Source organism: Parafrankia soli (assembly GCF_001854695.1).
Classification (GTDB): Bacteria; Actinomycetota; Actinomycetes; order Frankiales; family Frankiaceae; genus Parafrankia; species Parafrankia soli.
Window position 1 is genome coordinate 113,046 of sequence record NZ_MAXA01000014.1, and the last position, 41,869, is coordinate 154,914.

The window sequence follows — 41,869 nt, forward strand, 5'->3', positions numbered from 1 at the left end:
CCAGCACGAAGTCCGGGTAGTCGGCCGGCGGGCAGCCGCCCTTCGTGTAGGGGATCAGCCGCCAGCCGCGTTCGCGGCTGACCTTGTTCATCGCGTTGAACCACTGGTTCGCGTGCGAGTCGCCGAACAGGACGACCGTCCGACGGCCGTTCGGGTCCCCGTAGGCGCAGTCGGTGGGAGTGCTGGCGGTGATCGACGCATAGCACCTGTTCGCCTTGTAGTCGAGTGGGACCTGTTCCAGCGACGGCCGCAGCCCCGCCGGCAGCCCCGGCAGGTCCAGCGACTGCTCGATCACCCGGGACAGAGCGGTGGACGCTCCCACGCTTCCCGCCGTTCCCCCGGCTCCGGGCGCTCCCGCCGCGACATCGGCCGGGCCGGGGATCGGCGCCACACCGCCCGTGGTGGGGATGGCCGCGACCTGGCCCACGCCGAGCGCGACCGCAACCGCGGCGCCGGCCAGGCAACCACCGAGGCCAAGGCCGACCGCCGGCCGACGGACCAGCACCGACCGGGCCCGGATCGGGTTCTCGACCGCGTAGTAGGTGAGCGCGGCCAGGACCAGCGACCCCAGCACGGCGGCGACCTTCCCGCCCGTGCCGAGCGGTGCCCCGGATGCCTCAGGCCAGAGCACCAGCACCGGCCAGTGCCACAGGTACCACGAGTAGCTGAGGCGGCCCGCCACCTGTAGCGGCCACCGGCGCAGCAGCAGCTCGGCGCCCCGGCGCGGCGCGGCACACCCGCCGGCGATCACGAGCGCCGAGCCCGCGACCGGTAGCAGCGCCGCCAGCCCCGGGTACTGCGTGCCCTCGTCGAACCGCGCCGCGGCGAGCAGGATCCCCAGCAGGCCCAGCCAGCTCAGCTGGGACGACAGCGCGCGGGGCATCCGGGCGAACGCGGGCGCGCCGAGCGCGACCAGCGCCCCCACCGCCAACTCCCACGCCCGGGTGTGGATCCCGAAGTAGGCCCACGGCGCCGACCGCGGGGTGAGCAGCACGCTGAGCGCCAGCGAGCCGCCGAACACCGCGACGAGCACGGCGAACACTCGCCCGGTGCGGACCGGCCCAGTGCGGACCGGCCCAGTGCGGACCGGCCCAGTGCGGCCCCGGCGCCGGCCGCCGGCGATCACCGTGGTCACGGCCACCAGCACCAGCGGCCACAGGGCGTAGAACTGCTCCTCGACGGCGAGGGACCAGAAATGCTGGAACGGCGACGGCGGCCCGTCCGCCCGCAGGTAGTCCGTCCCGGCCTGGGCGAGCCGGATGTTGATCGCCGACACGGCGGAGAACGCCGCGTCCACGCTGATCGGGTGGAGGCGCAGCGGTGACGCCCACCGCCAGGCGGCCACCATCGTCGCGACGATGACCACCGTCGCCGCCGGGACGATCCGCCGCGCCCGCCGGGCGTAGAAGCCCCGCAGCGAGATCCGCCCGTGGCCGGCCCGCTCCGTGAGCAGCTGCCTGGTGATGAGGAAGCCCGAGATCACGAAGAAGACGTCCACGCCGACGAACCCGCCGGCGACGGCGAGCCCGGAGTGGCCGAGCACGACCAGGACCACCGCGACCGCGCGCAGCCCCTCGATATCCGGTCGGAACTTCCTGAGCCGGGCGTCCCCGCCGGCCGAGGCAGGCATGGACGCGGGGGCCGGCGGGGCCGGCGGGGCGCCGGTTGTCGGGGTGGTCCCGGCCGTGGTCAAGTCAGACTCCGCCGCCCAGTACCGGACGGCCGACCGCCCTCGACCGACGCCGGCGGGCGAGTCCGGTGAAGCCGCTGAGCAGGACCAGCACGAGCGGCACCGACGCCCAGATCCCGACGAGCACCCGCGGGCGCCACTGGTCGCCGTTGTCGCGCAGCGTGTTCCCGTCCAGGCTGATGCCCTGCGTCGCGAGCTGGTTGTCGACGATCGTGTTGCTCCGTACCCGGATGTTCTCCCCGCCGCCGCGGACGTGCAGGCCMACCCGGTTGCCGGTGATCGTGTTCTGCTCGACGACGTTGTCCGGCGAGGAGGCGAGCACGATGCCGTCACCGCGGTTGCCGCTGGCGGTGTTGCCGACGATGCGGTTCCCGGTGCTCGAGGCGTCCATCATGATGCCGTTGAGCCTGTTGTCCCGGGTGATGTTGCCCGCCACGACGCCGCCGGTCACGAAGTCGGAGAAGATGATGCCGTGCCGGCCGTTGCGCTCGCTGACGTTGTTGCGCACCGAGATCCCGGTCGAGTAGCTGTGCGGGTCGACACCGTAGAGCGTGTTGTCGTGGAACCAGTTCTGCTCTATGGCCACGTCACGGGCATGGTCCGTGTACGTCCCGATGAAGCTGTGGTCGACCTCGGAGTGGGTCATGCTTCCGGTGGAGCGGTCCGACCAGGAGACGCCGTAGGAGCTGTTCCAGTCCCGTCCGAGATAGCTCAGGTGGCTGCGGGTGATGGTGAGGGTCGCCGCGTTCGTGGCGACCACGAACGGCCGCCGCTCGTCGACGCTCAGCTGTTGCAGGTCGTCACTCGTCGTGCTCGGGCGGACGGCGACGCCGTCCAGCGCCAGCCGGCCGCCGTCGACGCCCAGCAGCACGCCGCGCCGGACCTCGAGCACCAGCTCGGAGACCGGAGCCGTGATCGTGAGCGACGCCCCGGGCGAGACGACCAGCGCCGTCGACAGGGTGACCCGGCCGCGGCCGTCGTATCCGGCCCAGGACGGGTCGTCGACCTTCTCGACGACGTCCAGCAGGCCGGTGACCGGGCGCTGCAACGGGACGACGCGCTCCGGCCGGCCGCCGGCGAGCAGCGTGATCGCGTCGGGCCCCACCGCGATGCCGCGGATCTCCGGTGACGGGCTGGTCCGCGCGTCGACGGTGTTGGGCGGCAGCCCCAGGATCACGTTGCTGAGCGGGTCGTAGGACGGCGTGTAGGCGTGCCGGTGGAAGAACTCGGTGGTCGAGGTCAGCTCCCGGTAGTCACGGCCGACGGTCACGCTCAGCGTGACCGCGCTCAGCGCCGTCATCACGGCCAGCAGGAGGTGGACACCGCGGCGGCGGGACCGTTCGCGCCGGGCGCGGGCGGCCGCCGTCACCGCCGCCCGCTCGCCCGGCACGCTCCCCGGCTGCCGAACGGGCACCGCGGTCGGCAGGGTCACCGTGTTGGCGGTGCTCGCCGTCACGCCCGCCGGGCCGGGCTGGTGCGGTGCGTGGGGCGTGTGCAACCCGAGAGGTGGCTCATGAGGTGGCTGAGGAGGATGGGAAGGGTAGGGCTGGCGGGTCGGGCGGGTCGTCATCGGTTGCCCTCCCCCACGACGGACGCGGGCACGCGGCCCCCGCCGGCCACGGCCTCGTCGTCCCGGGCGGTGCCGGTGGTGCCGTCGCCGTCCCGGTCCCGGTCGCGCTGGCGCTGGCCGCTGGTGGCCGCGGTCTTGGCGATGACCTCGAAGCTGCGCGGGTTCCCCATGTAGAGCGTCGCGACGAGCGCGACGATCGTGAACGTCGCCGTGACAGGCGCCAGGACGACGGCGGCGAGGCTCTGCAGGACGCGGTTCGTCCAGAATCTCGCGCTGCTCACCCCGGGCTGGCGCAGGCCGGCGTTGACCCAGCCGCTCAGCCCGAAGTTCACCAGCCAGACCGCCAGCGAGCACCAGAAGAGCGAATGCGCCCAGCCCGCCACCTCGATCGTGTCCGTGAGGATCAGGACGACCGCCGAACCCGACGCGAGAAACGTGAACAGGCTGAGGAAGTACCGCACCGCGATTCTGATCGCGGCGCCGAGCGGGAGCACGTCGCGGTTCACGATGGCGTGGATGTTTCCCCACATCCACCGGCGGCGCTGCTTGAAGTAGGCCTGCCACGTCCACGGGGAGGTGAGCTGGATGTACTCGTGGAAGAAGCCCCAGCGCAGACCGGCCGCCGCCGCGTTGCAGCCGAAGGTGAGATCCTCGGAGGCGAAGATCCGCCAGTCCCAGGTGACCGTCCGCTCGGTGTGGCCGGTGATGGTGAGGCCCTCCCCGTGGACGAACAGCGGCCGCCCGAGGATTCCCTGGAAGGAGGAGCAGTAGGTCATGCAGTTGTGGAACCGCAGGTCATCGATGTGGCTCAGGATGAAGTGCGCGAACGGCCCGCTGCCGTAGTCGATGCGCGGGGCCGTCACGCCCTGGCAGATGTCGTAGTCGGCCGCGTAGGCGGTCTCGAGGTACTCCCACGTCGGAGACGTGTCGTCATCGAGAAACGTGATCTTTGTATCGGCCGTGTCGTAGCCGAGATGCTGGCGGACGATCCGGCTGAACTCCAGGGCACGCGCCTTGTACTGGGCCACGCAGGTGAAGTCGGTGGGCACCGTGATGACCCGGTCCGCCCCGGGGTAGATGTCGCCGTTCCCGGGCTCGTTGGTCACCCAGATCTCGTAGTTCATCGTCATCGGGAACGAGCGGATCTCCCGGATGATCTCGTTGACCCGGTCCTGTTCCCGGCCGACGGTGGTGATCTGGATAATGTATCTCGAGAAGAGATCCCGGTTCTGCCGAAAGGTCGTGTGGAACCACCACTCACCCGCGGCAAGAATGAAGATCTCGATCATGGGCCGGAGGAAGGCCACGAGCAACAGCCAGGGCAGCAGGGTGCTCATCGGGGCGCGCCTTCCGTCGCCTCGACGCCACGGGAGTCCCGCGGCTGCCGTGGAAACCGGTCGGGCGACCAGAGCGCACGGGCGGAGGCCAGCCCCGGCMTCGGTTCGGTGGCGCCGCCACCGAACCCGTCACCGAACCCGTCACCGAACCCGTTGCCGGACCTGTCCCCGAGCGAGTCAGCGGCTCGCCCGCCAACCAGCTCGGCGACCCGCTCGCCGCTCACGGCGCCGTCGGCGGCCGCACGGTCGACGAAGCGGCTGTTCATCTCGATGACCGACCGCAGAATCGGCATGTCCACGCCGACACCGGCGGCGAACCCGAGGAAGGCCATGGTGTCCTTCGGCAGGCAGACACCCCCGTACGGCGCGCCGCCCCTGGTCCCGTAGGCGGGGTTGAAGGACGCCTCGGCCGACCGCGAGACCGTCTCGGACACCGCCCCGAGGTCGATCTGAAGACGCTCTGCGACTACGTGCATCTCGTTCCAGAACGAGATCTTCGTGGCGTTGAAGATGTTGTGCGCACACTTGACGAACTCGGCGGTCGTCGGGTCATCGAAGATCCTCATAGTCCCCCCGAAAGGCGCGAAAAGCTCCGCGAGGCGCTCCCGGACCCGCCGGTTACGAGCCCCGATGACGGTCATCCACGGCCAGCGGAAGTCCTCGGCGGCCGACGAGGCGCGCAGGAACTCCGGATTGCTGGCCAGCAGGAACCCGCTGCCCTGACGCAGCCCGGACTCCTGCTCCAGCAGCGGGCCCACCAGCCCCTCGGTCGTGCCCGGATCGACGGTGCTGCGAACAACCACGGTGTGCACGGCGGACGTCTCGCGCAGGGCGCGGCCGAGGCCGCGGGTACCGGCCACGAACGCCGTGAGGTCGTAGCGGCTGCCGGCGTTCGGTGTCGGCAGGGTGAGAAAGACGAGGGAGTCGCCCTTCGATCTCAGGTCGATCTCGGGCCGCGCGTCCAGGCCGATCTCGTTCAGGAATGCGACTCGCTCCGGTGAGACGTCGATGAACGTGACCCGGTGCCCGGCGTCGAGCAGCCCCCTCCCGGTGGCTGTTCCCACGACTCCGGATCCGACGACAAAGATTCGCATCTTCTTCAGCTCCTTGGGGCGCGCTCAGGGCATGGTCGGCCCGGGCGGCGTCGAGCGGGCGCGGACGATGACGTCCGAGAATCCGCGCGTAGGGCGACGGAGAGCCATCCCGGTCCGCGCGGCGTTGTCGGGGAGTCCGCGTCCCGGTCGGGATGCGCGGACTCGTGAGCCTCGGGCTTTGCGCCCGGTGATTCTCTAAACGATTAGGCGGCGTCGCCGTGGCCGGTCCCGACCGGCCCGCGCTCCGGTGTCCGCCGACCCGCGGCCGGGTGGAGTACGGACGAGGACGCACGTCGTGATGCCCGCGAACGGCGGCGGACCGCCGTTCCCCCCGGGCACGCTCGCGGACACGGACACAATGCCGTCCGCACGCTGCGTTGCCATAACTACTGTTTCCCCCAGTGGTTCGCGGCCGGACCCCGGAACCGACCCCCCAGACACGTTTACCGATCGATGATTACCCCAGAACAGAGCATCCCCAAATACCCCGTCCAAGTGCGGAAGAGTAGCCGATCGGCGCGTGGTTCGCCGCAGAAGGCCGACACCGGGCGTGTTACGCGGGACGACCTTGAAGCGAATTCAGCCACAGAATTACGCGACAGCAGTGCGGCCGGAACGGCCGTTCATCCCTTTCCTGGCGATCCAGGAACTATCTCCGTTCGGGAACCCGTCCGCACTGTGCTGATAGCGTGCTCTTCGCCCGGCATGCACCCCTTCTCCGGAACGGCGCCGCCCGGCGGCACGGGACGGCGCCGCCGGGGTGTCAGAGGTACAGGCCGGTGTGGCCGTCGCGCTCCGGGGTGGTCGCGGGCATCCGTCCGTCACGAAGGGCGAACAGCTCGGCCAGGGTCGCGGACATCCCGACCCCGGCGTCCGCCGCCGTCCCGAGCCAGGCGAGCGCCTCCTCGCGTGGGAGCGGCCCGACCTCGACCTGGGCGAGGCAGCGGCCCGGCCGCACGATCGCGGGGTGCAGCCGCGCCAGCGGCTCGTTGGTGGTGACCGCGACCAGGACGTCCCGGCCCTGCCCGACCAGACCGTCGGTGAGGTTGAGCAGCCTGGACAGCGCCTGGCCGGAGACGCTGCGGGCGTCGCCGCGCAGCAGCTCGTCGCAGTCCTCGATCACCAGCAGACGCCAGCGGCGCCGGGACGAGTCCTCCGTGCCGCCGCCCGTCGCCCCGCCGCCCGCCGACACTCCGCCGGCGCCGGGGCTGCCGGGGCCGGGGCCGGGGCTGCCGGGGCCGGCAGCCGCGTCCGCGGTGCCCGCCGGAACCGCCGCGGCCGCGTCCGTGGTGTCCCCGTCGGCCGCCTGGTCGGCTTCCGCGGTGGAGTCCGACGCCGCGTCACCGAGCGCCAGGCTGGTCCCCTCGGCCGGGCCGTCGTCGTCCGTGTCGTCCGACCCGATCGCCACCTCCATGAGGTAGCCGGGGTCACCGAAGAGCGCCTCCGGGTCGAGCACGCAGTCGACCTGGCACCAGCTCCGCCACTCGTGCGCGAGCGCGCGCAGGATCGTCGTCTTGCCGGTTMCCGCCGGCCCGTGCAGGAGGATCAGCCGGCCGACCAGGCTCTCCGGGCGCATGACCATCAGATGGTCCAGCGGCGCCAGCGTGGTCTCCGCGTAGTTGCGCCGGATCGACCGCCAGGCGGTCGTCGCGGCCCGCCGGATGATCCTCGTCGGCCCGCGCTGGGTGGAGAGGTACCAGAAGCCCATGGTCACGGTGCCCTCGCCGACGGACTCCGCCGTCGCCTGGCGCACCACGCCGTCGAGCACCGTCCGGGCGAGCTCCTCGCTGACCGCCGTCACCAGGACCTCGGCGCTGCCGCCGCGCCAGCGCACCGCGCGGACCGTCCAGCCGTCACCGGTCGCCAGCCGCGAGTCACGGGCGTCCTCGACCACGGTCCGCACGACCTCGGCGTCGACCGGCAGCAGGCTCGCGCCGGGCTTGAGCCGGTCGATGCGCGCGCTGCGGGCCCAGGGCTGGTCTCCCTTGGTGAAGGGGCCGAGCGCGAGCGCGTCGACGACGTCGTAGGGGGTGTCCGAATCGTCGAGGGCGACGACGAAGGGCAACCCCGCCGGGAGCCGGCCGGAGCGCTCACCCCTCACACGATCGCCGTTGGACGAGGAACCCTGCCGCGGAATGGACACGAGACAGATACTCGGTGACGAGTGCTCCTGACACCACCTGGTTCCTCCATTCCGTCGCGGAAGGTGGTGGGAGGCGCCCGGCACACCGCGTCATGGCGGGTCTCGGAATCGAGCCCGCATGGCCTCCCGCCGCGTACCCGATGGTCCGCTCCGCGGCGGGAGGTCCCCGGCCTGACCGTCAGTACCCGTGTGGGTACCACGCAGGAGCCACCGGGTGGCTACGGCCGGGCACCGGGCCCGGGGACGTCCGGCGCCTCGGCACCAGGCTCGGGTGGCTCCGGAGGCCCGAACCTGGCCACCTCGAGCACGGCCCGCAGGAGGTCGAGGAGACGGTCCCATCCGACGAGGAGGGCGGCGGTGTTCTCGCCGGTGACGGGGTCCGACGCGAGCAGGTGCAGGGTCTTCACCACGGCGTAGAGGTACTGCGGGCGCGGGCGCCAGACGGTGAGCTGCGGATAGGTCTCGTCCAACGCCTGGTGCAGGACGCGGCGCAGCGGCGTGTCGGGGCGCCGCCGAGCCGGGTCGGTGTGATGGAGGATGGTCACCACGGCGTCGATCTCGTCCACGTCCGGCAGCCACATCCCGGCACGCAGCGCGGTCTCGGCCTCGGCGAGGGCCTCGTCCACGGCTGCCACCGGGTCGCCACCGCCGTCGGGCACGGGCGGCGGCGCCCAGTCGTCGTCGTCATCGGTCACCTCACTACCGTCTCTCAACGAAGCCACGATGGGACACGGGGTGATCGGATACACAGTGCCGCCGCGTGGTGGGAGACGCGGCGGAAGACATCGGGAGGCACGATGCGGGGGACCCCGTCCGGCCGGAAGGCCTCTACCTTCCGGTGACAACCCACGGTCGACGGAATCGCGAGGCGCCCCAGTGCCCAACCTGCAGCCAGAGAACTCCAGGCCGTTGATCAGCCTGCCACCGTCACTGCGGCCGCCCCCGGAGCCTCCGCCGTCAGCGGAGTCCCTGCCGTCAGCGGAGTCCCTGCCGGAGGCGGCGCCTCATGCTGGTCTCCCCCGTCCCTTCCTGCTCGGCGTGGACGGCGGCGGTACCAAGACCACGGCCGCCGTCCTCGACCTGCGGCGGTCGACGCTGACCACGGCCACCGCGGGCCCGAGCAATCTCGACGTCGTCGGCCTCGACGGCGCCGCCGCCGCGATCATGGAGGCCGTCCGTGGCGCGCTCGGCCAGGCGGGTGCCGCGGCCGACGAGGTGGCCGCCGCGGTGCTCGCGGTGGCCAGCGCCGACACCGACGACAACCAGGAGGCCCTCCGGAGCCGGCTGACCGACCTTCGGCCGGTCGGGAGCACGCTGGTGCTCAACGACGTCGTCGCGGCCTGGGCCTCCGGCACGCTGGGCCGCCCCGGTGTCGCCGTCATCAGTGGTACGGGCAGCAACACCCTGGGGGTCGCCGCCGACGGGCGCACCTGGCGATGCGGCGGCTGGGGGCACCTGCTGGGCGACGAGGGCTCGGGGTACTGGATCGGCCTGCACGGGATGCGCGCGGCCGTCGAGTTCCGGGACGGGCGCGCCCCCTGGTCGGCGCTCGTGCCCCGCCTGCTCGCCTTCTACCATCTCGACCTGGTCGAGAGCGTCGACGATCTCGTCTACGGCAGCCTCGACAAGGCGGGGATCGCCGCGTTCGCCGTCGAGGTCGCCGCCGCCGCGGCCGCCGGTGACGCCGTCGCCCACCGGATCCTGACGGACGCCGGCCGGCTGCTGGCCGACCAGGTCCGCACAGTGATCGACCGGCTCGGGCTGACGGGCGAGTTCCCCGTCTCGCTCGTGGGCGGGACGTTCAACTCCGGGCCGCCCTTCCTGGACGCGTTCACCGCCCGCGTCACCACCGCCAGCCCGGGCGCGCGTCTCGTCCGGCCGCGGATGTCCCCGGCCGCCGGGGCCGTCCTGCTGGCGGCGCGGCTGGCGGGCACCGAGCAGCTGGTGGGCTGGGCCGGTATCGGCGATGCCCCGGGCACCCCCACGGAGGAACTGGTCCGCCCGCGCTGACGGAACCGGAACCTTGGGCTGCCTTGGGCGTGCTCAAGGCGTGCTCAGAGCGTTCCCAGAGCTTGGGTCAGTGCACACGGCCAGGACCGCGGTCAGGCGCGGTCGGGGTCCGGTCAGGGGGCGGGCGTCATGGTCGGCCCCGGCGCCGGGGCCGACGGGGCACCGGACAACGACGGGACCCGCGCGAACGGAGGCGCGGAGGCCGGCGAGGTGCCCGCTGCCGACGGGGCGGTGGAGCCGAACGGGTCCACGGTGCTGGTCGGGTCCACCGTCGCGGTCGGACTGGCGGTGACGTCCGGCGAAGGCGAGGGTGACACCGTCGGCGAGGGCGGGGCCACCGGCGCCGGGGCGGTGGTCGCCGGCGCCCGCGGTGTCGGCGTGGCGCTCGCCTGCTCACTGCTCAGTTCGGTCTTCGCCTGCTCGACCGCCGCGGTGTAGGAACGCGACGCCGGCAGCGACTCGGGCCGTACCAGGATGTACAGCGCGAAGACGGCGACGAGCGCGAACATGAGCAGCAGCGTCGAGCGCTGCACCGGTATCCGGTCGAGGAACCTCATGAGGACGTCGGCGGGGCCGTGTCGAGGTCGGCCGGCACGTGGATCCCGGCGCGCAGCAGCGCAACCGTGATCTTGGCGCGCAGCGCCCGACCGACTTCGAACTGCTTACCCGGCAGGGTCCGGGCAACGACCCGGATCTTGAACTGGTCGAGGTCGATGCTCTCCACCCCCATCACGGTCGGCGCGTCCAGCAGCAGGTCGTGCAGCGCGTCGTCGGCGTACGCCTCGGTACCCACCCGAGCCAGCACGTCACTGACCGTAGTAACATCAACGCTCGTAGGTATCGGAACGTCCACGACAGCCCGCGCCCAGTCCCGGGACAGGTTCACCACCTGGACGATCTGCCCGTTCGGCGTGATCACCACCTCGCCGTTGGACGTCCGCACGCTGGTGATGCGCAGCGTGACCTCCTCCACCGTGCCAGTGATCGCGCTCGRCGCCCCCTGGACTACCAGGCGGACGAGGTCCCCGAAGCCGTACTGCCGCTCGGTGACCAGGAAGAACCCGGCGAGCACATCCTGGACGACGCGCTGCGCACCGAAGCCGAGCGCCACACCGACCACGGTCGCCGGGGCGACGATGCCGGTGACCGGCACCCCGAGGCGCTGGAACACCAACACGACCGCCACGCAGTAGACCAGGGCCAGTGACACCCAGGTCAGCACCTGGACGACCGCGTGGCGATGCTTCGTCGCCTCGGAGCGCACCACCCCGTCGCTCTGGCTCGACTGCTGGTCGATGCGCCGCTCGACGCGGGCACCCACCCAGGTCGCGAACCGGGTCAGCAGGACGGCCGCAATCACGATCATGACGATCTCGAGCCCGCGGCCACGGGCCCACTCGGAGATGTCCGTCAGCGGAGCGGCCGCCGTGATCATGCCGCCGCCATAGTCATGACGCCGACGCGATCATGACGTTGGCGTGGCTCGGCCCACATCGGCTTCCCGCAGGCCACACACGCGGCCGGCGGCACCGCGCCAGCAGGTCGGGTATGCCCTCACCCATCCGAACCTACCCGCGGCCCTCCACCCCGACCGCCCCACCCCACGCCCAGCCCACAAGCCGCAAAGAAATCACCACCTAAGCCCACACTCCAACCAAACACCCTCAGGGGTTAACCGAACACCTGAAGCAACCAAACCCCGACCCAGAACCCGTCTCACCCCAGCCAGCACCCGTCACGGTTGGTCGGCAGGGCCGGCCCCGGACAGAGCCTGGGACAGGCCGACTCCAGATGTGCGGTCGGCCCCGGGCTGCTGCAGCCAACCAGCTCAATCCGGCCTCCCGGTCAGATTCGGAACCCGAGGTCAGGTTCAGCACTCAGCCGACCGCGGCGCCCAGGTCACTCGGACGCGTCGTCACCTGGAGGTTGGTGGTTCGAACGCGGCGAGCATTCGTTCCATTGCCAGGTCGACGCCCTCCCGGTCGCCGGTGGCGAGCAGGTCCAGGAGCAGGCCGCGAGTAGTTGCGAGCGCGAGGCGGGCCTGCGTGCGTGCCGCGGCCGGCGGCAGGCCGTCACGCACCAGGAACTCGGTCATCGGGCCGAGCCAGTCCTCGACGACTCCGTCCAGCAGCGGTTGGGCGTAGGCGCGACCCTGCAGCGCCTGGCCGTAGATCTCGAAGAAGAGGCGCTCGAACGGAGCCAGTTCGGGCTGGCTCAGCCGTCGCCACATCTGGCGGCCGAGCTCGACCGCGGAGGCTGCCGGTTCGCGCTGCATCTCGGCGAACGCGGCTCGTTGCTGTTCCTCCATCGCGCGCACCACCTCGACGAGGAGGCCGTCCCGTGAACCGAAATGGTAAATGATCATGCGATGGCTGGTGCCGAGAGCGGTCGCCAGTTGGCGCAGACTCAGGTCGCCGATCCCGTGCTCCGCCAGGTGCGCGATGACGTCTTCCAGCAGGGCTTCCCGCGCACGCCGCCCCGCGCTGGTGCGCGGACTGTCCGGCAGCTGACCTTGCGACGCCATGTACCAGATGGTACATGTACCACTTGGTACAAGTCGCGGCGCCACCCGGCGCCGGTCGAGAAACCGATCACCCCACAGGAGGCACCCGATGTACTACGAGACCTCGGTGACCATCGACGCCACGTCCGACGAGGTCTGGGCGGTGATGCGGGACATCGAACGCTGGCCCACCTGGACTCCGACGATGACCACCGTGGACATGGCGGCACGGCCCACGGCGGTCGGGAGCTCGGGGGCTGACGGCGAACTGCGCGACGGCAGCGTCGTGCGAATTCGGCAGCCCCGGCTGCCCGCGGCCGAGTGGACCGTGACCGACCTGACCCCGGGCTCGGGCTTCTCCTGGATCTCCAGGGCCACCGGCATGACCACGGTCGCCGACCACCGCATCACGCCCGCCGCGGAGGACGGCAAGGTCACGGTGCGGCTGAGCCTGCGGCAGTCCGGGCCGCTGGCGCCGGTGGTGGCGCTTTTCATGGCGCGCCTGGTCCGCCGCTACGTCGACACCGAGGCCCAGGGCCTGCGACAGCACTGCGAGCAGCGGTCCCGCGCCGGCCGGAGCGGCAGCTGAAACGCCGAACCTCACCTGCACGGCCACCGGAATTCAGCCGCCATCCGCGCGAGRCCGCCGGCCATGGGTGCCTCGCAGCGCGATTCGTGGACTGGCGGGGCGGACCGAGTTACGGACCCAGCCTGCCTCGATCTGATCAGATCAGATCAGATCGAGGCCCCGTAAGCAAAATTCAACCCAGAATTTCGGCATGAGCCCGCGAAACACGGGCACGAATCGATCACATTCCGGATCATCGCCGCCGGAAAACGATCCCGCCGATTCCGCGGACGGCTCTCCTCAGGACCACCCACCGCGAGGGTGGGCCCGGGAGCCCAGGCCGGGCCGCCGGTCCGAGGCCAGAACGCGACGAAGTAGTCAGCCGAGCATTTCTTCTCAGCTATCTCGGGCTCCACGGTCGAGATCTCGGGTCAACCCCCGCTTCCACCGCATCCCGATGACACGCGAAATCGATCCGAAGGCGAGCGGTCGTCAGCGGACCTCAACCCCGCAGGGCGCACGCAGAGTCGCCGCGTCAACCCATTGACGCAGGTCAGGTCCTTGATCGCGGCATCGGCCCGCCCATTGGACCGCACCGGGACGCGGCCGGGTACCCGTTCGGCCATGTTCGGCACCGGGCCGTCGGCGTGAGCCGCGGAGACGCCAGGGCGGCCGCCTTTCACCCCGACCGGCCGCCTTGGGCACCTACCCGAATTTGCCTACCCGAATGGGCCAATGAAGCCGAATACCGAGCCMGGTGGCCCACCGACCGACCGCCTCCACACACCTGGACCACACCAGGATCTGACCACGCCAGGCATCCCACCGACTACGCTCCGCCATCTGCCGCCAAGACGAACAAACAGAGTATTTCGGACATTTAGCTGCGGAGCTGAATCGAAAATGCCTGCGGCGCAGCCAACGTCGAAGATCGGCCATGCTGGCCGAGTCGAGGATCCCGATCACCGGCCAGCCGTCGCCGACCACAGATCCGGACTCGCGTAACAAGGTCATCCGCACAGTACGCGATTAACACGGAGGAGCACTCGAACTCTTCCTCGCCCCAGACCCTCCCGGGTTGTGGTGAACCTGGCGTTGGTAGTTTTCTGCGCAAGTCGAGACTGACCGGCAAACGCTGATCCACACCCTGCGCCGGACCGCCGTACTCCCGATAAGGGCGGTTCGACGGGCGCCGTCGGTGAGTGTCATGGCGACTCGTCACAGTCAAGGGAGAAGGATTAATGCGTATCACCAGAATGCGGGCCGTCACGGCCGGCGTTCTCGGCGCGGCCATGACGGCGGCGGCCGTACCGGCCTGGGCCGTTCCCACGCCGACTGCGACCGCGAGCCCGTCCGCCGACATCGCCGAGGGCATCCTCGGCTCGCCGGATCCCACCGCTCCCGCGGGAAGCGGGATAACCGTCAACCTCGATCCGAGCGCCTCGCCGAGTGCCGCACCCGGGGCCACCCCGAGCGTTGGTCCGAGCCCGTCCCCGGGCACCGGCCCGGGCGTCATCATCAGCAGCCCTTCGGCGACACCGACCGGTACCGGCGACGCGACGCTGGACCAGTTCCTGTCCCTGCTCCCGTTCCGGCTCCCCTTCGACCGGGAAATCAACGGCATCGATGACTTCGAGACCAATCCGCTGCGGCTCAGCTACACCTGCACCGGCGCAGGTCCCGCCTGGCGGGTGAGCAACCAGTCGGACGTCGCGTTCGGCTTCGGCTGGTTTGACACCAGCCAGGGCTCCGGCATCTCCACTCTCGGCCCGCGGCAGTCTCTGGAGCTGCCGTCCCACGCCATGGCCGTGATCGCTTCGCCGTGGAACGAGACAACCGGGAACCTCCTGGTGACCGTTCCGGCCGTCGGCGTCTCCACATGCGCCGGGACTCCCGCGCCCGCGGTGATTCCGGGCGGCGGCGGAGTGGGCGCGACGCCGACAGTCGGTGCCGGTGTTGGCGCTGGTGCTGGCGGCGGGACCGGCGGCGGCGGCGTACCCGGTGGTGGGACCGGCGGCAGTGGGACCGGCACGGGCGGCGGTACCACTGCCGGTGGTGGCGTTCCCGGCGGCGGCACCGGCGGCGGAGGGACCGGCACCGGCACCGGCGGCGGAGGGACCGGCACCGGCGGCGGTGGCGGTGGCGCAGGCACCGGCGGTGGCGGTGGCGGTGGCGGTGGCGGTGCCGGCGCACCCGCCGGTGGTGGCGGTAGCGGCGCACCCGCAGGCGGCGGAGGTAGCGGTGGTGGTGGCACACCCGCCGGCGGCGGAAGCGGCGGCGGAAGCGGCGGCGGAGGCGGAGGCGGAGGCGGAGGCGGAGGCGGCACACCCGCCGGCGGTGGCGGCGGTGGCGGCGGTGGCGGCACACCCGCCGGCGGCGGCGGTGGCGGCGGCGGTGGCGGCGGTGGCACACCCGCCGGCGGCGGAAGCGGCGGAAGCGGCGGTGGAGGTGGAGGCGGTGGCGGTGGCGGCACACCCGCCGGCGGCGGTGGCGGGCTGCCTATTGCCGCGCCCGCCGCACCGACCGCGGTATCCGCCGTGCCGTACTACGCCGGTTGATCACCGGCGTAAGCCGGGACGCAGTCAGCGGCCGACTGTCGGGATAGCGGCACCGACGCCGCCACCCGGCATGCCTCCCACAGATCATCGAGGGAATGTCGCGGGCGATCCGAAGCAGAGCCCGCAAAGAGCACGGAGCGGCCGAGGTGGGAGGCTCCCAGGATCGGGAAGCCTTCCACCTCGGCTGGCCCGCGGCCGCTGGCGCTCCCTCGTCGCGAGGTCCGGTCGGGCCTATGTCCGTCGGTAGAGTTGCTGGTAGCGGGCGGCAGCGTTCGGGTTCCGGTAGACGCAGCCGGGCCCGAGAGGTCGGTACAGGTTGGAACCGACGTTCCCTGGACCACAGTCGCCGAAGTAGAACTCGTACACCAGCCCCTTCCCCGCATGTTCCAGGAACCAGTCGTACATCCACTGGACGAAGTTGGCGCTGTCGCCTCCTCCGTTCGATCCAGCGCCACTCACGACCCCACTCGCCGATACCGAACGCCTTGTTGTACGCCGTGGCGAAGTTGTACCAACAGGTCAGTCCGCCAACCGCTGTGGCCTGGGCGTCGAATTCCGCCTTCGTGCGTGACACCGACCAGGCATCGTAGGAGTCCAGACCGACGGTGTCGACCCAGGCGTCGCCCGGATACATGTCGATCGCGTTGTGGCTCGGCGGGTTCTGCGAGTAGTTGGCGTTGAGGCTCCACGACTTTTCGGGATCGGGTTCGGCCGTGGGCCTGATGGCGTCCACCACGTGGCGCCAGCAGTTGATGAAGTCTGTCGGGTTTGTGGCGGACCACGGGAACCAGTTGCCGTTCGCCTCCCAGGAAAGCCGGATGATCGAGTTCTGGCGGCCGAACGCGTTCAGCGTGTTACGAAGTTCCGCCAGTACGAAACATATGCGCCGGTGACTCAGGTCGCATTACTCGCACCGATGTTCTCCGGGAACGGTGAAGCCCCGATTATCAGCCGGCCCGGCCAGGTGGCGAACCTCTGCAGGAGATCGGAACTGACGGCCGCACCGCGAGCGCGGCTCGGCGCGGGTGGCCCGGTCCAGCGGCCCGCGCGAGTGACCAGTCCGGCGGCCCCGCGGTCGTGGGTCGGGTCGGCATCCGCGCCGGTTTCGCACCAGCCGCCGCAGAGCCGCCCCAAGATCATGATTGCCGGTCCGGGGTTGTGACCGACCCGGGGCGGCGCCACGCGCACGAAGCGGGCATTGCGCACACGAAGCGGGCATTGCGCAAATGAAGGGACCACGCCTCGGGGAACGGCCGTTCGGCCCGCTCGGGCTCGCTCGGGCTCGCTCGAGGCATCGACGTGGCCGGCGGCGGGGAACAGCCGACCCGGGCGCCCGCGGGCAGGATGGTCCCTGACCTGTCAGCCATCCCGGCTGGTTCGGCAGCCGTCGACGCCGAGGACAACCGCGACCTTACCAGCAATTACCGAGCCACTGACCAAGCCATCACCAGGGACTTTCGAGACATTACTCGGTGAATTCCTGGAACCTCTCCGCCACTACAGCCAGGTTTTCTCCTGGAAAAGATCCGACAGGAGATCAGATCGCGAGACGGAGTGCGCAATATTTTGTGGCACGCACGTGGTCTGATGATGTGTCGCAGACGGTCGGCCGATGCCGCAGAATGAAATTCTCGGACGCCGATGCCGGTCTCGACACACCCGATTACCGCACCAGGGGTTCACGCTCGGGCAACGTCGTGGACCACCGAACTCCCGGTGCCAGACAAATGGAGTGAAACCTGTGATGGTAAGTGACCGTCAACCAGTCGCGCGCCTCGCGGTGGTGGCCGCCGCTTCCTCGGGGCCGGTCAACCTGAGCAACCCGACGTCAGCGGACGCCTCGGCCACCGCGGCGCGACCACCGTGGCAGGCCCGCCCGGCCGCGACCGCCGTCACCGGGCCACCGGGCGCCCCGGGCCTCCTGGTGTGTGGGAACGCCAGTGGCCTGCTGGCCGGCCTCTGGCAGAGCGGCCGGGACCGGGTCGACGGCTTCCTGTGGCAGGCCGACACGGTTCGCCGCCTCCCCGGGAGCAGCCGTCCGATCGCCATGAGCTCTCTGGGCGTCGTGGTCGGCGAGATGATTGGCAGGCAGGGCCCGCAGGCATTCCGCTGGAGCTACGGCATCCACTCCGCGCTTCCCTACCTGGGCGGCACGGACATCCCGGGAGGGCATTTCAGTATCGCCGTGAGCGTCAACGGCCTGGGCCTGGTCGCGGGCAGCAGCAGCACCGACAGCGGCGATCGGCATGCCTGTCTGTGGCGGGAACACATCAGCGAGGACCTCGGCACCCTTGGCGGCCCGGAGAGCTCCGCCGCCGCCGTCAACGACCTCGGCCTGGTGGTCGGTACGAGTCAGACGCGCAGCGGGGCCGACCACGCGTTCGTGTGGTCCGACCGCCGTATGCATGACCTCGGCACCCTCGGTGGCACCTGGAGCAGTGCGTCCGGCGTGAACAACGCCGGGCTGGTCATCGGGAGCAGCGGCACGGCGGACGACCGGACCCACGCGTTCTGCTGGCAGAACGGAATAATGACAGATCTCGGGACACTCGTTGGAGATGAGCACAGCGAAGCCGTCGCGGTGAACAATGCCGGCCAGGTGCTCGTGCGCAGCTACGGCGGGGGAGTTCGGGCATTCCTCTGGTCCGGCGGCGACCTCACCGAGATCCACGGTTTCGGCGAGGGTTGGGTCGACCCGGCCGGGCTCAACGACTCCGGCGTGGTCTGCGGAACGGTCGAGCTCCCGGCCGGGGACGGGCATGCGTTCCGCTGGCGGCACGGAGTGGTCACCGATCTCGGGACCCTCGGCGGGAGGCAGAGCTCGGCCAGTCACGTGACGGCCGGTGGAGTCGTTCTCGGTGAGGCGGTGAGCGTCTCGAGCCCCGTCCCCCACGCCGCCTTCTGGACACCGTAGTGGTGCCTGAGAGCGGCGGTGCGCCGCATGCCACGGCGAGCGGCCAGCGTGGCGACGCCGGCACCGACTACAGACCAGCAGAACGGCCCCGGCGCTCCGACGCCGTCCGCAACCAGGAGCGCCTGCTGACCGCGGCGCGGGCGGTCTTCGCCGAACTCGGCACGAACGCACCGTTGAACACGATCGCGCGACGCGCCGGGGTCGGCCCGGCGACGCTCTACCGGAACTTCGCCAACCGCGAGGACCTGATCGAGGCCGTGTACCGCGAGGATGTCGCCGGGCTCCGCCGCCAGGCGGACGAGCTGGGCGACCGGCTCCCGCCCGGCGCAGCGCTCGCCGCCTGGCTCAGGCAGCTCGCGAGGCACCTCCTGGCCCGGCAGGGGGTCTTCGTCCTCGAGATCGAGGGCCCGCCAATCGCTCCGCTACCGCGGGCGGCGCCGCCCGCCTCCCCCGCCACCCCGCTCGGTGACGCCGGAGCCGGAGTGCTCGCCCGTGCTCAGCGCGCCGGCAGCGCGCGCGCCGATATCACCGTGGACGACCTGGTGGCGGTCACGGCCGCGCTCGTGTCGGCGCTGGGCCCTGGCGGCGGCGAGCGAAATTCCGGCACGCCCGAGGCCCAGCCGGCCGCCGGCGAAAAGGGAGAAATCAGCGTCCAGCATTCACAAGATCATGATACAGGCGCATATCTTGACCGGCTGCTGTCACTCGTCGCGAACGGCTGGCAGATTAGCGACCGCGGCGGTCATCCCTAGCCGTGCTTCGAAGGCGGTGCGTGGCGCGGAGAGCATCCCCGCGGTAGGCGGGCCTCCACGGCGCGGGCACGCATCGACCGTCTCGTAACTGGAGTGTTCCCTCAAATGATGATCAAGTGCAGGCCACTGTGATCCGCTCCGGGGCCGGAGAAGTCCGGCCCGTTCCAGGTCGACTGCGCGAGCGGCGCGATATCGCCAGGTACGGCGACGATGACGGTCCCGTACTTGCCGAGGAAGTCCATAATAGTTGACCTGATCCGAATAAATTCGACACCCGTGTGCCCGACGTGCACCGGGCAGAGGTCGCCGCTGTCCAGACGCGCTATTCCGTCGGGTATCTGCTCGCCGGCGGCGACCTGGGACCGGTTCTCCATCCGCCATTGCCGTTCGCTGAGCCAGCCCACGACGACCAGGTCGGGGAGACCGTCGCGCTCCAGCCGCAGCCGCGCTCGCGCCACCATCGCATGGTGGACAGCCGCCGCGGCCGCGCCCGGTGCCGCCACGGGTGAGGCTCTGTCACCGGTGCTGACGAGCCTCTCCCCGTCCGGCGTCAGACGGACGAGGCGGCCCTGGTTGGCGAGCACCGGCTCGGCGTATGCGACCCCGGCGTTCGCCCAACGGGTCACGATCGACCGTGCCGCGTTCTTCGAGATGAGCCGAGCGGGGTTGAGCACGTCAGGCAGGTCGGTCTCGAAGACCGCATGCATATCGAAGATCCACTCGAGCGCGTGCAGATCGCGCGTGTTAAGTCGAACCGTCCCCTGGTCGGCTCTCCTCCTAGGTATCCGAGTAGCCACCGTTCCTGCTGCCTCCACGCACTCGCAGTACCCCGGACGGAAGTAGATTCCCAGAGGACTTTTGACCCTGAGAGCCATCACGATCCCGATGAGACAAGAGTACATGGCAAGGAGACAGCGGTGAGGAGACGAGCGACTGGCGGTCGTGCGACTTCGCCGGCTGGCCAGCAGATAACCGGCGACTGACCGGCTCCCGCCAATCAGGCCGGCATTCAAAGCGCTAAGATGCAACGTCGCGATGACAGCCGAAGCACGCCCACGCGGAACTGATTATTTAAATCAGGCACAGATTTTCAGGAACCGGATGGGAACTCGTCCACATTGTCCGGAATTTTCGAGGTGCCAGCATACGCCTGGACCACTTTCCGCGCGGCGAGCTGCCGAACTTCAGGGAGGATCGCGCCTGACATAGTTAGCCCATTGCCCATGTTTACCCGTAAGCAAACGCACCTCATTGGCGTTAACCCGGCACCCCTCGAGGCCGTTCGCGACTGGTCTACGTCGCGCTTGCCCACAGCGTCTGGCCGGTACCGCGCGATCCAGGCCGCCACCTCATCGCGGTCCCGGATCCTCATCGGACGCGACGCTGTAAACGGGGCGGGGAACGATGGCCGGCGCGAGAGCTGATCAGCGCGTGCCCGAGAGACGCCGAGTCACTCGGCAATGTCCCGCAGGTTCACGATCCCGGCCACACTCAACACCGTAGAACCAGCATCGCTGCTACCGGTAACACCGCTAGCCTCTCGGAGCGTCACACGCAATCCGGGAGGTCCGTGCCAATGTGGCTTTGCGCGCATAGAACGCACGACCGCACCGCCGGCACGGCTGCGACAGGCGGACAAGGCGGCCGGGCGCTGCGCCGCCCGATCCCGTTTCGCCACGGACCGCTCCGCGGCCACGACGCCGTCCTCGGCGGCCACCGCTCCCGCTCAGCTCAGGTACCGGCCGGGGACGCCGCCAATCGCACCACAGTGATCGATAGAAAGATATCCGGCCGGACGTGCTTCGATCTGTTCCACACCTGCCTCGGCCGGCCCGACGCCGGAAGAGCGGCCCGGCGCGCTTCCACGCGACGAAGATGGCGATCAGCAGGGGTCCGGCCGGTCTGGCTGATCCCGGCCGATCCACGCGAGCAGGGCGCCCAGCGACGGCAGGCAGACAACAGCGAGGACTGTGGCCAACAGCCATCCGGCGAAAACATCAGTGGGCCAGTGCACCCCGAGGTAGATCCGGCTGAGCCCCACAGTGAACGCCCAGATGCCCGGGACCGCGACAGCCGCGACCCTGGTGGAGCGCCTGCGGGCCCGGCGGTACAGCACCGCGGCGAGACCCGCGGCGACCAGCGCCGAGGTGGTCGTGTGGCCGGACGGAAACGCGAAGCCGGACGGATAGGTTATCCAGTGCACCACCGGCGGTCGCGCCCGACCGACGATGACCGCCAGCGAGGTCCTCAACAGCTGTCCCAGCAGCAGCGCCACCACCCCTGCGACGGCACCCAGCCACCACCGCCGCCACCGCGACACCGCCAGGGCGCCGGCGACCGCGGCAAGACAGTAGGCGCAGGCACCGACGCCGGTGTCGGTGACGGCGACCGCGACATCGGACAGCCCGGGGTCACGGTGAGCCAACACCCATCGGTGCCACCCGGCATCGAACCCGAACGGCGTTCCACTCCGGAGGACGACGGCGCCCAGCAGCACCGTGAGCAGGACCCCCGCCGCTCCGGCGACGGTGTACCGGATGGTCTCGGTGCGGGCCCGCTCCGAACCGGGCAGGCCCACCACCCGGTCAGAGGTCGAGCGCACCGGTTGCCCGCCGGGTCGACGCATGTCCGCCAACAGGAGTCTCCGTCGGCACATCGGTGATCATCACATGGGTCGCCGGCAGGGCCCGTCGGGACACGATGGCCCCCGCCTTGATGTCAGGCGCCGCGACACAGCCGATGATGATCGTTTTCAACGGTCCTGTTCCCCGGTCGAGCCTTATCCGTCGGTCGTTCGCGACTGGTTTTTCGCGGCCGTTGCCTGCGCGCTTCCTCCTTCCGCGGCCGAGCTTTCGCGTTCGGTTCCGCGGTCGTTTCGGGCCCCGCGACACGCCTCGACCGAAGAGCGCGTCCCGCCCGCCGGGTGTGCCCCGTCCGAAGACCGCGCCTCGCCCGAAGACTAGGACGGCCAACATGTGAGGACGATGTGGGACGGCCCTCCCCTATCACCATCAGCTCCCCGCTGTATGACTGCTCCGCCAGGTCGTGAAACTGGCCGGGACCCCGCCGTGCTGACCGGAAGCAATAGCCAGTAGGTGTCTTTCCCGGCTGGCCGCCGTTGACAGGCAGGAAGCGGCATCCGGATGGCATCCGCGTACCGCGGTACCTGGGCTGTCGGCCCTGGTACCGCGGTGCCAGGGCCGGGCCCGAAGATCGGACCGCGGTATGACGAATCGTCTCGGGCCCACGCCTAGCGTCTCCCAGCAGGACGCCGGGAACCCGGCGGACAGGTCTGAGAGGGAAGCGATGATCGAGGCGCGACAGCTGACCAAGCGATACGGGCCGAAGACAGCCGTCGACGGTCTGGACTTCACGGTCCGGCCGGGCTCGGTGACGGGATTTCTGGGGCCGAACGGCGCCGGTAAGTCCACCACGATGCGAATGATCATTGGATTGGACGCGCCGACCGCCGGCTCGGTGACGGTGAACGGCCGGGAGTACGCGAAGCACGCGGCTCCGCTGCGGGAGGTCGGCGCGCTCCTGGAGGCGCGGTCCATCCACCCCGGACGAACGGCCTTCGACCACCTGATGGCCCTCGCGTACACCCACGGCATCCCCCGCGCCCGGGTGGACGAGATGATCGAGCTGACGGGCCTGGGTTCGGTGGCCCGCAGGCGCGCCGGTGCCTTCTCGCTCGGCATGGGCCAGCGGCTGGGCATCGCCGCGGCGCTGCTCGGGGACCCGCAGACCGTCATGCTGGACGAGCCGGTCAACGGGCTCGACCCGGAGGGTGTGCTGTGGATCCGGAATCTGCTCACCGACCTCGCGGCCGCCGGGCGGACCATCTTCGTCTCGTCGCACCTGATGAGCGAGGTGGCGCTGGTCGCCGACCATCTCATCATCGTCGGGCGCGGGCGGGTCCTGGCTGGCACCACCGTGCAGGAGCTGGTCCGGCAGGCCGGCGGCGACACCGTGGCGGTCGCCAGCGCCGACCCGGCGCGGCTGCGCGGCCTTCTGGCCGGTCCCGGGGTCGAGATCACGGCGAGCACGGGGTCGGAGCAGTTGAGCGTGACCGGCATGTCGGCCCGCGAGATCGGGACCAGAGCCGCTGAACACGGCATCGCGCTGTTCGAGCTCACCGCCCGGACGGTCTCCCTGGAGGACGCCTTCATGGCCCTGACCAAGGACGCCGTCGAATACCATTCCGAGACGACCGTGGCGAGGGCGGCATGACCACCATCACTGAGACCCGGCCCGTACCCGCAACGCCGTCCCGGACGGCCGGCTCCGGTCAGAAGGTGACCGGCCGGCGGGTGCTGCGTTCCGAGTGGGCCAAACTGTGGTCGCTGCGGTCGACCTGGATCACGCTGACCCTCGGGCTGCTCTTCCTGTTCGCGGTCGGCGTCATCGCCGCGGTGCAGTACAGGTCGATGACCGGGCCGGGCAAGCACCTGGACCCCGGCCTCGCGGATGCCACCACCCAGAGCCTCGCCCTGTTCGGCGTGCCGTTCGCGCTGGTCGCGCTGGTCGCGCTGGGCGTCCTGGGGGTGTTGACGACCTCGGGCGAGTACACGTCCGGCATGATCCGGTCCACGCTGGCGGCCGTCCCGCGCCGCCTGCCGGTGTTGTGGGCCAAGGCCGCCGTCCACGGTCTGATCGCCTTCGTCCTCAGCGTGATCGGTGTGTTCGTCGCGTTCCTCGTCGCCAGCGGGATCCTTTCCCGCACCCCCATCGCCATGAGCGTCACCGACGGTGGTGTCGTGCGCAGCCTGCTCGGCGCGGGCCTCTACCTCGGCCTGGTCGCCGTGATCGGGGTGGCGCTGGGGGCACTGCTGCGCTCGACCGCGGGCGGGATCTCGGCCCTGGTCGGCACGTTCCTGCTGGTGCCCAGCCTGATGTCGCTGCTGCCGAGGTCCTGGCGGACCGACGTCACCCCGTACCTGCCCAGCAGTGCCGGCGAGTCGGTCTTCGCCCTGCACCACACCGCCGGCACGTTGTCGGCCGGTGCGGGGCTGCTCGTCCTGCTCGGCTGGACGGCTCTCGTCCTCGGCGGGGCCGCGCACCGGCTCGTCCGGTCGGACGTCTGATCCTCCGGTGCTCGCGGTGAGCGGCGGCGACGCGGCCGGCGGGCTCGTGGGACATCCCGCGACCGCCCGGTTGTTCCACGTTGGACAGCGGATCCGGCATTGGGACGCCGCCCACCCCTGGGCGCTGGACACCGCCGTCGTGGTCACGATCTTCCTCGTGTTCTGCCTGCCCGACCTCCCGTACGACGGGGACCCTCCGGACACTCCGATCCCCTTCGTCCGGCCGCCGCTGGCCGAGATGCTGCTGTTCCAGGCCGCGCTGCTCGTCCCGCTGTGGTGGCGGCGCCGCGCCCCGCTGGCGGCGTTCCACGCGGTCATGGCGGCGTTCGTCGTCGAGCTGGCCGTCGGTGTCCTGCTGCGCGCCGATGTCGCGCTGCTGGTGGCCGTGTACAGCGTGGTGCTCCACGCGCCGCTGCGGCGCCTGCCGTGGGCGGCGCCCGTGTCGATCGGCTCGTTCGTGCTGCTCGTGATCCGCCTGTCCACGGTGCTGCCGGTGGGGGATCTGATTTTCCTGCTCCTCAGCATCGGCGTCGCGGCCGCCGCGCTGGGGTTCGCGGTGCGCATCCGCCGCGCGCAGCTGGCCGCGCTGCGCGACCGGGCCCGTCAGCTCGAGATCGAGCGGGACCAGCGCAGCAGACTCGTGGCGGCCAGCGAGCGCGCCCGGATGGCCCGCGAGATGCACGACATCGTCGGCCACAGCCTCGCAGTGATCATCGCGCTGGCTGACGGCGGCGCGTACGCCGTGGACGTCGCGCCCGAACGCGGCAAAGAAGCGCTCAACCTGATCGGCGACACCAGCCGCCGGTCGCTCGGCGAGCTGCGCCGCATCCTCGGCGTACTGCGGGAGCGTGCCGAGGCGCCCGATCTCAGCCCGCAGCCGCGCATCGCCGATCTCGACTCGCTGTGCCGGCGCGTTCGCGCGGCCGGGCCGCAGGTTGAGTACCAGAGCGCCGGTGAGCTCGATCATCCTCAAGCACGCCGGCCCGCGCACCCGGGTGCGCATGGCGCTGCGCATCGACAGCACCCGGCTTCGGATCATGATCCGGGACACCGGCCCACCCGACGCCGCCGGCCGGCCCGCTCCCCCCGGCGAGCCGGGTCACGGYCTGATCGGAATGCGGGAACGCGCTGGGCTCTACGGCGGCACCGTCGCGGCGGGCCCCGCCTCGGGCGGAGGATGGAACGTGGCAGCCGACCTCGACCTCACCCCGCACGAAACCCCACCGCACGAGCCCGAAGGCGACCCCACATGATCAGCGTGCTCATCGTGGACGACCAGCCCCTGCAACGCCTCGGMTTCCGCATGCTGCTCGAGAGCAACCCCGACACGGAGGTGGCCGGCGGCGGCCGCTCGCGCATCCTCATGCTCACGACCTTCGATCTCGACGAGTACGTGCACGCCGCGCTTCGCGCCGGCGCCAGCGGCTTCCTGTTGAAGGACGCCTATCCCGAGGAGCTCCTCGCCGGCATCCGGGCGGTCGCCGTCGGCGACGCGGTCATCGCGCCCGCCCTCACCAGGCGCCTGCTCGACGCGTTCGCGCAGCATCTCGGCGATGCCCTTCCCGACGGGGAGCGGGCCGCCGACCCGCGCCTGGACACGCTGACCGAACGGGAACGCGAGATCCTCGTCGCCATCGGCCACGGCTGGACCAACGGCGAGATCGCCGAGCGGCTGGTCCTGTCCGAATCGACCGTCAAGACCCACGTGGGCCGCGTGCTCGCGAAGATCGGCGCCCGGGACCGGGTGCAGGCCGTCATCTGTGCCTATGACCTTGGCCTGACCCGCCCGCAGGCCCGCGCCGAAACCGCCCGGGACCGCAGAACCGACAATCGGCAATAAACGGGCGAGACAGGCCACACGCCGCACAATTAAATTAACATCAGGTGGACGGGTATCGCCCACTCGGACCGCAAACGGACTCGGACTGTCAACAGCCGGGGATGAAAGACGGCGATCTGGCGATCGTACGATAGGAACCGGCTCGGCGCTCTCCGACCTGGTTTCGGCGGGGGCGAGAATCAGGATCGTCGAACTGCACGACCGCACGTGTCCGGAGGCCGTCCATGCTCCCATCAATCCTTGACATAACCCCGGGAGAAATCGCGCCCATCGACGCCGACGAATACATCGGCGCCCTGATGCGATGGCATTTCTCGGAGGAGACCGGTAGCCCGTACTGGTTGCGCCGGTCCCGGAGCCTGGATTTCGACCCGATCGCCGACATCCGGACTTTCGCCGATCTCGTGCTCTTCCCGAACGTCGTCAACGAGTTCCGCGATGTCCCGGTCGAGGACCTGGTCCCAAGGGGGCTGACCGGCGCGGACCGGGTGATCGCGGGAATCTTCGAGAGCGGCGGGACGACCGGCGCCCCGAAAAGATTCGTGATGTTCGAACGCTGGGCCGAGTTCGCACTTAGCTGGGACGAGTTTCATTACAGCGACCTGGGGACGACGAACATCCTGGCGGTCGCGCCCAGCGGGCCGCACATGTTCGGCGACTTCGCCAGCAGGAGGGCACGCCGCCACAACGGCGTGAGGTTCACCGTCGACCTCGACCCCCGGTGGATCAAGAACCTCATAGCCCGCGGCGCTCTGGAGGAGGCCGACCGCTACGCCGAGCATCTGGTCGACCAGGCGGCGCACATCCTTACCAGCCAGTCCGTCGGAATCCTGGTCACGACTCCACCGCTGCTCGAGCGGATAGCGCGGCGCGCGGAGCTCGTCGAGGTCATCAACAAGAACATCCGGTTCATCTGCTGGAGCGGCGCGCACATGGACGCCGACTCGCGCGACATCTTCCGGCGGGAGGTATTCCCCGGAATCCCCCTCAAGGGCCTTTACGGGAGCACGACGGTGCTCGGTATGTCCCGCGAGCGCCCGCAGGAGGATTCCGACGAGCTCGCGGTGTTCGATCCGCCCAGCCCGTACATCACCTTCCAGGTGGTGGATCCCGGGACCGGCGCGGAGGTCGGGTTCGGCGAGCGCGGCCAGGTCGTGATGAACCACCTCACCAAGTACGCGCTGGTGCCGAACAACCTCGAGCGGGACACGGCGGTCCGGGTCGAGCCGCTGACCGGAGCGCTCGGCTGCGCCGTCGCCGACGTCGCCCCGGTCACCACCTTCGACAGCCAGGCCGTCATCGAAGGGGTCTACTGATGGACGAGCAGATCCACATCGACGCGCTCGGCCCGACCGGGCCGTACCGCTCCCGCGAGCGCAAGCCGCTCACCGCGCTCTCCGGGGAGCACATCGGCGAGATCAGCCAGGTGCCGACGCTCTACGTGCGCCGGGCGCTGGCCGCGATGCGCGCGGCGCCGACCGTGCCGGCCGCCGAGCGGTTCGCCGCGCTCGACAAGGCCGCCGACCTGTTCACCGGCGCCGCCGTCGGCGGCCTGCACCCCGACGACTACGCCCACCTCGTCTCGCAGGCGTCGGGTGTGCCGCTCGGCGTGGTCCGCCAGTCGGTCGAGTGGGTCGCGGAGGTGCTGCGTTCCCAGCGGCGCACGGTCGAGCTGGCGATGCCCCGAGGCGCGGTCGCCGACTGGCGCGACCCGGCCACGACCACCGGTTCCGCGGTCTGGACCCGGCGCGGGGACCTCTTCGCCGTCCACGCCGCCGGCAACACCCCGGCCGTGCACGGGCTGTGGCCCGAGGCGTTGGCGCTGGGGTACAAGGTCGCGCTCCGGCCGTCGTCCCGCGAGCCGTTCACCGCCTTCCGGCTGGTGAGCGCCCTGCGCGACGCCGGTTTCCCGCCTGCGGCGCTGACCCTGCTGCCCACCGACTACGCGGCCGCGGACGTCATCGTCGCCGAGGCCGACCACGCGATCGTGTACGGCGGCCAGGACGTCGTCGACAAGTACCGGGCCAACCCGCGCGTGCTGACACAGGGGCCAGGGCGGTCGAAGATTCTCGTCACCGCCGAGGTCGACTGGCGGGAGAAGATCGACGTCATCGCCGGCTCGGTCAGCCACCTGGGGGGAACTGCCTGCACCTGCGCCACCGCCGTGCTCGTCGAAGGTGACCCCGAACCGCTGGCGCGGGCGCTCGCCGAGCGGCTGGGCCGGATTCCGAGCCTGCCGCCCGACCACCCCGACGCGATCCTGACGGTGCAGCCGACCGCCACGGCGACGCAGCTCGACCGCTACCTGCACACCGTCGCCGGTGACGCGCACGCGCTGCTCGGCGGGGACACCATCGTCGACGACCTTCCCTCGGGCGGCTCGGTGCTGCGGCCGGCGGTGCACCTGGTCGCGTCGAGCACGGCCCCCCAGCTGAACGTCGAACTGCCGTTCCCGTGCGTCTGGGTCGGCCCCTGGCACGAGCGGGACGGCGTCGCCCCGCTGCGCGACTCCCTCGTCCTCACCGCGATGACGACCCGGACGGACCTCGTCGACACCCTGCTGGACGAACCGTCGATCACCAACCTCTACCTCGGGGACAACCCCACGACCTGGCTGCGCCCCGGCATCCCGCATGACGGCTACCTCGGCGAGGTCCTGATGCGCAGCAAGGCGATGATCCGCTCCGGTCCGTGAAGCCCCCCCGCTGGCAACCACAGCCGACAGGGAGGGTCGAGGGCCTCCAGGGAACTCAGGCGACGGGGCCGGCGCCCGCCCGTCCAGGATCTCGACGGCACGCGCCGCGCGGCCGCGGAGCGGCCCCCGGGTGGCGGAGCGGCCCCCGGGTGGCGGGGCGGAAGCTCGCCCCGCGCGATAGGGCCGCCGCGATGTGAGTTCGATGTGAGCCCGCGTTGCCGGGCGAGGCCGTCCGTACCCAGTGGAATACGACGTCGCCATTGACGGCTGGAGTAGCGAAAGGGCCAGTCACAGCGAAGGGACGGGGCCGTGGCGGTTGACGTCGGCGGAATCGGAGTATGGCGGGCTTCGTTCTACTGGCCTGGCGACGCCGGGCAGCACGCGGAGATCGCCGCGGAGCTGGAGGATCTCGGGTACGACGCGATCTGGATCGGTGCCTCCGCCGGTGACCTCGCGCTGCCGGAGACACTGCTGGACGCGACGTCACGGATCGCGGTGGCCACGGGGATCGTCAACGTCTGGACCGAGCCGTTGGACCAGGTGGTCGCCAGCTACGCCCGCGTATCCGGGGCCCACCCCGACCGACTGCTTCTCGGCATCGGTGCCGGGCACGCCGCGAACGTCGAGCCGACCGGGCAACGCTACGAGCGGCCGTACCGGAAGGTGGTCGACTACCTGGACGGCCTCGACGCGGCGAAGACGCCGGTCCCCCGGGAGAACCGTGCGCTCGCGGCGCTCGGCCCGCGGGTTCTCGCGCTCGCCGCCGAGCGCACGGCGGGCGCGCATCCCTACCTCGTCCCACCGGAACACACGCGGCGGGCCCGAGAGATCCTCGGGAGCGGTCCGCTGCTCGCCGTCGAGCAGAAGGTCGTCCTGGAGACCGATCCGGAGCGGGCTCGCACGATCGCCCGCGCCACGGTGAACCGCTACATGACCCTGCCGAACTACACCAACAATCTCCTCCGGCTCGGCTTCACTCCCGACGACTTCGGAGGCGGCGGCAGCGACCGCCTCGTCGACGCGCTCGTCGCCTGGGGTGACCTCGACGCGGTCCTCAGCCGCGTGCGGGAGCACCAGGACGCGGGCGCGGACCACGTGTGCATCCACGTCCTCACCGAGGACCCGACGACTGTTCCCCGGCCGCAATGGCGCGCCCTCGCCACCGCACTCGACCTGGTTTCCTAGCGGCGCTGCCCAGCGCGGCGCTGAAGGTCCGCCCAGGTACGCGATTCATCCCGGCCAGTGGCACGATTCCCGGCCGGTCGCCGCAAAGGATTTTCCGGGGCGGTCACCCAGGCCACAACGCGGGAGGCCGTCTACCAGGCCTTTTCCGTCATCACGCCGCCAGCGGCGAGCAGGGCCGGCACGAGTCGCCTTTCCGGTGTTCCGCGGAGTGAGCGACTGCCTTGTCGGTGGTCACTGGCTGGCGAATAATCGATCAGTAACCTGAGCGATCCGCCGGTCAGGTTCCGGGCAGTTCGGGGGGTGGAGAAGGCGGCCGTGCGCGATCGGGCGGGCGGCTCCTCCCGGGGACGGCGGCCGTGGGAGAGGCACCCGGCGGCGCCGCGATCGACGGCGCCGCCGCGCCCGCGGCGGACCACCGGCGCAAGCCCGCGGCGTCCATGACCGGAAACGGGGACGACCTCCGCCGGAGATACGGGGTGCCGGCACTCGCCGTGGTGGGCGCGGTCATCGGGGCGGTGGTGCTCTGGCTTTCCGACGGCGGTCGGGACGAGGACACGACAAGCACCCTCTTCTCCGGCCTCGTCGGCGGGCTCTACCTGCTGACCGGTTCCGTCACGCACCTGCGCCGACCGGGTCGGCTGGGGTTGCGCATGGTGATGGTCGGCATCTCCTGGTTCGCCGAGGACCTGCAGGTCTCGAGCTACCCGGTGCCGCACACCGTCGGAATGTTCTTCCGGTGCGTCGCCTCGGGATGTCTCGTGCACCTCCTGCTGGCCTTCCCCGAGGGGCGGCTGCGGACGCGCACCGAGCGGGCGGTGACCGGCGGGGTGTATGTGTTCGTGCTCGTCCTCGTGCCGCTGGGCGTCCCCTTCTACCGGTCGTTGACACCGAACCTGCTGCTCGTCGCCAACCTGGCCCGGATGCAGGACCTGCTGGTCGACAGCACGCAGGTGGTGTTCGCCGTCATCGTCGGCGCGCTGCTCGTCCGGCGTTGGTTCGTCGCCACCCCGCCGGCCCGCCGGGTGCTCGCGCCGGTGTACGGCGTCGGGCTCGTCGGGAGCGTCGCGTCGCTGCTCCACCCGGCGTTGACCGGTTCGACCGCGCTGCTGATCAACGAGGTCGCCCACCTCGCCACCCTCGGGCTCCCGGTGGCGTTCCTGGCCGGTGCGCTGCGCGTCCGGCTCGGCCGCACGGCCGTCGGGGACCTCCTCCTGCAGCTGCCGCAGATGCCGCCGACCGGGCTGCGCCACCTGCTGGCCCGCGCGCTCGGCGACCCCACGCTGCGCATCGCGTACCCCCGCCCGGACCATGCCGGTTCGGACGCCGGTTCCACCGACGGATACCTGGACGCCGACGGGCAGCCCGTGACGCCCCGCCCGGATGACGCGGTGACCCCGGTCCGGCGCGGCGTGCGCGTGGTCGCCGTGCTCCTGCACGACCCGGCGCTGCGCGCCGACCGGCACGTCCTGCACGCCGTGACGGCGGCCGCGGCGCTGGAGCTGGACAATCAGCGGCTCGCCGCTGAGGTGCGGGCCCAGCTCACCGAGGTCCGGGCATCCCGGGTCCGCATCGTCGCGGCGGCCGACGAGCAGCGCCGCCGGATCGAACGCGATCTGCACGACGGCGCCCAGCAGCAGCTCGTCACGGCCGCGCTGATCCTGCGGCTGGCGCGGGACCGGCTCGGCCCGGCTCCCCCCGACCCCGAGCTCGGCGTGCTCCTGCGGCGGGCCGCCGACGGGCTGGAGGCGGCGGTCACGGAGCTGCGCGAGCTCGCCCGCGGCATCCATCCCGCGGTGCTCACCGAGGCCGGGCTGCTGCCCGCGCTGCGGACGCTCGCCGCCCGCTCGGCATACCCCGTGCAGGTCGTCGACGGACCCGCGTTGCCGCCGCTGCCGGACCAGGTGGCCGCGACGGCCTACTTCGTCGCCGCCGAGGCGGTGACGAACGCGGCGAAGCACGCCCGCGCCAGCCAGATCCACGTCCACGCCCGGGCGTCCGGGAACCGGCTGCTCGTCACCGTCGCCGATGACGGCGTCGGCGGCGCCAACATGAACGCCGGAACGGGCCTGCTCGGGCTGCGCGACCGGACCGCCGCGCTCGACGGCAGCCTGGTCGTGCGCAGCCTCCCCGGCGCCGGGACGTCCGTCCACGCAGAGTTGCCTCTGGAGGGGTCTTGACCACCGCCACCACTCCATCCGCCCCGGCCGCCGGGGTGCCGCGCATCGTCCTCGCCGACGACGCCTCACTGTTCCGGGCGGCGCTCGCCGAGCTGCTGGAACGCGACGGGTGCGCGATAGTCGCGCAGTCCGGGAACGCGGACGAGCTGCTCGACGCCGTCGAACGGCACCGCCCGGACCTCGCGGTCGTCGACATCCGGATGCCGCCCGGCTACCACCTGGAAGGGCTGCGCGCGGCCGTGCGGCTGCGGCGGAGCCATCCCGGGACGGGCGTGCTGCTCCTGTCACAGCATCTGGAGGTCGCGCACCTCGACGAGCTGGTCGGGCACACCGCGCGCGGTGTCGGCTACCTGCTGAAGGACCGGGTCACCGGGCCCGGCTTCCTGGATGCCGTGCGCCAGGTGGCGGCGGACGGCTGCGCGTTCGACCCCGAGGTCGTCCCGCTGCTCGTCGGCGGCAGGAGCGGCCGGCGCGACGAGCTGGCCGCGCTCAGCCCGCGGGAGCGGGAGGTCCTCGCGCTGATGGCGCAGGGCCGGTCCAACAACGCGATCGCCGACGAGCTGCACCTCACGACACGCACCGTCGAGACGCACGTCCGCGGTGTCTTCCAGCGGCTCGCGCTGCCTGACGAGGCCGAACACAACCGCCGTGTCCTCGCGGTGCTCGCCTACCTGCGCTCCGCTCGACGGGCCACGATCAGCGCCAGCGCGGCCGCCGACAGCGTCGACTTGGGGAGGAACCCGGCGGCGGACGACCGCTCGACCGCGTCGCCGTAGTGCTCGGCGTCGCGCACCGAGCAGAACACCACTGTCGCGTCGGGGGCCGTGCGGCGTAGCGCCCGGCAGACGCTGAACCCGTCCATGTCGGGCAGGGCGATGTCGAGCAGCACCACGTCGGGGCCCGCCTCGGGCACACCGGCCAGCGCCTCGGCCCCGGTCCCGGCGTCGCCCACCACCTGGTAGCCGCCGCTCTCCAGGAGCGCGCGGGCGACGGCGCGGAACGGCTCGCTGTCGTCGACGATGAAGACGCGGCCCACCGCCACCCGGTCCATCTCCGGACGGTAGCACCCGGCGGCCGTTTCGGATCTCGGTGCCAGCACTGGGAAAACCGCTCTCGAAAGCCAGTGCCGGCACGGATGTGCCCAGATCCGGTTCGCCCGACACTCCTTCCCATGAAGGCCGTCCTGACCGGGCTCGCGCGCGTGTTCGCCGTGATCGTCGTATTCGTGGTCGTCCGTGGCCAGATCGACTCCGACTCCGACTCGGGCAGCGTCGACTACCCGTTCACGTGCGCATGACAGCGCGCCGCGCGTCGCTGTGGCGGCATCCGGTGCTGACACCCGGCTACGCGGCGGCGATCGCGTTCGGTGCCGTCGCCCTGTCGAGCGTCGTCGTGGCGTCGGCGTCGCAGTCGCCGGTCACCGGCAAGCCGGAGCGGGTCACCGTCACCTTGGTCGAGGCGTCGGGCGCCCGGCTCCCGGACGACCTGACCGTCCAGATCCGGCACGGCTCGACCGTGCTGGCCGCAGACGGGATCGTCACGCAGGGCCGATCGTCCGCGGACGTCCCTCCCGGCGACCACGAGGTGTGCGTGGTCTCGTCGACGACGCCGATGCGGGTGGCCGGGTCGGACCCGGCGTCGGCGTGCATCCGGGAGCGGGTGTCCGCCGACACCCCGACCAAGGTGACCGTCGAGCAGATCCGCGTGGTCGCGGACAGGACGGACGGGGACGACCCGCTCCCGAACGACAGCAAAGTCACGATCCGCTACGCGCAGCGCGTGCTGCCGGGCGGCGCCCTCGACCCGAACGGGCAGTTCACGCCGTCCGAGCTGCCGCTGAACGCGGTGGTCTGYCTGGACCCGCCGACCGGTTGGCGATTCGCCGACACGAAAACCCGCGACCAGCAGTGCCAGTCGGTCACCAACCCGGCCGCCGACGTGCTGTTCCGCCTGGAGAAACCATGACGGGCAGGGCCGTGACGGGACGAGCGGAGCGTATTCCGCTTCCGCTGCTCGCGGCCTCGGCGCTCGTCGCGGCCGGATTCGGCTGGGCCCTGCTGTTCCGGGACCGCCCGTTCGAGACGACGCTCGCCGTGGTTCTCGGGTCCGCCGCCGTCGGCGCGCTGCTCGCCGCTCTGCTGGGGCAACCGCTCACAGACCGCCCCCGGCCCCCGGACCGCCCGTCGTCCGGGCCGGGCGCCGGCGGCGCGAAGCCGCAGACCGCGCCGCCGCAGACCGGGCAGCCGGAGACCGCGCAGCTCGTGCTGCCGGTCGGGCAGCCGGCCGGCGGCGCCCCGTCCACGGGGCAGTGGTGGAACAGGGAGGCCCCGCCACCGGCGGCGCCGACCACCGCGACCGCGCCGACCCGCCCGGCTCCCCGCGATCTCGGGGAGCTGCGCGACTCCGCCCGCGTCGTGCAGTGCCCGCGCTGCGGCGCGTTCCGCCTCGACGTCCGGCACGCCGGCGCGGGGTATGCGTTCCGCTGCCGCGCCGATGGCCACGAGTGGACCTGGCTACCCGGAACCACGTGGCCGGTCGTCGTCGTCGCGAGTCGCCGCCGGAATACCCGTTGACCCGGGACCGCGCCGGGCTCAGGACCGTGTCGAATCCAGAACCGCGAGTTCAGAACCACGAGTTAAGAACCGCGAGTTCAGGACCGTGTTGACCAGGACGGATGGACGAATGTACGAGCAGACCTTCTCCCGTACCAACCCCGGCTGCATCGTGTTCCTGCTGGACCGGTCCGACTCGATGAAGCAGCCGTGGCAGTCCAGCGGAGGCACGCTCGCCGAGGGCGCCGCCCGCGCCGTGAACAAGATCCTGCTCGATCTGTGTGTGAAGTCGGCGAAGGAGGTCGGCGGCCGGGCCAGGCACTACTTCGACGTCGGGGTCTTCGGCTACGGCGCCTGCCCGGTGGGGGGCGGCGAGGGCGTCGAGCCGGCACTGGCCGGGCAGCCGATCGTGCCGATCCCGCAGGTGTTCGACAACCCGCTGCGGGTCGAGGCCGAACAGTCGGTCGACGCCGTCGCCGGCTCCCGGCTCCCGGTCTGGATCGAGCCGGTGTTCGGCTACCGCACCCCCATGTGCCAGGCCATCGCGACGGCGGGCGAGCACGTGTACGGGTGGGCGGCCAGCCACCCCGACTCGTTCCCGCCGATCGTCATCAACATCACCGACGGGATGGTCACCGACAGCCCGTTCGACGGCGCCGACCTCGCCGAGTGGGCCGCCCGGCTCACCTCGATCGAAACCCGCCACGGCCGGACACTGCTGTTCAACATCTTCCTGTCACCGACCGTCGCGCCCGAGGCGCTGTTCCCGGTCACGGCGGCGGACCTGCCCGAACCGGGCCCCGAGCTGTTCGCGATCTCCAGCACGCTGCCGGCTTCGATGGTCGCGAACGCCCGCGGCGCGCGGGTGGAGATCGCCGATGGTGCCCGCGGATTCGTGTTCAACGCCGGCCTGGCGACGCTCGTGTGGTTCCTGGAGATCGGCACCCGGGTCGCCGACGTCCGCGACCGGTGAGGACCTGCTGATGATCCTCGCCCGCTCCGCCTGTTTCTGGCTGGAGAAGCTGGGCAGCGCGGCATCGGAATGGGAGGACGCCGCCGCCTGCCACGACGGCGACCCGGCCACCGGTGTCGCCCCCCGCTACGTGGTCGTGGACGGCGCCACCGAGGCCTACGACGCGATCCGCTGGGTGGCGCACCTGGTCGGCTCGTTCGTCGCCGACACCGGGCCCGACCTCACCCCCGACGGGCTCCGCGCCTGGTTCGAGCAGGTCCAGCGGCTGTGGGTGGCCGGGGCGCCCGCGCGGTTCGCGACCGTCATCGAGGAGCACAAGTTCCACACGCAGGGGTCGTTCGCGACGTTCCTGGGATGTCGCCTCACCGGCCTCGACGGGCCCCGGGCCCGCTGGGAGGCCGCCGCCCTCGGGGACACCGTGCTGTTCCACGTCCGGGCCGGCCGGCTGCTCACACACTTCCCGCCGATCGACGTGGACGACTTCGGTCTCTCCCCCGACGGGATCGGCACCCGCCCGGAGGCACTCGGCCCGATGCTGCGTGCGCTGGAGCTGGCCAGCGGCGAGGTCCGGGCGGGCGACGTGCTCTTCATCGCCACCGACGCGCTGGCCCAGTGGCTGCTGCTGGAAGCCGATCGCGACGAGGCGTCGCTGTGGGCGGCACTCGCCGGCCTGGACCACGACGCGGCGTTCGCGGCGATCGTCGCCGACCAGCGCGCGGCCGGGCGGATGCGCAACGACGACGTCACGCTGCTGCGGGTCCGGCTCGCCACGGCCGAGCCCGGCGCCCTGGTGGTCTGCTTGTGACCGACCAGCTGTCCGCCGAGGACTACATCAAAGCCGTGCAGCGGCCCGACCTCGTGTTCGACCGTCCCGAGTTGGTCGAGGCCCGGTTCGACGTGCACCCGATGCTGGGCATCCCCGTTCCGGCGTCGGGCAGCACGGCGGTCGTGTTCCGGGCGACGGTCGGCGGCACCGCGCAGGCGTTACGCTTCTTCACCCGCGAGGACGCCTCCACCCAGCAGCGCTACACCGCGCTCAACGCCTGGTTCACCGAGCGCGGGCTCAACGGCGACGTCGCGGGCTGCCGCTGGGTGGACGACGCGATTCTCGTCAACGGCCGGCGCTGGCCGATGGTCCAGATGGAATGGGTGGACGGGCACACCCTCGACCGGCACGTCGAGGACCTCGTCGAGGCCGACGACCGCGCGGCGCTGACGACGCTCGCCGCGTCCTGGCGTGACCTGTTGCGCCGGACCCAGGCCGCCCGGTTCGCGCACGGCGACCTGCAACACGGCAACGTGCTCGTCGACACGGCCGGCCAGCTGCGCCTGGTCGACTTCGACAGCTCGTGGATCGCCCCGTTCACCGGCTCCCGGCCGCCGTCGGAGGGCGGACACCGCAACTACCAGCCCCGGAACCGGCCCTGGGGCCCGTGGATGGACACCTTCCCCGGGCTCGTCATCTACCTCTCGCTGCTGGCGCTCGCCCGCGAGCCGAAACAGTGGGAGCAGCTCAACGACGGCGAGAACCTGCTCTTCCGCGACAGGGACTACCAGCCTCCGCACCGGACCGAGGTGTGGTCGTGGGTCGAGCGGCTGCACGACCCACGGATCGACCAGCTCGCGGCCCGGCTGCGGGCCTGCTGCGCCCCGGGCTGGACGGCCACCGGCGACCTGGAAAAGCTGATCTCGGGGCCCGTCCCCTGGTGGACGCACACGGCCGCCCAGCCGCCAGCCGGCGCGCCGCCCGAGGCCACCACCGCACCGCTCCCGGTCATCACCCCGCCGGTCGAGGTCACCACCACGCCGGTCCAGGGCACCACTACACAGCCCCAGGGCACCGCCGCGCCGCGTCAGAGCACCGCCGCACGTCCGTGGCCTCGTCCCCAGCCCGCTCCGCCGGCCGGGCAGACCGTGTGGTGGAAGCAGCCGCCCGGACAGCGGCCGGAACCAGGGCGACCAGTGCCGGCGCAGCCCGGACCGGCGCAGTGGGCTCCCCTGCGTGCCGCCGGGCGACGGCTGCGCGCAGTGGGCTGGTACCTGTTCGCGGTGGTCTCGACGGTGGCGGCCTGGGGGCTCGGCAGTGCCCTCGTCTCCGCCACGCTCACCGGCATGACCCCCTCCGACGAGGCCGCCGTCTCCGCGCTGCTCGCCCTTGTGCCTGCGCTGATCGTCCTCGTTCTCATGGTCCGGCGACGGCGACGGCGACAACCATCGGGGAAGGCGCGATGACGCAGCGGATGTTCGGCCCGTACCGCATCGAGGAACTGCTGGGCCGCGGCGGGATGGGCGAGGTCTACCGGGCCTACGACACCGGGCAGCAGCGGATGGTGGCCCTCAAGCTCCTGCTCCCGAGCCTGGCCRGGGACTCGCACTACACCGAGCGGTTCCGCCGGGAGTCCGAGACGGTGGCGCAGCTACGCGAGCCGCATGTGATCCCGATCCACCGCCACGGCGAGATCGACGGCCAGCTCTTCATCGACATGCGTCTGGTGGAGGGCGCCCACCTGGGCACGGTCCTGCGCGGCGGGCCGCTCGACCCGCGGACCGCCGTGGACGTCGTCGAGCAGATCGCCTCGGCGCTGGACGCCGCGCACGCCGACGGACTGGTGCACCGCGACGTCAAGCCGTCCAACGTGCTGTGCGCCGGCCGCGGACGTCCGACCGACTTCGTCTACCTCGTCGACTTCGGGATCGCCCGGACGGTCGAGGGTGCCGGGATGACCGCGACCGGGGCGGCGATCGGCTCGATCGAGTACATGGCGCCCGAGCGGTTCCTCTCCGACCGGGTCGACCACCGGGCGGACGTCTACTCGCTGGCCTGCCTGCTCTTCGAGTGCCTGACCGCGCGCAGGCCGTTCGTCACGGCCGAGCGGCTCGGGGTGATCAGGGCACATCTGGAGGAGCCACCGCCCGTCCTGTCGGCCGTGCGGCCCGGGGCACCGGCAGCCCTCGACGCCGTCATCGCGCAGGGCCTGGCCAAGTCACCGGCCGACCGGCATCCCGCCGCGTCCGTGTTCGCGGCCGCCGCCCGCGCAGCCCTCGGCTCGGCGGCCCCGGCTCAGCCGCCCGCCGCCCCGGCCACGGGCGGCAGGTGGTGGACGCGGACGAACGCCGCCCCCGCGGCGACCCCCGCGTCCTCGCCCCCATCTGCGCCTGCGCCTGGTCCGCCAACGCCAACGCCAACGCCGCTCGGCTCGCCCGCCACACCCGCGTCAGGCTGGTGGCAGGCCACAAGCACACCACCGTCGGCACCGCCCGCACCGCCGGCCACACCCGCGTCGGGCTGGTGGCAGGCTACGAGCGCCCCGCCGCCAACGCCGCCCGCATCACCGGCCACCCCCACCGCGCTCTTCGAAACCAGGCACCACCAGCCGAAACGGCCAGCCACCGCCACGCCTTCACCCACGGCGCAGGGGCCGGGCTCCCCAACCTCCGGGCTACCGCCAACGGCACAGGCGCCGGGCACGCCCACCTCCGGACCGCCACCGACGGCACTGCCACCAACAGCACCGGCGCCGGGCACCGCCAGCGCGTCCCGCCCGGGCGGGACGTGGTGGGGGCGTAAGGCCACGGCGCTGCATCCGGTCGGGGCTGCGCCGATCGTCATCGGCCGCGCGCCCGAGTGCGACATCGTGCTCACCGACCCGCTCGTCTCGCGCCGGCACGCCGAGCTGCGCCAGGCCGGGACCGAGCATCGGATCGTCGACCTCGGCAGCTGGAACGGCACGTTCGTCAACGGCCACCGGATCAGCCAGGCGGCCACGATCGGGGCCGGGGACATCGTCGGCATCGGGCATGCCCTGCTGCACCTGCAGGGCGGCACCCTCGTCGAGTACACCGACTCGGGTGACATCTCGTTCGAGGCCGACGGCCTGGCCGTCACCCGCTCCGGCCGGCGGCTCCTCGACGGGGTCGGGTTCGCCCTGCCGCAGCGCAGCCTGCTGGCCGTCGTCGGTCCGAGCGGCGCCGGGAAGTCCACCCTGCTCGGCGCGCTGACCGGGCAGCGCCCCGCCGACTCCGGTGAGGTCCGCTACGCCGGCCGCGACCTCTACGCGTCCTACGACGAGCTGCGCCAACGCATCGGCCTCGTCCCGCAGGACGACATCCTGCACCCGCAGCTGACCGTCCGCCGGGCCCTGCGGTACGCGGCCGAGCTGCGGTTCCCCGCCGACACATCCGCGGCCGAGCGCAACACGCGGGTCGAGGAAGTGCTCGGCGAGCTGGGGCTGGCCGAGCACGCGGACCAGCGGATCAGCACCCTCTCCGGCGGCCAGCGCAAGCGCACCAGCGTCGCACTGGAGCTGCTCACCCGCCCGTCGCTGCTCTTCCTCGACGAGCCGACGTCCGGGCTGGATCCGGGCATGGACAAGTCGGTGATGCAGACCCTGCGCACGCTCGCCGACGACGGCCGGACGGTGGTCGTCGTCACCCACTCACCCGCGCAGCTCCACCTGTGCGACCGGCTGCTCGTGCTCGCGTCGGGCGGCCGGCTCGCCTACTTCGGCCCGCCCGGCGAGGCGCTCGGCTACTTCGGCCAGCGCGACTTCGCGGACATGTTCCTGCTCCTCGACCAGTCCCGGGACGTCGACTGGACAGCCCGGTTCCGGGCCTCGCCCCAGTACGCGAAGTACGGGATGCCCAGCGGCGCGGCGCAGCCCGCGGTGGGTCCCGCGGTGCGTCCGGCGCCAGCCGTGCCGGACCCGCCGCCACGCCAGCAGCCGGCACGGCGCCAGTTCGCCGTGCTCGCCCGCCGCTACCTCTCGGTGATCGCGGCCGACCGGGCCTATGCCCTGTTCCTGTTGGCGCTGCCGCTGGTCCTGAGCCTGTTCGCGCAACTGCTGCCGGGTGGGCACGGCCTGTCATGGAAGAGCCGGCAGACCGACCCCGACGACGACATCGCCCCGCTCATGCTCATGCTCGTCCTCGGCTGCGCGTTCACGGGATTCGCCGGAGCGTTCCGGGAACTGGTCAAGGAGCGCTCCGTCTTCCGCCGGGAGCAGGCGATCGGGCTCTCCCGCAGTGCCTACCTCTGGTCGAAGCTCGCCGTCCTGGGCATGATCACCAGTGTGCAGGCGGTGATCCTGGCCTTCGTCGGGCTGGTCGGCAAACCCGGGCCGGACACTCCGCTCGCGCTGGGGAGCGGGGTCACCGAGGTCGCTGTCGCCATGATCGCGGTCGCGCTGGCCGCGATGGTCCAGGGGCTGCTGGTCTCGGCGCTGATCAGCAACGCCGATCGCGGTATGCCGATCCTGGTCGTCGTCCTGCTGTTGCAGTTCCTGCTGTGCGGGCTGCTCATCCCCCTGAACGGCCGCCCGCCGCTGGAACAGCTCGCGTACCTGATGCCGGCCCGGTGGGGGTTCGCGATGGTCGCCGCGACCACCGGCTACCGGCAGGGCGACCCCGATCGTGACCCGCTGTGGAAGGACGACGCCGGCACCTGGGCACTTGACCTCGCCGCGCTCCTGCTGCTGACCGCGGCCGTCGCGGCGGCGACCTGGCCCGTGCTCCGCCGCGGATCAACCCCCCGGAAGGGCCGCTGATCACCGCGCGGCATCGCCAGCGAACCCCTGGGCTACACCGGTGACCGACCGCCGTGACGGAGCCCGGGACCGCAGGGTGTGACGGTAAGCCGTCGCGCGGAAGGAGCATGGGCGGCCGTTAGGATCACGCGTCGTGTCGACGGAAATGAGTGGGTTGGCCACGGTCGACGGTGAGGGCCGACAGGGCGTCAGGCCCCGTCGTGATCGTTGACCGGGCGCGGGTAGCGGCGGCGCTTCCTGGATATGAGCTGGATGACCAGATCGGTGCTGGCGCATTCGGGCTGGTGCTGGCCGGCAATGCGCCGGGTTCCGGACCCGCGGAGCCGGCGCCGGATCATCATCGAGCCGACCGACGAGGGCCTCGACCGGATCAGCGAACTTCGCAGGCCTGCTGCGTGCAGCGTTTCACGCCCCTGCTGGTCGATGTGGCGCGGCCGTGCCGGCACCGTCCCGGGGACAGGTGGTTTGTCGACGAGGTGGACCCTGCTGGTTAATTGAGCCGACACGCCGGGTGGGGTCGTCGTCGGGAGCGTGTCGCGGCTGGATCATGCCGTGTGCGGCCGTCTTCCTCCTCTTTTCGTCCGGCTGCGGGATGGGGTGTGTGGTGTCGGTGCATCCTCGGTCGTGGCCGGAGCCGGCGGCGGAGATCGTGAACGCGGTCCGGGTGATGTATGCCCG

33 protein-coding genes and 2 pseudogenes (1 of these 35 running past the window's edge) are annotated in these 41,869 nt (G+C 71.5%); 21 read left to right on the forward strand and 14 right to left on the reverse strand.

Annotation, left to right across the window (positions count from 1 at the left end):
* From BBK14_RS03560 to BBK14_RS03585, 6 genes are all read right to left on the reverse strand, one after another.
* On the reverse strand, nucleotides 1-1,693 hold the 5' portion of the coding sequence (locus BBK14_RS03560) for an acyltransferase family protein (protein ID WP_241831093.1). It extends 500 nt beyond the left edge of the window; 1,693 of the gene's 2,193 nt are visible here — the first part of the coding sequence; it begins with the start codon at nucleotides 1,691-1,693; its stop codon lies beyond the left edge, outside the window.
* Between the two features lies 1 nt (nucleotide 1,694).
* Nucleotides 1,695-3,146: a NosD domain-containing protein gene (locus BBK14_RS03565; RefSeq protein ID WP_241831094.1), complete on the reverse strand. Its 1,452-nt coding sequence runs from the start codon at nucleotides 3,144-3,146 to the stop codon at nucleotides 1,695-1,697.
* Nucleotides 3,147-3,256: 110 nt separating this feature from the next.
* Nucleotides 3,257-4,597 carry a glycosyltransferase family 2 protein gene (locus BBK14_RS03570; RefSeq protein ID WP_071059780.1) on the reverse strand — a complete coding sequence of 447 codons (1,341 nt, stop codon included), beginning with the start codon at nucleotides 4,595-4,597 and terminating at the stop codon, nucleotides 3,257-3,259.
* Entirely contained in the window at nucleotides 4,594-5,691 is a 1,098-nt protein-coding gene (locus BBK14_RS03575; RefSeq protein ID WP_071059781.1) for a Rossmann-fold NAD(P)-binding domain-containing protein, read from the reverse strand. Before BBK14_RS03575 ends, BBK14_RS03570 begins: the two co-directional genes overlap by 4 nt.
* Before the next feature lie 763 nt (nucleotides 5,692-6,454).
* Nucleotides 6,455-7,792, reverse strand: coding sequence for a DUF5925 domain-containing protein (locus BBK14_RS03580; RefSeq protein WP_071059821.1), 1,338 nt, complete (start codon nucleotides 7,790-7,792; stop codon nucleotides 6,455-6,457).
* A 260-nt stretch (nucleotides 7,793-8,052) separates the two neighbouring features.
* Nucleotides 8,053-8,529 carry a hypothetical protein gene (locus BBK14_RS03585; protein ID WP_071059782.1) on the reverse strand — a complete coding sequence of 159 codons (477 nt, stop codon included), beginning with the start codon at nucleotides 8,527-8,529 and terminating at the stop codon, nucleotides 8,053-8,055.
* A 181-nt stretch (nucleotides 8,530-8,710) separates the two neighbouring features.
* Between BBK14_RS03585 and BBK14_RS03590 the strand changes: the two genes are divergently transcribed.
* The gene (locus BBK14_RS03590) at nucleotides 8,711-9,844 is read left to right on the forward strand and encodes an N-acetylglucosamine kinase (protein ID WP_071059783.1); all 1,134 of its coding nucleotides are present in this window, start codon (nucleotides 8,711-8,713) and stop codon (nucleotides 9,842-9,844) included.
* A gap of 113 nt (nucleotides 9,845-9,957) precedes the next feature.
* Here the strand turns inward: BBK14_RS03590 and BBK14_RS03595 are convergent, their stop codons facing one another.
* The 3 genes from BBK14_RS03595 to BBK14_RS03605 all read right to left on the reverse strand — a co-directional run bounded on the left by BBK14_RS03595 (nucleotide 9,958) and on the right by BBK14_RS03605 (nucleotide 12,368).
* On the reverse strand, nucleotides 9,958-10,401 hold the full coding sequence (locus BBK14_RS03595) for an Rv3103c transmembrane domain-containing protein (protein WP_071059784.1): 444 nt from the start codon (nucleotides 10,399-10,401) through the stop codon (nucleotides 9,958-9,960).
* Nucleotides 10,398-11,279, reverse strand: a complete 882-nt coding sequence (locus tag BBK14_RS03600; protein ID WP_071059785.1) for a mechanosensitive ion channel family protein — start codon at nucleotides 11,277-11,279, stop codon at nucleotides 10,398-10,400. Before BBK14_RS03600 ends, BBK14_RS03595 begins: the two co-directional genes overlap by 4 nt.
* A 480-nt stretch (nucleotides 11,280-11,759) precedes the next feature.
* The gene (locus tag BBK14_RS03605; protein ID WP_071059786.1) at nucleotides 11,760-12,368 is read right to left on the reverse strand and encodes a TetR/AcrR family transcriptional regulator; all 609 of its coding nucleotides are present in this window, start codon (nucleotides 12,366-12,368) and stop codon (nucleotides 11,760-11,762) included.
* 88 nt (nucleotides 12,369-12,456) lie between these two features.
* Here BBK14_RS03605 and BBK14_RS03610 point away from each other — a divergent pair, with 88 nt between their 5' ends.
* Both BBK14_RS03610 and BBK14_RS38025 read left to right on the forward strand, forming a co-directional pair.
* Nucleotides 12,457-12,936, forward strand: coding sequence for an SRPBCC family protein (locus BBK14_RS03610; RefSeq protein ID WP_071059787.1), 480 nt, complete (start codon nucleotides 12,457-12,459; stop codon nucleotides 12,934-12,936).
* 1,220 nt (nucleotides 12,937-14,156) lie between these two features.
* Nucleotides 14,157-15,473: a hypothetical protein gene (locus BBK14_RS38025; protein ID WP_071059788.1), complete on the forward strand. Its 1,317-nt coding sequence runs from the start codon at nucleotides 14,157-14,159 to the stop codon at nucleotides 15,471-15,473.
* A 231-nt stretch (nucleotides 15,474-15,704) separates the two neighbouring features.
* Here the strand turns inward: BBK14_RS38025 and BBK14_RS39485 are convergent, their stop codons facing one another.
* Together BBK14_RS39485 and BBK14_RS39490 are read right to left on the reverse strand one after the other, a co-directional pair.
* On the reverse strand, nucleotides 15,705-15,932 hold the full coding sequence (locus BBK14_RS39485) for a hypothetical protein (RefSeq protein ID WP_235013674.1): 228 nt from the start codon (nucleotides 15,930-15,932) through the stop codon (nucleotides 15,705-15,707).
* A gap of 163 nt (nucleotides 15,933-16,095) precedes the next feature.
* A pseudogene (locus BBK14_RS39490) lies at nucleotides 16,096-16,371 on the reverse strand (hypothetical protein); the annotation flags it as partial.
* Nucleotides 16,372-17,217: 846 nt separating this feature from the next.
* On the opposite strand from BBK14_RS39490, the gene BBK14_RS03630 reads away from it, so the two are divergent.
* A complete protein-coding gene (locus tag BBK14_RS03630; RefSeq protein WP_071059791.1) occupies nucleotides 17,218-18,387 on the forward strand; it encodes an HAF repeat-containing protein in 1,170 nt (389 codons plus the stop codon).
* Nucleotides 18,387-19,139, forward strand: coding sequence for a TetR/AcrR family transcriptional regulator (locus BBK14_RS03635; protein WP_071059792.1), 753 nt, complete (start codon nucleotides 18,387-18,389; stop codon nucleotides 19,137-19,139). Before BBK14_RS03630 ends, BBK14_RS03635 begins: the two co-directional genes overlap by 1 nt.
* A 101-nt stretch (nucleotides 19,140-19,240) precedes the next feature.
* Here BBK14_RS03635 and BBK14_RS03640 read toward each other — a convergent pair whose 3' ends face one another.
* Nucleotides 19,241-19,846 carry a hypothetical protein gene (locus tag BBK14_RS03640; RefSeq protein ID WP_241831095.1) on the reverse strand — a complete coding sequence of 202 codons (606 nt, stop codon included), beginning with the start codon at nucleotides 19,844-19,846 and terminating at the stop codon, nucleotides 19,241-19,243.
* A 1,175-nt stretch (nucleotides 19,847-21,021) separates the two neighbouring features.
* On the reverse strand, nucleotides 21,022-21,765 hold the full coding sequence (locus tag BBK14_RS03645; protein ID WP_241831098.1) for a phosphatase PAP2 family protein: 744 nt from the start codon (nucleotides 21,763-21,765) through the stop codon (nucleotides 21,022-21,024).
* A gap of 680 nt (nucleotides 21,766-22,445) precedes the next feature.
* Between BBK14_RS03645 and BBK14_RS03650 the strand changes: the two genes are divergently transcribed.
* The 8 genes from BBK14_RS03650 to BBK14_RS03690 all read left to right on the forward strand — a co-directional run bounded on the left by BBK14_RS03650 (nucleotide 22,446) and on the right by BBK14_RS03690 (nucleotide 32,899).
* Nucleotides 22,446-23,372 (forward strand): ABC transporter ATP-binding protein, encoded by a 927-nt coding sequence (locus tag BBK14_RS03650; RefSeq protein ID WP_071059795.1) that lies wholly within the window; start codon nucleotides 22,446-22,448, stop codon nucleotides 23,370-23,372.
* Nucleotides 23,369-24,226, forward strand: a complete 858-nt coding sequence (locus BBK14_RS03655; RefSeq protein ID WP_071059796.1) for an ABC transporter permease — start codon at nucleotides 23,369-23,371, stop codon at nucleotides 24,224-24,226. Before BBK14_RS03650 ends, BBK14_RS03655 begins: the two co-directional genes overlap by 4 nt.
* Before the next feature lie 16 nt (nucleotides 24,227-24,242).
* A complete protein-coding gene (locus tag BBK14_RS42670) occupies nucleotides 24,243-26,066 on the forward strand; it encodes a histidine kinase (protein WP_198541157.1) in 1,824 nt (607 codons plus the stop codon).
* A gap of 224 nt (nucleotides 26,067-26,290) precedes the next feature.
* A complete protein-coding gene (locus tag BBK14_RS03670; protein ID WP_071059798.1) occupies nucleotides 26,291-27,382 on the forward strand; it encodes an acyl-CoA synthetase family protein in 1,092 nt (363 codons plus the stop codon).
* Nucleotides 27,382-28,761 carry an aldehyde dehydrogenase family protein gene (locus BBK14_RS03675; protein ID WP_083390690.1) on the forward strand — a complete coding sequence of 460 codons (1,380 nt, stop codon included), beginning with the start codon at nucleotides 27,382-27,384 and terminating at the stop codon, nucleotides 28,759-28,761. The genes BBK14_RS03670 and BBK14_RS03675 overlap by 1 nt, the downstream gene beginning before the upstream one ends.
* A gap of 309 nt (nucleotides 28,762-29,070) precedes the next feature.
* Complete coding sequence (locus tag BBK14_RS03680) at nucleotides 29,071-29,946, forward strand: LLM class F420-dependent oxidoreductase (RefSeq protein ID WP_071059799.1); 876 nt, start codon at nucleotides 29,071-29,073, stop codon at nucleotides 29,944-29,946.
* A gap of 356 nt (nucleotides 29,947-30,302) precedes the next feature.
* Nucleotides 30,303-32,123 carry a sensor histidine kinase gene (locus tag BBK14_RS03685; RefSeq protein ID WP_116429980.1) on the forward strand — a complete coding sequence of 607 codons (1,821 nt, stop codon included), beginning with the start codon at nucleotides 30,303-30,305 and terminating at the stop codon, nucleotides 32,121-32,123.
* Nucleotides 32,120-32,899 (forward strand): response regulator transcription factor, encoded by a 780-nt coding sequence (locus tag BBK14_RS03690; protein WP_071059800.1) that lies wholly within the window; start codon nucleotides 32,120-32,122, stop codon nucleotides 32,897-32,899. The genes BBK14_RS03685 and BBK14_RS03690 overlap by 4 nt, the downstream gene beginning before the upstream one ends.
* On the opposite strand, the gene BBK14_RS03695 is transcribed toward BBK14_RS03690, so the two are convergent.
* Nucleotides 32,791-33,222, reverse strand: a complete 432-nt coding sequence (locus BBK14_RS03695) for a response regulator transcription factor (RefSeq protein WP_241831096.1) — start codon at nucleotides 33,220-33,222, stop codon at nucleotides 32,791-32,793. The two genes, BBK14_RS03690 and BBK14_RS03695, sit on opposite strands and share 109 nt — an antisense overlap.
* 72 nt (nucleotides 33,223-33,294) lie before the next feature.
* Here BBK14_RS03695 and BBK14_RS41170 point away from each other — a divergent pair, with 72 nt between their 5' ends.
* The 8 genes and pseudogenes from BBK14_RS41170 to BBK14_RS36580 all read left to right on the forward strand — a co-directional run.
* A complete protein-coding gene (locus BBK14_RS41170) occupies nucleotides 33,295-33,420 on the forward strand; it encodes a hypothetical protein (protein WP_255565652.1) in 126 nt (41 codons plus the stop codon).
* Nucleotides 33,417-34,088 carry a hypothetical protein gene (locus tag BBK14_RS03700; protein ID WP_071059825.1) on the forward strand — a complete coding sequence of 224 codons (672 nt, stop codon included), beginning with the start codon at nucleotides 33,417-33,419 and terminating at the stop codon, nucleotides 34,086-34,088. The genes BBK14_RS41170 and BBK14_RS03700 overlap by 4 nt, the downstream gene beginning before the upstream one ends.
* Nucleotides 34,085-34,696: a hypothetical protein gene (locus BBK14_RS03705; protein ID WP_071059801.1), complete on the forward strand. Its 612-nt coding sequence runs from the start codon at nucleotides 34,085-34,087 to the stop codon at nucleotides 34,694-34,696. The genes BBK14_RS03700 and BBK14_RS03705 overlap by 4 nt, the downstream gene beginning before the upstream one ends.
* Nucleotides 34,697-34,805: 109 nt before the next feature.
* Nucleotides 34,806-35,648: a hypothetical protein gene (locus BBK14_RS03710; RefSeq protein ID WP_071059802.1), complete on the forward strand. Its 843-nt coding sequence runs from the start codon at nucleotides 34,806-34,808 to the stop codon at nucleotides 35,646-35,648.
* 10 nt (nucleotides 35,649-35,658) lie between these two features.
* On the forward strand, nucleotides 35,659-36,453 hold the full coding sequence (locus tag BBK14_RS03715; RefSeq protein ID WP_071059803.1) for a hypothetical protein: 795 nt from the start codon (nucleotides 35,659-35,661) through the stop codon (nucleotides 36,451-36,453).
* Nucleotides 36,450-37,880, forward strand: coding sequence for a serine/threonine-protein kinase (locus BBK14_RS03720; RefSeq protein WP_071059804.1), 1,431 nt, complete (start codon nucleotides 36,450-36,452; stop codon nucleotides 37,878-37,880). Before BBK14_RS03715 ends, BBK14_RS03720 begins: the two co-directional genes overlap by 4 nt.
* Complete coding sequence (locus BBK14_RS03725) at nucleotides 37,877-41,191, forward strand: protein kinase domain-containing protein (protein WP_071059805.1); 3,315 nt, start codon at nucleotides 37,877-37,879, stop codon at nucleotides 41,189-41,191. The genes BBK14_RS03720 and BBK14_RS03725 overlap by 4 nt, the downstream gene beginning before the upstream one ends.
* 395 nt (nucleotides 41,192-41,586) lie before the next feature.
* Nucleotides 41,587-41,667, forward strand: a pseudogene (locus BBK14_RS36580) (IS6 family transposase); the annotation flags it as partial.
* Nucleotides 41,668-41,869: the final 202 nt, after the last annotated feature.

What these genes read in the sequence shown, in the direction of transcription:
- BBK14_RS03570 (WP_071059780.1), bottom strand. Translation starts at nt 4,597, where the DNA reads ATGAGCACCCTGCTGCCCTGGCTGTTGCTCGTGGCCTTCCTCCGGCCC.
- BBK14_RS03595 (WP_071059784.1), bottom strand. Translation starts at nt 10,401, where the DNA reads ATGAGGTTCCTCGACCGGATACCGGTGCAGCGCTCGACGCTGCTGCTC.
- BBK14_RS03605 (WP_071059786.1), bottom strand. Translation starts at nt 12,368, where the DNA reads ATGGCGTCGCAAGGTCAGCTGCCGGACAGTCCGCGCACCAGCGCGGGG.
- BBK14_RS03610 (WP_071059787.1), top strand. Translation starts at nt 12,457, where the DNA reads ATGTACTACGAGACCTCGGTGACCATCGACGCCACGTCCGACGAGGTC.
- BBK14_RS38025 (WP_071059788.1), top strand. Translation starts at nt 14,157, where the DNA reads ATGCGTATCACCAGAATGCGGGCCGTCACGGCCGGCGTTCTCGGCGCG.
- BBK14_RS03630 (WP_071059791.1), top strand. Translation starts at nt 17,218, where the DNA reads ATGGTAAGTGACCGTCAACCAGTCGCGCGCCTCGCGGTGGTGGCCGCC.
- BBK14_RS03640 (WP_241831095.1), bottom strand. Translation starts at nt 19,846, where the DNA reads ATGCATGCGGTCTTCGAGACCGACCTGCCTGACGTGCTCAACCCCGCT.
- BBK14_RS03645 (WP_241831098.1), bottom strand. Translation starts at nt 21,765, where the DNA reads ATGCGTCGACCCGGCGGGCAACCGGTGCGCTCGACCTCTGACCGGGTG.
- BBK14_RS03650 (WP_071059795.1), top strand. Translation starts at nt 22,446, where the DNA reads ATGATCGAGGCGCGACAGCTGACCAAGCGATACGGGCCGAAGACAGCC.
- BBK14_RS03655 (WP_071059796.1), top strand. Translation starts at nt 23,369, where the DNA reads ATGACCACCATCACTGAGACCCGGCCCGTACCCGCAACGCCGTCCCGG.
- BBK14_RS03670 (WP_071059798.1), top strand. Translation starts at nt 26,291, where the DNA reads ATGCTCCCATCAATCCTTGACATAACCCCGGGAGAAATCGCGCCCATC.
- BBK14_RS03675 (WP_083390690.1), top strand. Translation starts at nt 27,382, where the DNA reads ATGGACGAGCAGATCCACATCGACGCGCTCGGCCCGACCGGGCCGTAC.
- BBK14_RS41170 (WP_255565652.1), top strand. Translation starts at nt 33,295, where the DNA reads ATGAAGGCCGTCCTGACCGGGCTCGCGCGCGTGTTCGCCGTGATCGTC.
- BBK14_RS03705 (WP_071059801.1), top strand. Translation starts at nt 34,085, where the DNA reads ATGACGGGCAGGGCCGTGACGGGACGAGCGGAGCGTATTCCGCTTCCG.
- BBK14_RS03710 (WP_071059802.1), top strand. Translation starts at nt 34,806, where the DNA reads ATGTACGAGCAGACCTTCTCCCGTACCAACCCCGGCTGCATCGTGTTC.
- BBK14_RS03715 (WP_071059803.1), top strand. Translation starts at nt 35,659, where the DNA reads ATGATCCTCGCCCGCTCCGCCTGTTTCTGGCTGGAGAAGCTGGGCAGC.